This is a genomic window from Erythrobacter sp. WG, from assembly GCF_026586795.1.
Classification (GTDB): Bacteria; Pseudomonadota; Alphaproteobacteria; order Sphingomonadales; family Sphingomonadaceae; genus Erythrobacter.
Map to the genome: position 1 here is coordinate 1 of NZ_JAPFGY010000016.1, position 55,774 is coordinate 55,774.

Annotated in this window: 56 protein-coding genes, 1 tRNA gene and 1 pseudogene (1 of these 58 cut by a window edge); 18 read left to right on the top strand and 40 right to left on the bottom strand. The window is 67.9% G+C overall.

Going from position 1 to position 55,774, the window contains the following annotated elements; translation table 11 throughout:
• A pseudogene (locus tag OPU67_RS09570) lies at positions 1–354 on the top strand (pilus assembly protein); the annotation flags it as partial.
• Positions 351–1,055, top strand: coding sequence for a TadE/TadG family type IV pilus assembly protein (locus tag OPU67_RS09575; RefSeq protein WP_267619310.1), 705 nt, complete (start codon positions 351–353; stop codon positions 1,053–1,055). The pseudogene OPU67_RS09570 and the gene OPU67_RS09575, both read left to right, overlap by 4 nt.
• 21 nt (positions 1,056–1,076) lie before the next feature.
• On the opposite strand, the gene OPU67_RS09580 is transcribed toward OPU67_RS09575, so the two are convergent.
• The 4 genes from OPU67_RS09580 to OPU67_RS09595 form a co-directional block, all read right to left on the bottom strand.
• A complete protein-coding gene (locus OPU67_RS09580; protein ID WP_267619311.1) occupies positions 1,077–2,480 on the bottom strand; it encodes a pyruvate dehydrogenase complex E1 component subunit beta in 1,404 nt (467 codons plus the stop codon).
• Between the two features lie 3 nt (positions 2,481–2,483).
• A complete protein-coding gene (gene pdhA / locus OPU67_RS09585) occupies positions 2,484–3,599 on the bottom strand; it encodes a pyruvate dehydrogenase (acetyl-transferring) E1 component subunit alpha (protein WP_420708991.1) in 1,116 nt (371 codons plus the stop codon).
• Positions 3,600–3,715: 116 nt separating this feature from the next.
• Entirely contained in the window at positions 3,716–4,045 is a 330-nt protein-coding gene (locus OPU67_RS09590) for an FtsB family cell division protein (protein ID WP_267619313.1), read from the bottom strand.
• 97 nt (positions 4,046–4,142) lie between these two features.
• A complete protein-coding gene (locus OPU67_RS09595; protein WP_267619314.1) occupies positions 4,143–5,312 on the bottom strand; it encodes an acyl-CoA dehydrogenase family protein in 1,170 nt (389 codons plus the stop codon).
• A 135-nt stretch (positions 5,313–5,447) separates the two neighbouring features.
• Between OPU67_RS09595 and OPU67_RS09600 the strand changes: the two genes are divergently transcribed.
• Both OPU67_RS09600 and OPU67_RS09605 read left to right on the top strand, forming a co-directional pair.
• Positions 5,448–6,365 (top strand): haloalkane dehalogenase, encoded by a 918-nt coding sequence (locus tag OPU67_RS09600; protein ID WP_267619315.1) that lies wholly within the window; start codon positions 5,448–5,450, stop codon positions 6,363–6,365.
• Positions 6,362–7,585, top strand: a complete 1,224-nt coding sequence (locus OPU67_RS09605) for an MFS transporter (RefSeq protein ID WP_267619316.1) — start codon at positions 6,362–6,364, stop codon at positions 7,583–7,585. Before OPU67_RS09600 ends, OPU67_RS09605 begins: the two co-directional genes overlap by 4 nt.
• A gap of 264 nt (positions 7,586–7,849) precedes the next feature.
• Here the strand turns inward: OPU67_RS09605 and OPU67_RS09610 are convergent.
• The 4 genes from OPU67_RS09610 to grxC form a co-directional block, all read right to left on the bottom strand.
• Positions 7,850–7,926 (bottom strand) — tRNA-Arg (locus OPU67_RS09610).
• Positions 7,927–7,954: 28 nt separating this feature from the next.
• Entirely contained in the window at positions 7,955–8,425 is a 471-nt protein-coding gene (locus OPU67_RS09615; RefSeq protein WP_267619317.1) for a DUF1178 family protein, read from the bottom strand.
• Positions 8,422–9,261, bottom strand: coding sequence for a carbon-nitrogen hydrolase family protein (locus tag OPU67_RS09620; protein WP_267619318.1), 840 nt, complete (start codon positions 9,259–9,261; stop codon positions 8,422–8,424). Before OPU67_RS09620 ends, OPU67_RS09615 begins: the two co-directional genes overlap by 4 nt.
• Positions 9,261–9,524, bottom strand: coding sequence for a glutaredoxin 3 (gene grxC, locus OPU67_RS09625; protein WP_267619319.1), 264 nt, complete (start codon positions 9,522–9,524; stop codon positions 9,261–9,263). Before grxC ends, OPU67_RS09620 begins: the two co-directional genes overlap by 1 nt.
• A gap of 151 nt (positions 9,525–9,675) precedes the next feature.
• Between grxC and OPU67_RS09630 the strand changes: the two genes are divergently transcribed.
• Positions 9,676–10,143 carry an Hsp20 family protein gene (locus tag OPU67_RS09630; protein ID WP_267619320.1) on the top strand — a complete coding sequence of 156 codons (468 nt, stop codon included), beginning with the start codon at positions 9,676–9,678 and terminating at the stop codon, positions 10,141–10,143.
• A gap of 418 nt (positions 10,144–10,561) precedes the next feature.
• Here OPU67_RS09630 and OPU67_RS09635 read toward each other — a convergent pair whose 3' ends face one another.
• The 3 genes from OPU67_RS09635 to tpiA all read right to left on the bottom strand — a co-directional run bounded on the left by OPU67_RS09635 (position 10,562) and on the right by tpiA (position 13,603).
• Positions 10,562–12,199: a CTP synthase gene (locus OPU67_RS09635; RefSeq protein WP_267619321.1), complete on the bottom strand. Its 1,638-nt coding sequence runs from the start codon at positions 12,197–12,199 to the stop codon at positions 10,562–10,564.
• A gap of 127 nt (positions 12,200–12,326) precedes the next feature.
• Complete coding sequence (gene secG, locus OPU67_RS09640; RefSeq protein WP_420708994.1) at positions 12,327–12,710, bottom strand: preprotein translocase subunit SecG; 384 nt, start codon at positions 12,708–12,710, stop codon at positions 12,327–12,329.
• 119 nt (positions 12,711–12,829) lie between these two features.
• On the bottom strand, positions 12,830–13,603 hold the full coding sequence (gene tpiA / locus OPU67_RS09645) for a triose-phosphate isomerase (RefSeq protein WP_267619323.1): 774 nt from the start codon (positions 13,601–13,603) through the stop codon (positions 12,830–12,832).
• 254 nt (positions 13,604–13,857) lie between these two features.
• Here tpiA and OPU67_RS09650 point away from each other — a divergent pair, with 254 nt between their 5' ends.
• The 9 genes from OPU67_RS09650 (at position 13,858) to lexA (ending at position 23,383) form a co-directional block, all read left to right on the top strand.
• Positions 13,858–15,789 (top strand): peptidylprolyl isomerase, encoded by a 1,932-nt coding sequence (locus OPU67_RS09650; protein WP_267619324.1) that lies wholly within the window; start codon positions 13,858–13,860, stop codon positions 15,787–15,789.
• A gap of 8 nt (positions 15,790–15,797) precedes the next feature.
• Positions 15,798–17,327: an anthranilate synthase component I gene (trpE, locus tag OPU67_RS09655; RefSeq protein WP_267619325.1), complete on the top strand. Its 1,530-nt coding sequence runs from the start codon at positions 15,798–15,800 to the stop codon at positions 17,325–17,327.
• Complete coding sequence (locus tag OPU67_RS09660; protein ID WP_267619326.1) at positions 17,324–18,208, top strand: phosphodiester glycosidase family protein; 885 nt, start codon at positions 17,324–17,326, stop codon at positions 18,206–18,208. The genes trpE and OPU67_RS09660 overlap by 4 nt, the downstream gene beginning before the upstream one ends.
• Positions 18,205–18,816, top strand: a complete 612-nt coding sequence (locus tag OPU67_RS09665) for an anthranilate synthase component II (protein ID WP_267619327.1) — start codon at positions 18,205–18,207, stop codon at positions 18,814–18,816. Before OPU67_RS09660 ends, OPU67_RS09665 begins: the two co-directional genes overlap by 4 nt.
• Positions 18,813–19,808, top strand: a complete 996-nt coding sequence (trpD, locus tag OPU67_RS09670) for an anthranilate phosphoribosyltransferase (protein WP_267619328.1) — start codon at positions 18,813–18,815, stop codon at positions 19,806–19,808. The genes OPU67_RS09665 and trpD overlap by 4 nt, the downstream gene beginning before the upstream one ends.
• 88 nt (positions 19,809–19,896) lie before the next feature.
• Positions 19,897–20,688, top strand: a complete 792-nt coding sequence (gene trpC / locus OPU67_RS09675) for an indole-3-glycerol phosphate synthase TrpC (RefSeq protein WP_267619329.1) — start codon at positions 19,897–19,899, stop codon at positions 20,686–20,688.
• 123 nt (positions 20,689–20,811) lie between these two features.
• Positions 20,812–21,297: a cyclic pyranopterin monophosphate synthase MoaC gene (gene moaC, locus OPU67_RS09680; RefSeq protein WP_267619330.1), complete on the top strand. Its 486-nt coding sequence runs from the start codon at positions 20,812–20,814 to the stop codon at positions 21,295–21,297.
• Entirely contained in the window at positions 21,294–22,496 is a 1,203-nt protein-coding gene (locus OPU67_RS09685; RefSeq protein WP_267619331.1) for a molybdopterin molybdotransferase MoeA, read from the top strand. The genes moaC and OPU67_RS09685 overlap by 4 nt, the downstream gene beginning before the upstream one ends.
• A 206-nt stretch (positions 22,497–22,702) precedes the next feature.
• Positions 22,703–23,383: a transcriptional repressor LexA gene (gene lexA / locus OPU67_RS09690; RefSeq protein WP_267619332.1), complete on the top strand. Its 681-nt coding sequence runs from the start codon at positions 22,703–22,705 to the stop codon at positions 23,381–23,383.
• 266 nt (positions 23,384–23,649) lie between these two features.
• Here the strand turns inward: lexA and OPU67_RS09695 are convergent, their stop codons facing one another.
• Positions 23,650–25,866 carry a ComEC/Rec2 family competence protein gene (locus OPU67_RS09695; protein ID WP_267619333.1) on the bottom strand — a complete coding sequence of 739 codons (2,217 nt, stop codon included), beginning with the start codon at positions 25,864–25,866 and terminating at the stop codon, positions 23,650–23,652.
• Between the two features lie 171 nt (positions 25,867–26,037).
• Here OPU67_RS09695 and gltX point away from each other — a divergent pair, with 171 nt between their 5' ends.
• From gltX to OPU67_RS09710, 3 genes are read left to right on the top strand one after another with little or no spacing between them, the layout of a single operon-like run.
• The gene (gene gltX, locus OPU67_RS09700; RefSeq protein WP_267619334.1) at positions 26,038–27,474 is read left to right on the top strand and encodes a glutamate--tRNA ligase; all 1,437 of its coding nucleotides are present in this window, start codon (positions 26,038–26,040) and stop codon (positions 27,472–27,474) included.
• Positions 27,475–27,533: 59 nt separating this feature from the next.
• Positions 27,534–28,820, top strand: a complete 1,287-nt coding sequence (locus tag OPU67_RS09705) for a citrate synthase (protein ID WP_267619335.1) — start codon at positions 27,534–27,536, stop codon at positions 28,818–28,820.
• Positions 28,821–28,858: 38 nt separating this feature from the next.
• Positions 28,859–29,029 carry a hypothetical protein gene (locus OPU67_RS09710; protein ID WP_267619336.1) on the top strand — a complete coding sequence of 57 codons (171 nt, stop codon included), beginning with the start codon at positions 28,859–28,861 and terminating at the stop codon, positions 29,027–29,029.
• Positions 29,030–29,125: 96 nt separating this feature from the next.
• On the opposite strand, the gene OPU67_RS09715 is transcribed toward OPU67_RS09710, so the two are convergent.
• From OPU67_RS09715 to OPU67_RS09730, 4 genes are all read right to left on the bottom strand, one after another.
• Positions 29,126–30,526: a sensor histidine kinase gene (locus OPU67_RS09715; protein WP_267619337.1), complete on the bottom strand. Its 1,401-nt coding sequence runs from the start codon at positions 30,524–30,526 to the stop codon at positions 29,126–29,128.
• The gene (locus OPU67_RS09720) at positions 30,523–31,461 is read right to left on the bottom strand and encodes a hypothetical protein (RefSeq protein ID WP_267619338.1); all 939 of its coding nucleotides are present in this window, start codon (positions 31,459–31,461) and stop codon (positions 30,523–30,525) included. Before OPU67_RS09720 ends, OPU67_RS09715 begins: the two co-directional genes overlap by 4 nt.
• A gap of 42 nt (positions 31,462–31,503) precedes the next feature.
• Positions 31,504–32,706, bottom strand: coding sequence for a hypothetical protein (locus OPU67_RS09725; protein WP_267619339.1), 1,203 nt, complete (start codon positions 32,704–32,706; stop codon positions 31,504–31,506).
• Between the two features lie 113 nt (positions 32,707–32,819).
• Positions 32,820–33,143, bottom strand: coding sequence for an Hpt domain-containing protein (locus OPU67_RS09730; RefSeq protein WP_267619340.1), 324 nt, complete (start codon positions 33,141–33,143; stop codon positions 32,820–32,822).
• A 69-nt stretch (positions 33,144–33,212) separates the two neighbouring features.
• On the opposite strand from OPU67_RS09730, the gene OPU67_RS09735 reads away from it, so the two are divergent.
• Positions 33,213–35,657 (top strand): ATPase, encoded by a 2,445-nt coding sequence (locus OPU67_RS09735; protein WP_267619341.1) that lies wholly within the window; start codon positions 33,213–33,215, stop codon positions 35,655–35,657.
• On the opposite strand, the gene OPU67_RS09740 is transcribed toward OPU67_RS09735, so the two are convergent.
• The 24 genes from OPU67_RS09740 to OPU67_RS09855 all read right to left on the bottom strand — a co-directional run.
• Positions 35,654–35,932, bottom strand: a complete 279-nt coding sequence (locus tag OPU67_RS09740; RefSeq protein ID WP_267619342.1) for a DUF1467 family protein — start codon at positions 35,930–35,932, stop codon at positions 35,654–35,656. The two genes, OPU67_RS09735 and OPU67_RS09740, sit on opposite strands and share 4 nt — an antisense overlap.
• Complete coding sequence (locus OPU67_RS09745; RefSeq protein WP_420708995.1) at positions 35,932–37,518, bottom strand: ribonuclease J; 1,587 nt, start codon at positions 37,516–37,518, stop codon at positions 35,932–35,934. Before OPU67_RS09745 ends, OPU67_RS09740 begins: the two co-directional genes overlap by 1 nt.
• Before the next feature lie 93 nt (positions 37,519–37,611).
• On the bottom strand, positions 37,612–38,406 hold the full coding sequence (locus OPU67_RS09750) for a type III pantothenate kinase (protein ID WP_267619344.1): 795 nt from the start codon (positions 38,404–38,406) through the stop codon (positions 37,612–37,614).
• Between the two features lie 18 nt (positions 38,407–38,424).
• Positions 38,425–39,135 carry a biotin--[acetyl-CoA-carboxylase] ligase gene (locus OPU67_RS09755; protein WP_267619345.1) on the bottom strand — a complete coding sequence of 237 codons (711 nt, stop codon included), beginning with the start codon at positions 39,133–39,135 and terminating at the stop codon, positions 38,425–38,427.
• Entirely contained in the window at positions 39,132–40,610 is a 1,479-nt protein-coding gene (nuoN, locus tag OPU67_RS09760) for an NADH-quinone oxidoreductase subunit NuoN (protein ID WP_267619346.1), read from the bottom strand. Before nuoN ends, OPU67_RS09755 begins: the two co-directional genes overlap by 4 nt.
• Positions 40,610–42,172 (bottom strand): NADH-quinone oxidoreductase subunit M, encoded by a 1,563-nt coding sequence (locus tag OPU67_RS09765; RefSeq protein WP_267619347.1) that lies wholly within the window; start codon positions 42,170–42,172, stop codon positions 40,610–40,612. Before OPU67_RS09765 ends, nuoN begins: the two co-directional genes overlap by 1 nt.
• A gap of 14 nt (positions 42,173–42,186) precedes the next feature.
• Positions 42,187–44,244, bottom strand: a complete 2,058-nt coding sequence (gene nuoL / locus OPU67_RS09770) for an NADH-quinone oxidoreductase subunit L (protein ID WP_267619348.1) — start codon at positions 44,242–44,244, stop codon at positions 42,187–42,189.
• A gap of 7 nt (positions 44,245–44,251) precedes the next feature.
• Positions 44,252–44,557, bottom strand: coding sequence for an NADH-quinone oxidoreductase subunit NuoK (nuoK, locus tag OPU67_RS09775; protein ID WP_267619349.1), 306 nt, complete (start codon positions 44,555–44,557; stop codon positions 44,252–44,254).
• 46 nt (positions 44,558–44,603) lie between these two features.
• Entirely contained in the window at positions 44,604–45,227 is a 624-nt protein-coding gene (locus OPU67_RS09780; RefSeq protein WP_267619350.1) for an NADH-quinone oxidoreductase subunit J, read from the bottom strand.
• A 131-nt stretch (positions 45,228–45,358) separates the two neighbouring features.
• Positions 45,359–45,847 carry an NADH-quinone oxidoreductase subunit NuoI gene (gene nuoI, locus OPU67_RS09785; protein ID WP_267619351.1) on the bottom strand — a complete coding sequence of 163 codons (489 nt, stop codon included), beginning with the start codon at positions 45,845–45,847 and terminating at the stop codon, positions 45,359–45,361.
• Positions 45,844–46,980, bottom strand: coding sequence for an NADH-quinone oxidoreductase subunit NuoH (gene nuoH, locus OPU67_RS09790; RefSeq protein ID WP_267619352.1), 1,137 nt, complete (start codon positions 46,978–46,980; stop codon positions 45,844–45,846). The genes nuoI and nuoH overlap by 4 nt, the downstream gene beginning before the upstream one ends.
• Before the next feature lie 155 nt (positions 46,981–47,135).
• Positions 47,136–49,151, bottom strand: coding sequence for an NADH-quinone oxidoreductase subunit NuoG (nuoG, locus tag OPU67_RS09795; protein ID WP_267619353.1), 2,016 nt, complete (start codon positions 49,149–49,151; stop codon positions 47,136–47,138).
• Positions 49,152–49,169: 18 nt separating this feature from the next.
• Complete coding sequence (locus OPU67_RS09800) at positions 49,170–49,361, bottom strand: hypothetical protein (protein WP_267619354.1); 192 nt, start codon at positions 49,359–49,361, stop codon at positions 49,170–49,172.
• Between the two features lie 18 nt (positions 49,362–49,379).
• The gene (gene nuoF / locus OPU67_RS09805) at positions 49,380–50,672 is read right to left on the bottom strand and encodes an NADH-quinone oxidoreductase subunit NuoF (RefSeq protein WP_267619355.1); all 1,293 of its coding nucleotides are present in this window, start codon (positions 50,670–50,672) and stop codon (positions 49,380–49,382) included.
• A complete protein-coding gene (locus OPU67_RS09810; RefSeq protein ID WP_267619356.1) occupies positions 50,659–50,847 on the bottom strand; it encodes a hypothetical protein in 189 nt (62 codons plus the stop codon). Before OPU67_RS09810 ends, nuoF begins: the two co-directional genes overlap by 14 nt.
• Positions 50,844–50,987, bottom strand: coding sequence for a hypothetical protein (locus OPU67_RS09815; RefSeq protein WP_267619357.1), 144 nt, complete (start codon positions 50,985–50,987; stop codon positions 50,844–50,846). Before OPU67_RS09815 ends, OPU67_RS09810 begins: the two co-directional genes overlap by 4 nt.
• On the bottom strand, positions 50,984–51,154 hold the full coding sequence (locus tag OPU67_RS09820) for a hypothetical protein (protein ID WP_267619358.1): 171 nt from the start codon (positions 51,152–51,154) through the stop codon (positions 50,984–50,986). The genes OPU67_RS09815 and OPU67_RS09820 overlap by 4 nt, the downstream gene beginning before the upstream one ends.
• Entirely contained in the window at positions 51,154–51,822 is a 669-nt protein-coding gene (nuoE, locus tag OPU67_RS09825) for an NADH-quinone oxidoreductase subunit NuoE (RefSeq protein WP_267619359.1), read from the bottom strand. The genes OPU67_RS09820 and nuoE overlap by 1 nt, the downstream gene beginning before the upstream one ends.
• Positions 51,815–52,075 (bottom strand): hypothetical protein, encoded by a 261-nt coding sequence (locus OPU67_RS09830; RefSeq protein WP_267619360.1) that lies wholly within the window; start codon positions 52,073–52,075, stop codon positions 51,815–51,817. Before OPU67_RS09830 ends, nuoE begins: the two co-directional genes overlap by 8 nt.
• Positions 52,072–53,283 carry an NADH-quinone oxidoreductase subunit D gene (locus tag OPU67_RS09835; RefSeq protein WP_267619361.1) on the bottom strand — a complete coding sequence of 404 codons (1,212 nt, stop codon included), beginning with the start codon at positions 53,281–53,283 and terminating at the stop codon, positions 52,072–52,074. The genes OPU67_RS09830 and OPU67_RS09835 overlap by 4 nt, the downstream gene beginning before the upstream one ends.
• A complete protein-coding gene (locus OPU67_RS09840; RefSeq protein WP_267619362.1) occupies positions 53,280–54,071 on the bottom strand; it encodes an NADH-quinone oxidoreductase subunit C in 792 nt (263 codons plus the stop codon). Before OPU67_RS09840 ends, OPU67_RS09835 begins: the two co-directional genes overlap by 4 nt.
• Positions 54,072–54,081: 10 nt before the next feature.
• On the bottom strand, positions 54,082–54,660 hold the full coding sequence (locus OPU67_RS09845) for a NuoB/complex I 20 kDa subunit family protein (protein WP_267619363.1): 579 nt from the start codon (positions 54,658–54,660) through the stop codon (positions 54,082–54,084).
• On the bottom strand, positions 54,657–55,031 hold the full coding sequence (gene ndhC, locus OPU67_RS09850) for an NADH-quinone oxidoreductase subunit A (protein ID WP_267619386.1): 375 nt from the start codon (positions 55,029–55,031) through the stop codon (positions 54,657–54,659). Before ndhC ends, OPU67_RS09845 begins: the two co-directional genes overlap by 4 nt.
• Before the next feature lie 141 nt (positions 55,032–55,172).
• On the bottom strand, positions 55,173–55,774 hold the end of the coding sequence (locus OPU67_RS09855) for a coniferyl aldehyde dehydrogenase (protein ID WP_267619364.1). The gene runs 850 nt beyond the window's last position; only the last 602 of its 1,452 coding nucleotides appear in the window; the start codon falls outside the window, past its right edge — the gene reads right to left on this strand; it ends in the stop codon at positions 55,173–55,175.

A 55,774-nucleotide genomic window follows, 5' to 3' on the forward strand; every position in this document is an offset into this window, starting at 1 on the left:
CCCCCCCCCCCCCCCACGGTCACCCTCCAGAAGCAGTCGGTGCGCGATTTCGTGGATGTCGCTGCGCCCGAGGATTACACCGATCTCAACAGCAATGGTCGCTGCGACGCGAACGACCCCTATGTCGACAGCAACAACAACAATCGCTGGGATGCCGACCGCGCACGGGACGGGATCGGCGGCGCGCGCGACGTCATGGTCTACACCGCCAACGTCACCTACCCCCGCCTCTTCCCGCTGTTCTCGATGATCGGGCTGCCGGCGAACGTCAATCTGCGGGCGACGACCGTGCTGCGTAGCCAGCCCTTCGACCAGCAGGCCGCGGCGACGACTACCGTGAGGAACTGCACATGACGCGCAACGCCAACACCCTTCGGCGCCTCGTCCGCCGCGTGACCCGGCGCCTGGGCGGCGACACATCCGGCCTCGCCTTCGTCGAGTTCGCCTTTGCCGCGCCCCTGGTGCTGGGCATGGGGATGATGGGCACCGATACGGCGCTGCTGGTGATCACCCATATGCAGGTCAGCCAGGTCGCGATGCAGGCTGCCGACAATGCCTCGCGCGTGGGCACGTCGAACGGGCTCGCGACGCGCCAGGTGACCGAACGCGACGTCGCCGACACCTTCATCGGTGCCGAACAGCTCGGAGCCAACATCCGCATTTTCCAGCAAGGGCGGGTAATCATCTCGAGCCTGCAACGAAACAGTGCGGGCGGGCAATGGATCGCGTGGCAGCGGTGCCGCGGGGCGAAGGTCTACAACTCCTCCTTCGGTGTCGAAGGCGCGGGCCGCACCGGCACGTCCTTTGCCGGCATGGGTCCGACGGGCCGGGTCATTACCGCCGCGCCGGGGACGGCGGTGATGTTCGTCGAGGTCGCCTACGACTTCGATTCCATCACGCCGCTCAACCTCTTCGACAATCAGCAGATCGTCTACACCGCCGTCTTCAACGTGCGCGACAATCGCGACCTGACCGGCGGCCCGGCGTCGAACGGGATATTCCCCGGCGGTCCGGTCGCGCGGTGCAACGTCTACTCGGCGGCGCGCCCGACCTGATCGGGACGGGCCGAGCACGGCTCACTTGACGTAGCAGACCTTGCGCGCCGCCTCAGCGATGCGCGCGGCGTCGACCAGCGCGAGCTTTTCGAGGTTCGCCGCATAGGGCAGCGGCACGTCCTCGTTGCACACCCGAAGCACCGGCGCATCGAGGTGGTCGAAGCCTTCCTCCATGCAGATCGCGATGATTTCCGAGGCGATCGAGCAGGTCGGCCAGCCTTCCTCGGCGACGATCAGCCGGTTGGTCTTGGCGAGGCTTTCGAGCACGGTCTGCTTGTCGAGCGGGCGCAGGGTGCGAAGGTCGATCACTTCGGCGTCGATCCCCTCGTCAGCCAGCTTCGCCGCCGCGTCGAGCGCGAGGCCGACGCCGATCGAATAGCTGACGATGGTGACGTCCTTGCCCTCGCGCACGATCCGCGCCTTGCCGATGGGGAGGACGTAGTCCTCGACATCCGGCACGTCGAAGCTGCGCCCGTAGACGAGCTCGTTCTCGAGAAACACCACCGGGTCTTCCGAGCGGATCGCGGCCTTCATCAGCCCCTTGGCATCGGCCGCGTCATAGGGTGCGATGACGATGAGGCCGGGGACGCTCGCATACCACGGCCCGTAATTCTGCGAGTGCTGCGCCGCGACGCGCGAGGCGGCGCCGTTGGGGCCGCGGAACACGATCGGGCAGCGCATCTGGCCGCCACTCATGTAGTTGGTCTTGGCGGCCGAGTTGATGATGTGGTCGATCGCCTGCATCGCGAAATTGAAGGTCATGAACTCGACGATGGGCCTGAGGCCCCCCATCGCGGCGCCCGTGCCGATGCCGGCGAAGCCGTATTCGGTGATCGGCGTGTCGATCACGCGCTTGGGGCCGAACTCGGCAAGCAGGCCCTGCGTGACCTTGTAGGCGCCCTGGTATTCGGCGACTTCCTCGCCCATCACGAAGACGCGGGCATCGGCGCGCATTTCCTCGGCCATCGCGTCGCGCAGGGCCTCGCGCACGGTGGTGCTGGTGAAGGTGGTGCCTTCGGAAAGCGCGGGATCGCGGGGCGTGCTGGCCTTTGCGTTCAGGGGTTCGGCGGCGGGCTTGGCGCTGCCCGCCTCGCCCTTGCCTTCCTCGCCGCGCGCGGCGACTTCGGGTTCGGCGGCGGCAGCGGGTGCGGGTTCAGCGGCGGGCGCGGAGGCGGGCTCCTCCCCTTCCCCGGCGATCAGCGCGATCACCGCGCCGACGGCCACGTCCTCTGTCCCGGCGGGCACGAGGATCTTCTCGAGCACGCCTTCATCGATCGCCTCGAATTCCATCGTCGCCTTGTCGGTCTCGATCTCGGCGATGATGTCGCCCGGTTCGATCCGGTCGCCTTCTGCCTTGAGCCACTTGGCGAGCGTGCCCTGCTCCATGGTGGGCGAGAGCGCCGGCATCTTCAGTTCGATCCCCATGGCTCAATACTCCTCCACGAGAACATCGGTGTAGAGTTCGCCTGGCCCCGGCTCGGGCGAGGTTTCGGCGAAGTCCGCGGCCTCGGCGACCTGGGCGCGGATCGCCTTGTCGATCGCCTTCAATTCGTCCTCGGTCTTGCCGGCCTCGATGAGGGTCTTCTTGAGGCCCTCGATAGGGTCGTGGTGATCGCGCTGTTCCTGCACTTCCTCGCGGGTGCGGTACTTGGCGGGATCGGACATGGAATGCCCGCGGTAACGGTAGGTGTTGCACTCCATCAGCACCGGGCCCTTGCCGGCACGCACGTGGGCGAAGGCGACCTCGGCCGCGGCGCGCACTTCGAGCACGTCCATGCCGTTCACTTCCATCCCCGGAATGCGGAACGCCGTGCCGCGGCGGTAGAAGCGGGTTTCTGCGGACGAGCGCTTGGTCGCGGTGCCCATCGCGTACTGGTTGTCCTCGACGACGAAGACGATGGGGAGGTTCCACAGGGCAGCCATGTTGAAGGTCTCGTAGACCTGGCCTTGGTTCGCCGCGCCGTCGCCGAAATAGGCAAGGCACAGCCCACCGTCCTCATTGTACTGATGCGCGAGCGCTAGCCCGCCGCCCAGTGCAACCTGCGCGCCGACGATGCCGTGACCGCCGTAGAACTTGTGTTCGGTCGAGAACATATGCATCGACCCACCCTTGCCCTTGGAAATCCCCGCCTCGCGGCCGGTGAGCTCGGCCATGATGACCTTCGGATCGATCCCGTAGGCGAGCATGTGCCCGTGGTCGCGATAGCCGGTGATGACGCTGTCGCGGTCATTGTCGAGCGCCGACTGCAAGCCGATCGCGACTGCCTCTTGGCCGATGTAGAGGTGGCAGAACCCGCCGATCAGGCCGAGGCCGTAGAGCTGGCCCGCCTTCTCCTCGAAGCGGCGGATCAGCAGCATCTGCCGATAGAATTCCAGCATCTCGGCCTCCGAGGCAGCGTAGCGCTTGTTCGCCGCGAAGGCGTCCTGAAGCGAATGCAGGAGGAAGTCGGTGTCGTCGCTCGCGGCAACGGTCGGGTTCGCCGGTTCAGGCGCTTTGGCAGGCTTTCGGGCCAAGACAAGATTCCCTCTCTTTGGCGCGCTCATGGGGAGGAGAAGCGCCTTACGATCCGTCCCCCTATAGGCAGGCTCGCAAGGGTGACGCAACGGCAAGCCGTTGCAGAAAACGAAACCCGCATACGAAATCACGGGTTTGCGCAAAATCAGGGGATGGTCGGCCCCGCCCGGTCCTGATCCTCGTCGAGGGTGATCACGACCTCGTCCTCGCGCATCACGCCGAGATGCTCGCGCACCAGCTCGCTGGCGAGGTCCGGGTCGGCGGCGGCCGGATCGAGCAGCTTCACGCGGTTGCGCAGGCCGTCGCGCTCGTGGGTGAGCTGCGCGATTTCGATCTTGCGCGCCTCGAGCGCGGCGGCGTTCTCGCTCCACGCCAGCAGCCCGGTGGGGCCCGCCACGGCGAAGCCCGCCAGCAGCAGCAACGCGGCCAGCGCCACGAACGGCTTCAGCCTGCTCTCGGTCCCTGCCCTGCGCATCGTTGCGAAAAACCCCCTGCTGTCGCCAGCCACAGAATCACACTTGGCGATCCGCTGCAAGGGCCATGCGGCGTAATGCGTGGGAATCGCGCAAAGATCAGTAGGAACGCGGCAGCCCGAGCACGTGTTCGGCAAGGTAGGAAAGGATGAGGTTGGTCGATATCGGCGCGACGGTGTAGAGCCGCGCCTCGCGGAACTTGCGCTCCACATCGTACTCCTCGGCGAACCCGAAGCCGCCGAAGGTCTGGACGCACATATCCGCCGCCGCCCAGCTCGCCTCCGAGGCGAGCAGCTTGGCCATATTGGCCTCCTCGCCGGGATTGCCGCCCTCGTCATAGACCCGCGCGGCGTGGTGGACCATCAGCTCGGCGGCGCGCATCTGGGCGTAGCAGCGCGCGATCGGGAACTGGACGCCCTGGTTCTGGCCGATGGGCCGGGCGAAGACGCTGCGGTCCTTGGCATAGCCGGTCGCCTTCTCGATAAACCATTTGGCATCCCCGATGCACTCGGCGGCGATCAGGATGCGCTCGGCGTTCATGCCGGAGAGGATGTAGCGGAAGCCCTTCCCTTCCTCCCCGACGAGCGCCGAGGCGGGGATGCGCAGATCGTCCAAGAACACCTCGCAGGACGAGTGGTTCATCATCGTGCGGATCGGCTTCACCGTCATGCCGTTTTGCAGAGCGGCCTGCATATCGACGAGGAAGATCGACAGCCCCTCGGTCTTGCTCGCCGCCTCCTCACGCGGGGTGGTGCGGGCGAGGAGGAGCATCAGGTCGGAATGCTCGGCGCGGCTGGTCCAGATCTTCTGGCCGTTAACCACGTAGTGGTCGCCATCGCGAACCGCGCGGGTCTTGAGGCTGAGGGTGTCCGTTCCGCTGGTGGGTTCCGATACTCCGAAGGCCTGCAAGCGCAGCTCGCCGCTGGCGATGCGGGGAAGATAGGCCGCCTTCTGCTCGGCCGAGCCGTAACGCAGCAGGGTGTTCATGATGTACATTTGCGCGTGCGCGCTGGAGCCGTTGCAGCCCGAAGCCTGGATCTCCTCCATGATCACGCAGGCCGCCTCCAGGCTGAGGCCGCTGCCGCCGTGCTCGGCGGGAATCAGCGCGGCGAGGAAGCCTGCTGCGGTGAGCGCGTTCACGAACTCGCCCGGATATTCGCGGGCCGCATCCTTGGCGCGCCAGTATTGCCCGGGAAAGCCATCGCACAGGCTGCGCACCGCGCTGCGGATTGCGGCGAGTTCCTCGGGTTCCTGGGCGGATAGGGGCACGCGGTCTCTCCTCCATGGCGGCGCGCAAGGCTTCGCGTCCACCTCATCACATGGCTGCTTTCGCGAAAGACCGGGGGCATGGCAATCCCGTTTCGATCTGCTACTCACCCCCATGCACAGACGGGAGACAACCTCATGCAGATCATCGCCCACGATCCGGCGCGCTTTGCCGACCTGCCGGGCTACGCCTTTGCCGAAAACTGGCTGACCGTCGAGCTCGGCGAAGGGTTCCGGGCGAGGATGCACTATCTCGACGAGGGGCCGAAGGACGCGCCGCCGCTGCTGCTGTTCCACGGCGAGCCCTCGTGGTCCTACCTTTACCGCAAGATGATTCCGCTGCTGGTGGCGGCGGGCTTCCGCTGCCTTGCCCCCGATCTCATCGGCTTCGGCAAGAGCGACAAGCCCGCCGAGCAGAGCTTCTACACCTATGCGCGCCATGTCGACTGGCTGAAACAGTGGCGCAACGCCGTGGTCCCGCAGGTCGCCGGGCTGTTCTGCCAGGACTGGGGCGGGCTGCTGGGCCTCAGGATGGTCGGGCAGGAGCCCGATCGCTTCGCTTTCGTGGTCGCTTCCAACACCTTCCTCCCCACGGGCGGCGGCAAGGCCTCGGAAGGCTTCCTCGCGTGGCGCGAATTCGCCCGCGCCTCGCCCGACTTCCGGATCGGCGGGATCATGGACCGGGGCTGCCAGACGACCCTCTCGTCCGCAGAGGTCGCCGCCTACGACGCGCCCTTTCCCGACGAGGCCAGCAAGGCCGGTGCCCGCGCCTTCCCGCAGCTCGTGCCCATCGAGGACGACAAGCCGGGCGTCGCCGACAACAAGGCCGCGTGGGAAGGCCTCGCCGCCTTCGACAAGCCCTTCCTCACCCTGTTCGGCGAGGATGATCCCGTGCTCGGACAGGCGGGGCCCCAGCTAGCCGGCCGCATCAGGGGCGCCGGAGGCCTGCCCCATGCGATGCTGTCCAAGTGCGGGCACTTCAGCCAGGAGGATCATCCCGAAGCGCTGGCCGAAGGGGTGATCGCAATGGCCCGCAAGGCAGGCTTCCTCGCTTGAACGTCGCAGCGCCCCTCCCGCGTGCCGCCTACCTGACCCGCACGCAGGAGCGGGCGCTCGCGCTCACCATCGCGGTGGTGACGGCCAATGCCTATTACATCCACCCGATGATCGGCGACGTCGCCCGCGCCTTCGACGTGGGCGAGGCCCGGATCGGGCTGGTGCCGGCCTTGAACCAGCTCGCGCTGGCGCTCGGCATCCTGCTGCTGCTGCCGCTCGGCGACTTCGTGTCGAACCGCAGGCTATGCCTGATCTTCGTCGCCGGCCAGACCGCCTGCCTCGGCGCGATGGTGATCGCGCCCTCCTTCGCGCTGTTCACCGCCGCTTCGACCCTGCTCGGCTTCGTCACCATCGCGCCCTACCTGATCCCCGCCTTCGCCTCGAAGCGGGTCGCGCCGGAACGGCTCGGGCAGGTCACCGCCCAGCTGACGGCGGCGGTGATCTTCGGCATCCTCGTCGCCCGCGTCGGTGCCGGGATCATCGCCGCCCGCGCCGACTGGCACACGGTCTATGTCTGCGCCTTCGTGCTGATGCTGGCGGTGACCGCCTACCTGCCCTTCGCCATGCGCAGCGAGGGCGCCGCGCCGAAGCAGCCCGGCACGGGCTACGGCGCGCTGATCGCATCGGTCTTCACCCTTGCGGCAAGGCACCCCGACATGCGCCTGTCGGCAGCGATGCAGGGGCTCAATTTCGCGATCTTCACCGCGAGCTGGCTGGCCCTCGCGCTGCACCTGACCGGACCGGAGCTGGGCTACGGCACCGACGATGTCGGCTACCTTGCTGCGATCGCTGCGGTGAGCGTCGTCACCACCCCGCGCCTCGGGCGCTGGGCCGACCGGGTGGGGCCGCGCCGCGCGCGGATCGCGGCAGCCTGCGTCCAGTTTACCGGCATCGCGCTGTTCTACCCGCTGGGCTTCTCGATCTGGGCTGTGCTGGTGCCGCTGTTCATCACCAACCTCGTCGGCCCGAGCATCGACGTGACCGGGCGCATGACGCTCTTCGCCCTCGCGCCCGAAATCCGCACGCGGCTTACCACCAGCTATATCGTCGTCATGTTCATCGGCGGCGCGATCGGCAGCGCGGCGGGCACGGCGGTGTTCGAATGGGGCGGCTGGGGCGCAACCTGCGTGCTGCTTTCGGCCATGTCGAGCGGCATCGTCGCCCTCGCCTTCCACGCCGAGCGGCGTTGGCGGAGAACCGTAGATGTCAATTCACGCTGACAGGCATGGGATTTACACCTTCACCACTTGTTAACCTTTTGACGGTAAACGAGTGTTCGAAGGGCGCTACGGCTACTTACCGATCGGCGATGTTGGATCATCGTCACTCCGGTTAAGCCGAATGCCTTTCCCCAAGGAGGGCGTTACGGTCGAATACCGAATGGCGAGAAAACCTCGCCACTCCGGTTGGACCGAGCGCCCTTTTTTGCGCCTGCTGTCGGCGCAAGGCCGCTTGCCGAGGCGATCGAGCGGAGATCGGGGGAATGGTGACCCCGGCGCGATTCGAACGCGCGGCCCTCAGATTAGGAATCTGATGCTCTATCCTGCTGAGCTACGGGGTCCCGGCGCTTCCCATAGCAGCGCGGCGTCTCAATTCAACTTTTCCGGCGGCGCGACCGGGAACGGCAGCGGGGCTACGGCCACGCCCTCCTCGATCAGCGCCTTCGCCTCGGCGAGGCTCGCCTGGCCGTGGATCGGCGCCTCCTCGCGCTCGCCGTAATGCATCTTGCGGGTCTCCTCGGCGAACCTGTCGCCGACCCACGTGCTGTTCTTGAGCACCTCGGCCTGCACCTTGGCGAGCGCGGCGAGCGCCTGCTGCACCTCGGGGGGCATCGGTGTGTTGGCCATCGGCTGCGGCGCGGCTTGCGCAGGGAGCACCTCCTGCCGCTGGTTGCCCTTGGCGGGCACGGCGGGGGCCATCGGCGCCTTGGCAACCTCGGCCGAGCCGCAGGTGGGGCAAGCGAGCAGGCCGCGCACGCGCTGGTCCTCGAAGTCACCCGAGGAGCCGAACCACCCCTCGAAACGGTGGCCGCCGGAACAGGTCAGGTCGTAGACGATCATGACACGTGCGATGTGACGATTTCCCGCCGGTTGGCAAGAGCGGGCACCTGCGCGCGCACGGCGGCGATGCGGGCGAGGTCAATGTCGCACAAGCCGAGGCCCGTCTCCTTCCCGCCCATGTCGAGCAGCACCTCGCCCCACGGATCGACGACGAGGCTGTGGCCGTAGGTCTCGCGCCCGTCCGCGTGGCGGCCGACCTGCGCGGCGGCGATGACGAAGGCCTGCGCCTCGATCGCGCGGGCGCGCAGCATGACGTGCCAGTGCGCTGCGCCGGTGGGCTTCGTGAAGGCGGCGGGGACGGCGATCGCGTCGCAGGCCCGGTCGCCCAGGGCGCCGAACAGCGCGGGGAAGCGCAGGTCATAGCAGACCGCAAGGCCGAGCCGGCCCACCGGCGTCTCCTCGACCGTGACCACCGCCGCGCCGGGCCGATAGGCGTTGCTTTCGCGCCAGCTCTCGCCGGTGGCGAGATCGACGTCGAACATATGGATCTTGTCGTAGATGACCGGCTCTGCCGCGCCGGGCGCGAACAGCATCGAACGATTGGCGTTCCGGTCGCCGCCCGCCGCCGCCGCCGCCACCGCCATTGACCCCAAGGCGATGGTGAGGCCCGTTTCCTCTGCCAGCCCGGCAAGCTGCGGCACGAAGGGCGATTGGTCCTGCGCAACGATCTTCGGCGCCGCCCGCGCCCGGTCGCGGTCCAGCAGGAGCGACATCTCGGGGGTAAAGAGCATCGCCGCCCCCTGCCCTGCCGCCGTATGCGCAGCCTGAACGATCGCCGCGAAATTGGCCTCGGGATCGATCCCCGAGGTCATTTGCAGAACGGCAATTGTCGGCATCAGCCCGCCAGCAGCGCGTCGAGCTTGCCGGCGCGCTCCAGCGCGGCGAGATCGTCGCTGCCGCCCACGTGGGTCTCGCCGATGAAGATCTGCGGCACGGTCATGGCATTCGGCGCGCGGGCAAGCATCTCGTCGCGCCCGGGGCCTCCAAGCGTGATATCGTGCTCGGTGAACTCCGCGCCCTTCTCGGTCAGCAGGCGCTTGGCGCGCACGCAGAAAGGACAGCCGAACTTGGTGTAGATATCGATCCTGGGGGCGGCCATTTGGCACCTCTTGAAAGCGTTTCTCGGAAAACCAGATAAGGCCGGTCGCCGCGTTTCGCCAGTCTTAGGGAAACGCACAAGGCGGCAAGGCGGGTGCTGCATCCGGCAGGCCCGCGTCAGACGAAAATCGCTCATCAGAGGATTTGTGCCCATGTCCCGTTTCGATTTCACCCCCTACCGCCGCTCCACCGTGGGCTTCGACCGCCTGTTCGACCTGCTCGAGAACCAGGCGCGGCTCAACGCGGGCGACAATTACCCCCCCTTCAACATCTCGCGCCGCGGCGAGGACAATTACCGCATCACGCTGGCCGTGGCGGGCTTCCGGCCGCAGGACATCGACATCACAGCGCAGCAGAACCTGCTGGTCGTGGCTGGCAAGAAGCGCGAGGAGGTCGAGGACGGCTCCGAGCTGATCCATGTCGGCATCGCCAACCGCGGCTTCGAGCGCCGCTTCGAGCTCGCCGATTTCGTGCGGGTCGAGCGTGCGGACCTTGCCGATGGCCTCCTGATCATCGACCTGGTGCGCGAGGTGCCCGATGCGATGAAGCCGCGCAAGATCGCGATCGGCGGCACCGCGACGCTGACTGCGGTGCCGACCGGCGAGAGCGACGCGGCCTGAATTTTGCCGATGCTGAATTGAATAGGGGGCGGACCTCGTGGTCCGCCCCCTGCGACTTGCGTCGCCTCGCCTGGCCGTGTCCGTCCGGGTCGCAGAAGACTTACACAACCGGGCAAGCTCGTTATCGAGGACCGGTCGCCCGTGCCCGCCCGCCCCGCTTCGCCGGATGGGCGGAGACGTGCCACATTGGGCGTTCGAACCCTCACAAACGGTGAAACCCCGCCAGCGGTCTAATGCGGAATAGCGTTGCTGCGCAAGACTTATCTGCAAGTTCCGCAAGCTTGCCGGGTCGCAAGTCTGTGTTGCGAAACAAAGGATTGCAAAGCCTAGCTTATCGCGGGTGGCGGGTGTGCCCGCGGCAATGCGGAAATGATCGCCGGCCGGAAGTTACCCACGGGAAATCGCCCGGCCGAACGCCTCAGACGAGTCGCGATTGCTCCAGCGCGGCGGCGATGAAGCCGGCGAACAGCGGGTGCGGATCGAAGGGGCGCGACTTCAGCTCCGGGTGGAACTGCACGCCGACGAACCACGGATGGTCGGGCCGCTCGACGATCTCGGGCAGCAGCCCGTCGGGGCTCATGCCGGCAAAGATCAGGCCCTGTTTCTCGAGCGGCTCGATGAAGGCGCTGTTGACCTCGTAACGGTGGCGGTGCCGCTCGGAGATGAGCTCCGCGCCGCCATAGATGCGCGAGGTGTGGCTGTTGGGGCTCAATTTGGCCGGATAGGCCCCGAGCCGCATCGTGCCGCCCAGGTCCCCGCCCTCGGCGCGGCTCTGGAGGCCTTCCTTGCTCATCCACTCGGTGATGATGCCCACCACCGGCGTGTCGGTCGGGCCGAATTCGGTCGAGGAGGCCTTCTCGAACCCCGCCGCGCGAGCGCCCTCGATGCAGGCCATCTGCATCCCCAGGCAGATGCCGAAGAACGGGATGTTGCGGGTGCGGGCGAAGCGCACGCTCGCGATCTTGCCCTCGCTCCCGCGCTCGCCGAAGCCGCCGGGCACGAGGATGCCGTGCATGGGCTCCAGCGCGGCGATGATCTGGCTGTCGTCCTCGCCCTCGAAGATCTCGGCGTCGATCCACTTGATGTTGACCTTGACCCGGTTGGCGAGCCCGCCGTGGATCAGCGCCTCGTTCAAGCTCTTGTAGGCATCGGGCAGGCCCACATACTTGCCGACGACGGCGATGGTAACTTCGCCCTCGGGATTGAAATGACGATCGGTCACGTCTGTCCACGAGGTGAGGTCGGGCTCGGGCGCATCGGTGATGCCGAAGGCGCGCAGCACCTCGCGGTCGAGGCCCTCGGCATGGTATTGCTGCGGCACCGAATAGATCGAGGGCGCATCCAGCGCCGGGATCACCGCCTCAGGCCGCACGTTGCAGAACTGCGCGATCTTGCGCCGGTCGCTCTCCGGGATGGGGTGCTCGGCGCGGCACAGCAGGATGTCGGGCTTGATCCCCAATGCGGCCAGCTCGCGCACCGAGTGCTGGGTCGGCTTGGTCTTCAGCTCGCCCGCGGCCTTGATGTAGGGCACCAGCGTCACGTGGACGCTGACCGTCTGCCACGGCTCGAGCTCGTTCCTGAGCTGGCGGATCGCCTCCATGAAGGGCAGGCTCTCGATGTCGCCCACCGTCCCGCCGATCTCGCACAGGATGAAGTCGTTGTCGCCCTGGTCGGCGAGGGCGAATTCCTTGATCGCGTCGGTGACGTGCGGGATCACCTGCACCGTCGCGCCGAGATAGTCGCCGCGCCGCTCGCGGGCGATGATGTCGCGGTAGATGCGCCCCGAGGTGATGTTGTCGCTCTGGCGCGAGGAGACGCCGGTGAAGCGCTCGTAATGCCCCAGATCGAGGTCGGTCTCCGCGCCGTCGTCGGTCACGTAGACCTCGCCGTGCTGGTAGGGGCTCATCGTGCCCGGATCGACGTTGAGGTAGGGGTCGAACTTGCGGATGCGGACCTTGTAGCCGCGCGCCTGGAGCAGCGCCGCGAGCGATGCCGCCATGAGACCTTTGCCGAGCGAGGAAACCACGCCGCCGGTGATGAAAATGAACCGCGCCATGGGATTCGGGCCTTAAGCAAACAAGCGGATTCGGGGCAAGCGGATTGCACCGCGCCAAGGCGGCGCCATCCACAGTGCCGTCGAACAGGGGAGCAGGCGGACCGCGCACGGCCCGCCGGGTTGCGTTTTACTGCGCGGGCGCAGCCGGGGCGGCGGGCGCCGTGCCGTTGCCTGCCGGAGCGGGCGCCGGGACCGACGGAGCCGGAACCGCCGCCGGATCGGCGAGCGGGTCGATCGGCGCTGCGGGCACAGTGCGATCGAGCGTGCTGGTCACCCCGCCCACCCGGCTTTCGCGCACCGCGAGCGCGGCAAGCACGATCGAGAGCGAGACGAAGGCGATCGCCAGCCATTTGGTAGAACGGGTCAGGAAGTCCGCCGCTCCGCGCGCGCCGAAAGCGCCCCCCGGGCTCGAGCCGATGCCGAGGCCGCCCCCTTCGGAGCGCTGCATCAGCACGACGCCGACCAGCGCTGCGGCGATGATCGCCTGGATCACGGAAAGGAACAGGAAGATCGACATGGAAAGGTCTCGCGGGAGCGGGGCGCGTTTCCACACGCCCGGTTGTCATTTGCGCGCCATGTAGGGCCGCTTTCCCCGCGCGGCAAGCCCGGCGGGGGAAAGCCGTGCCCGGCTCAGCTTTCGAGCGGGTCGCTCGCGGCGAGCGCGATGCCCATGAAGCTGTCGGCGGTGAGGCTCGCCCCGCCCACCAGCGCGCCACGCACCTCGGGCACGGCGAAGATCGCCGCCGCGTTGTCGGGCTTCACCGAACCGCCATAGAGGATGCGCACCTCGGGACCGTGCTCCTCGCCCAGCAGCTCGACCAGCAGCGCGCGGACCTCGCCGTGCATGGCGGCGATATCGTCCGTTGTGGCGGCGACGCCGGTGCCGATCGCCCAGATCGGCTCGTAGGCGATGCACAGGCGGTCGGCGATGTCGGCGGGCATGGCGTCCACCGGCGGCAGCGAGGCGGTGAGCTGGGCGCGCACGAAGGCGGCCGCGCCGCCCGATTCGCGGGTTTCCAGTGTCTCGCCGCAGCACATGATGACCCTGAGACCCGCCGCCAAGGCCGCCTCGGCCTTGGCGCGCACGAGCGCGTCGCTCTCGCCATGGTCCTGGCGCCGCTCGGAGTGGCCGAGGATGACGAAGGTCGCCCCTGCATCGGCGATCATCGCCGCCGAGATGTCGCCGGTGTGCGCCCCGCCCTCGGCATGGTGGCAATCCTGCGCGCCGACGGCGATCTGCTCGGCCTCGCGATGGATCGGGTGGATCAGCGTGTAAGGCGGCGCCAGCGCCACCTCGACCTTGGTGAGACGCTGGGCGGCACGATCGATGGCGCGCGCTTCGGACAGCATCGCGCGGGTGCCATGCATCTTCCAGTTTCCGACGATATAGGGTCGGCGGGTCATGCGTTCAGTCCTGCACTTCGAGAAAGGGAGAGGGGTGTGCCCGGGGGCCGTGCGATTCTCGGATCGGCTGTAGTGTCCCCGGGCCGCGTCCGCTAGCCGTCGGCGTTACGCCTGTCAAAAGCCGCGCTCACCTGTTGCCGCGCGGTCGCAGGGGCTCTAAAGCGCGCCCTGCACCGTGCCCCGTCCGGGGTGCGGCACCCCTGGCGCCGCGCGCGTCCCGCCTTCTGCCAGCCTCGACACGGGTCCCGACACAGATGATTTCCTTCTTCCGCCGCTTCTTCGCCTCCAAGATCGGCCTGCCGATCGTTCTCGCCTTCCTCGGGCTGATGGCGCTCGCCTTCGCGGCGTCCGACATCACCGGCGCGACTTTCGGGGGCGTGGCGAACGGCGACCGGATCGCGGTGGTCGGCGGCAGGGCGGTGCCGGTCGCCGAACTCGACATCGCGATGAACAATGCGCTCGATCAGGTGCGCCAGCAGAACCCGACGCTGACCATGCCCGAATTCGTCGCGCAGGGCGGCTTCGATCAGGTGGTCGATCAGTTGATCGATCGGTTTGCGGTGGGCGAATATGCGCGCCGCCATGGCTTGAGGGCCGGCGAGAATCTGGTGAACAGCGAGATCCTCAAGATCCCCGCCTTCCTCGGCGTGACCGGCAAGTTCGACGAGCAGGCCTATCTGGGCGCGCTGCGCTCGCGCGGGCTGACCGATCAGGTGTTCCGCCGCGACCTGGCCGATGGTTTGCTCGACCAGCAATTGCTGCGCCCAGCGATCGCCGCGCCGCGGTTGCCCGAGAAGGTTGCGCGCCAGTATGCCGCGCTGGTGCTGGAGAAGCGCCGGGGCGACATTGCGCTGATTCCCTCGGCGGCCTTCGCGCCGGCGGGCAACCCCACCAACGGGCAGCTTTCCGCCTGGTATTCCGAGAACCGCACCGCCTTCATCCGCCCGGAACGCCGCACGCTGCGCTTCGCGGTGTTCAGCGCCGACAGCCTCAAGGTCGACGCCGCGCCGACCGCCGCCGAGATCGCCGCGCGCTACCAGAAGGATGCCGCGAAGTATGCGGCGAGCGAGAAGCGCGCGATCACCAGCTTCGTCGTGCCCACCCAGGACGCCGCCCGTGCGCTGACCGCGCGAATCCGCGGCGGCGCGTCGCTCGAGACGGTCGCGCGCGAAGCCGGCTTCAGCGCCGCCAAGGGCGAGGCGCGCGAGCGTGCGGCGCTCGGCAATACGACCAGCGCGGCCTTTGCCACCAATGCCTTCGCCGCTGCCGAGGGCGCCGTGATCGAGCCCGCGCAGGGCGCGCTCGGCTGGTATGTCGCCCGGGTCGACCGGATCGAGCGCACCCCGGCGCGCACCCTCGCCCAGGCCACCCCGGAGATCACCCAGGCACTCACCGCCGAAAAGCGCGCCGCCGCGATTGCCGACCGGGTCTCGCAGATCGAGGGCGAGGTCGACGGCGGCACCGCGCTCGCCGACGTCGCCAAGGATTACGGCCTCACCGTCGAGACCACCCCGCCCCTGCTCGCCAACGGCACCGTGTTCGGGCAGCCGGGCGCGCAGATCGTGCCGCAGCTCGCCCCCGTGCTCCAGACCGCGTTCCAGATGGAGGAGAGCGAACCGCAGCTCGCCGAAGTGGTGCCGGGCCAGGACTTCGTGATCTTCGAGGTCGCGCGCATCGAGGAGGCCGCGGCCCCGCCGCTCGGCGAGGTGCGCGAGGCGGCCGTCGCGGCATGGAAGCGCGCGCAGGGCGCCGTGCTTGCCAAGCAGGCCGCCGACCGCATTCTCGCCAAGGTGCGCGGCGGGACGTCGCTCGATGCGGCGCTCGCGGCCGAGCAGAAGCCCTTCGAGCGCGAGCGGATCGACCTCACGCGGCGGCAGCTTCTCTCCCAGCAGCGCCAGCGCGTGCCCCCGCCGCTTGTGCTGATGTTCAGCATGGCCAAGGGCACCGCCAAGGTTCTGGAGGCGCCGGGCAACCTTGGCTGGTTTGTCGTCAACCTCGAGGACATCACCACCCTGCCGGTCGACAGCGAGCCCGGACTGGTCGGGCAGACCCGCCAGCAGCTCGGCCAAGCGCTGACCGGGGAATATGCCCGCCAGGCTTCGGCCGCGATGCGCAAGGAGCTGGGCGTCACCCGCAACGACGCGTCGCTCGCCGCCGTGCGCAAGCGGCTGGTCGGCGACCAGTAAGGCAGCCCGTGACCGCTGCCGCGACGACAGGCCTGCCCGAGAACGCCGCCGCCGCCATCGCCGCGCTTGCCCAGGGCAGGCCGTCGCTGGTGTGGCGGCGGATCATCGCCGACAGCGACACGCCGGTGGGCGCAGGGCGGCGGCTGATCGTGCCCGGGCGCGGCGACTTCCTGCTCGAGAGTGTCGAGGGCGGCGAGGTGCGCGGGCGTTACAGCCTGCTGGGGCTCGACCCCGATCTGGTGTTCCGCGCGCACGGCAACGCCGCCGAGGTCAACCGCGACTGGAAGGCCGACCGCGAAGCCTTCGTCCCGCTCCCCGGCGATGCGCTCGCCGAACTGCGCGCGCTCGCCGATGCCTGCCGGATCGATCCCCTGCCCGAGGGCCTGCCCCCGGCGCTGGCTTGCCTGGTGGGCTATCTCGGCTACGAGACGATCGGCCTCGTCGAGACCCTGCCGCGCGCGCCGGACAGCCCGCTCCAGCTTCCCGACATGCTGTTCGTGCGGCCCACGGTGATCCTGGTGTTCGACGGCCTCACCAACGCGCTGTTCGCGGTCGCGCCGGTGTGGCAGGCCAGCGACCCCGAAGCCGCCGTCGCCCGCGCGGGCGAGCGGATCGATGCGACCCTGAGCCAGCTCGGGCAAGCCATGCCAACCGAGAGCCGCGCGGCGCTGCCGGAGAGCCTCCCCGACTTGGCGCCCGTGATCGCGCCCGATGACTACAAGGCGATGGCCCTCAAGGCCAAGGACTACATCCTTGCCGGCGACATCTTCCAGGTGGTGCTCGCCCAGCGCTTCACCTGCCCTTTCCCGCTCCCCCCGCTGGCGCTCTACCGCGCGCTCCGGCGGGTGAACCCTTCGCCCTTCCTCTACTTCCTCGACCTTCCAGGCTTCGCGCTGGTCGGCTCCTCCCCGGAGATCCTCGTCCGGGTGCGCGAGGGCGAGGTGACGATCCGACCGATCGCCGGCACCCGCCCGCGCGGCAAGACGCGCGAGGAGGATGAGGCCAACGAGGCCAGCCTCCTCGCCGATCCAAAGGAGCGCGCCGAGCACCTGATGCTGCTCGACCTCGGGCGCAATGACGTAGGGCGCGTGGCGGCCGCGGGGACGGTGGAGGTGACGGACAGTTTCACCATCGAGCGCTACAGCCACGTCATGCACATCGTCAGCAACGTCGTCGGGCGGCTCGATCCGGCGAAGGACGCGCTCGATGCGCTCTTTGCAGGCTTCCCCGCCGGCACCGTCTCCGGCGCGCCGAAGATCCGCGCCTGCCAGATCATCGCCGAACTGGAGCCCGAGACGCGCGGCGCCTATGCCGGTGGCGTCGGCTATTTCGCGCCCGACGGGAGCCTCGATTCCTGCATCGTCCTGCGCACGGCGGTCGTGAAGGAAGGGGTCATGCACGTGCAGGCCGGAGCCGGGATCGTCGCCGATTCCGACCCTGACTACGAACTCGCCGAATGCCGCGCCAAGGCGGGCGCGCTGATCGCCGCCGCGCGCGAGGCGGTGCGCGTCGCTGGCGAGCCGGGGTACGGGCAATGAAGCGCCTCGCCCGCCTCGCCCGCCTCACCGCCCTCGCGCTCGCGCTGTCCGGCTGCTCGGAAAGCCCCGAAGGCCAGCCCGTCACCCGCACCGTGCTCGACGGCAAGGGCATCATCGAGGCGCCCTCGCCCGATCCGACGTCAGAGGCGAGCCCGGCGCCCGATCTCGGCCCCTCGGCCTGCGAGAGCGTCACCTTCGAGGGCGTGCCCCTCACCCACTGCATCGCCGATCCCGCGCGGCACCGCATCCGCATGGCGAACCTCGGGCCGGACAGGCAGCCCTATGCCAGCCTCGCCAAGTTCGCCGCCACGGTCGATCCCGCCACCATCGCCTTCGCCATGAACGGCGGAATGTATGGCGATGATTTGAGGGCGATCGGCTACTACGTCGAGAAGGGCGAGCGGCTGAAGGAGCTCGACCGTGGGCAAGGCACCGGCAATTTCTACATGAAGCCCAACGGCGTGTTCTTCGGCAGCGGGGGCAGCTGGCGGGTGCTGGGCAGCAACACCTTCTTCGACACCGTCGGCGAACGGCCCGAATTCGGCACCCAGTCGGGCCCGCTGCTGCTGGTGGACGGCAAGCTCCATCCCGAGATCCAGGACAACGGCCCCTCGCGCGCGGTCCGCAACGGCGTGGGCGTGGATGCCGCCGGCAAGGCGCATTTCGTCATCAGCGATGCGCCGATCAGCTTCGGCCAGCTCGCCCGCTATTTCCGCGACGTGCTCAAGGTGCGAAACGCGCTCTATCTCGACGGCGCGGTCTCGAGCCTGTGGGACCCGGCGGGCGGGCGGCAGGACGGCGGCCGCGTCGGCCCGATCATCGTCGTGACCAAGCGGCAGATGGCGGCATCGCAGCCAGCGGCAGGGACACCGGCACCATGATTCTCGTCATCGACAATTACGACAGCTTCACCTTCAACCTCGTCCATTACCTGATGGAGCTGGGCGCCGAGGTGCGGGTCGAGCGCAACGACGCGCTGACCGCCGCCGAGGCGCTGCGGACGAACGCGGCGGGCTTTCTCATCTCCCCCGGCCCCTGCACGCCGAACGAGGCCGGGATCAGCCTCGATCTGGTCGCGGCCTGTGCCGATGCGGCAAGGCCGCTGATGGGCGTGTGCCTCGGGCATCAGGCGATCGGGCAGCATTTCGGCGGAACGGTACAGCGCGGCGGGCTGATGCATGGCAAGACCTCGCCCGTGACGCATGACGGGACGGGGGTTTTTGCGGGCCTGCCTTCGCCGTTCATCGCCACGCGCTACCACAGCCTCGAGGTGGTGGATGTGCCGGAAGAGCTCGTCGCCAACGCCCATGCCGAAACGCCCGGCGCCGATCACCCCAGCTGTATGGGCTTCCGCCATGCCTCGCTCCCGATCCATTCGGTGCAGTTCCACCCGGAAAGCATCGCCACCGAACACGGTCACGCGCTCCTCGCCAATTTCCTGCGCGCCTGCGGGATGGCGCCCGTCCTTCCCGAGGCATTGCGCGCATGAGCCTGCTCCCCGCCATCACCCCCGCCCCCATGACCGAGCCCGAGGCCGAGGCGGCCTTCGGCGTCGTCCTCGACGGGGCGCCCTCGGAAGAAGCGATCGCGCAGTTCCTCGTCGCCCTCTCGGAACGCGGCGAGACCGCCGACGAGATCGCCGGCGCGGCGCGGGCCTTGCGGGCGCGGCTGATCCCCATCGACGCACCCGCCGGGGCGATCGACGTCTGCGGCACGGGGGGCGATGGGCATCACACCCTCAACGTCTCGACCGCCGTCAGCCTGGTGGTCGCGGCAAGCGGCGTACCGGTCGCCAAGCACGGCAACCGCGCCGCCTCTTCGAAGGCGGGAGCGGCGGATACGCTCGAAGCGCTCGGCCTCGACATGGACGCCGCCGGGCGCACGGCGGAAAAGACCCTCGCCGCAATCGGCATCTGCTTCCTCTTCGCCAAGAACCACCACCCGGCGATGGCGCGCATCCAGCCCATCCGGCAGCGGATCGGCAAGCGCACGATCTTCAACCTGATGGGCCCCTTGTCGAACCCCGCGCGCGTGGAAAGCCAGCTGATCGGCATCGCCCGCCCGGCCTACGTCCCCATCTATGCCGGCGCGATGGCACGGCTCGGCACGGGGCGCTCGCTGATCGTCTCGGGCGACGAGGGGCTGGACGAGCTGAGCATCGCGGGCGGCAACGAGGTGGCGGTGGTGACGGGCAACACCTTCCGGATGAAGCGGATCGCAGTGGACGCGGCGGGCCTGCCCCATGCGCCCATCGAGGCGATCCGGGGCGACGATGCGAAACATAATGCGGCGGCCCTGAAGGCCCTGCTGATGGGCACCCCCGGGCCCTATCGCGACGCGGTGCTGTTCAACGCGGCCGGCGCGCTGACCGTCGCCGGGCGCGGCGGCGACTGGCGCGAAAGGGCGGCGATGGCCGCCGAGGCGCTGGACTCGGGCGCGGCCCTGGCGCTGCTCGACAAGTGGATCGCGCTCGCCAGATAACACCCATCCCGTCCGTGTCGAGCGACGTCGAGATACACCGCACGGGCCTCTCGACTTCGCTCGAGGCGAACGGCAAAGGCATGAGACCATGAACAAGCTCGAGGAAATCTGCGCCACCAAGCGCGAGGAAGTCGCCGCCCGCAAGGCCGCGATGACCACCGCCGCGCTCGCCGAAGCCGCCGCCGCGCAAGACCCTCCGCGCGGCTTCGAGGCCGCCCTGCGCGCGCGCGCCGCCTCCGGCTTTGCCCTGATCGCCGAGATCAAGAAGGCGAGCCCGTCGAAGGGCCTGATCCGCGCCGACTTTCGCCCGGCCGACCACGCCCGGGCCTATCAAGAGGGCGGCGCCGCCTGCCTCTCGGTCCTCACCGACGCGCCCTATTTCCAGGGCCACGAGGACTACCTCGTGCAGGCACGCGCCGCTTGCAATCTGCCCGTCCTGCGCAAGGACTTCATGGTCGACCCCTGGCAATGCCTCGAGGCCCGCGCCATCGGCGCCGACGCGATCCTCATCATCGTCGCTGCCCTGTCCGACGCGCAGATGGCCGAGATCGAGGCGGCGGCGCGCGAGCACGGCATGGACGTCCTCGTCGAGGTCCATGACGAGGCCGAGATGGCCCGCGCCGCCGCACACCTCCGCTCGCGCCTCATCGGGGTCAACAACCGCGACCTCCGGACCTTCACCACCGACCTCGCCACCACCGAGCGCCTCGCCCCCCTCGCCCCCGAAGGCACGCTGCTGGTCGGCGAAAGCGGGATCGCCACCCGCGCCGACTGCGACCGCCTCGCCGCCCATGGGGTGCGCACCTTCCTCGTCGGCGAGAGCCTGATGCGGGCTGACGATATCGCCGCCGCCACCCGCGCGCTGATCGGCGCCGACTAGCACGGACCCGTTCGTGTCGAGCCCTTCGGCAGGCTCAGGGCAGGCAGCCGACATTCTGTCGTCAGTCGAGACACCATGCACCGGCCTCTCGACTTTGCTCGAGGCGAACGGATAGGAGGGCCCATGACCAAGCTCACCCACCTCGACGAGACCGGCGCCGCGCGGATGGTCGACGTCGGCGGAAAGGCCGAGACGCAGCGTCGCGCCGTCGCCAGCGGGCGCATCGCCATGTCGCCGCAGGCCCTCGCCGCGATCCGCGACGGCAACGCCCCCAAAGGCGACGTCCTCGCCGCCGCGCGCATCGCCGGGATCATGGCCGCGAAGCGCACCGGCGAGCTCATCCCGCTGTGCCACCCCCTCGGGCTCGAGGCGGTGACGGTCGACTTTGCCTTCGAGGAGAGCGACGGCGCCCATGCGATCCGTGTCACCGCCACCGCCTCCCTCACCGGCAAGACCGGGGTGGAAATGGAAGCGATGACAGCCGCTTCGATCGCACTCCTGACAATCTACGACATGGCCAAGGCCGTCGACAAGGGCATGGTCATTGCCGACCTCCGCCTCGTCGAAAAGACCGGCGGCAAGTCGGGCGACTGGCGGGCGGAACCGTGAGCGCACTACCGCCGCCGCTCGCGCTCGAGGAAGCGCAGGCCCGCCTGCTCGCCCTCGCCCCGCGGATCGCGGCCGAGACCGTCCCCGCCGAGACCGCGCTCGGCCGCGTGCTCGCCGAGGACCTTCTCGCCGCCCGCACCCAGCCCCCGGCCGACCTTTCGGCGATGGACGGCTATGCCCTCGGCGAAGGCGAAGGCCCCTGGCGGCTCGTCGGGGAAAGCCGCGCGGGCGCGCCCTATCGCGAGGTGCTGGGAGAAGGCGAGGCGGCGCGGATCTCGACCGGGGCGATGGTGCCGCCGGGTGCGGGCCGCATCCTGATGCAGGAGGACGCGGTCGACACCGATGGCATCATCGCCGCCACCGAAGTCCCCCCGCCCGGCCGCCACATCCGCCCGCGCGGGCTGGATTTCCACGCCGGCGACCGGCTGCTCGCGCGCGGCACGCGCCTGACCCCTGCGGCAATCGCGTTGGCGCTGGCCGGCGGGCACGCAAGTCTTCCCGTCGCCCGCACCCTGCGCGTGGCGGTGCTGGATTCGGGCGACGAGCTCAGCGCCGATCCCGCCGCCTGTCTCCCCCACCAGATCCCGGCGAGCAACGGGGCGATGATCGCCGCGATGCTGGGCGAATGGGGCTGCGAGGTTAAGCGCATCGGCCCGGTGCCGGACGATCGCGCCGCGCTCGCCGCCGCGCTGGCGCAGGCGGAAAGCGCCGACATCCTCGTGACCTCGGGCGGGGCCTCGGTGGGCGATCACGATCTCATCAAGCCCGCGCTTGCCGAATGGGGCGCCGAGACCGACTTCTGGCGCGTGGCGATCAAGCCCGGCAAGCCGCTGCTGGTGGCGACTCGCCGCCATGCGGAAGGTCACCAGGTGATCCTCGGCCTGCCCGGCAACCCGGTCTCGAGCTTCGTGACCGCCTTCCTTTTCGCGCTGCCGCTGGTGCGCGCGGCGGCTGGCGAGCGCGCGGCCTTGCCCCGCCCGGTGACGCTCGTGGCGGGCGAGGATCTGCCCGCGGTCGGCCCCCGGCGCGAGTTCCTGCGCGCGGTGCGCGAGGGCGATGCGGTGCGGCTCGCCGGATCGCAAGATTCCTCGGCGCTGTCCGCGCTGGCAGCGGCAGACGCGCTGATCGACCGCCCCGCCCACGCCCCGACGCTCACCGCAGGCACGCCGGTCACGGTCTACCTGCTCCGGAATGGCTGAAATGCTGGCGTTTGCCGCGCGGTCCTGTTGACAGCATTCCAACAGTTGCCTAATTGTTCCTTGTTCGTTCACCTTAATGGCGGGCGAAAGTGCAGCAAAGCACCGCGATTTCATGTCGCACAAGGTGCCTCTTGGCGCACGCAAGGGATTGGCACGGCGCGCCTGACCGGGCGCGGCCGTGGGTGCGACCACAGGAGTTTGGATCAATGCTGACCGCAAAACAGCGCGAGCTCATTGTCTTCATTCAAGAACGGCTTGAGGAAACCGGCGTCTCGCCGAGCTTCGAGGAAATGAAGGAAGCGCTCGATCTCAAAAGCAAGTCGGGTGTGCACCGGCTGATTTCCGCGCTCGAGGAACGCGGTTTCCTGCGCCGCCTGCCCAACCGGGCGCGCGCGCTCGAGGTGATCCGCCAGCCCGGCGACACGACCCCGGCCCGCGCAGCGGCCTCAGGCAACGTGGTGCCGATGACCCCGCCGCCCGCCCGCGCAGCCGAACCGGCGAACGACGTGATCGAATTGCCGCTGCACGGGCGGATCGCCGCGGGCGCCCCGATCGAGGCGCTCGAGGGCCAGTCGACGCTGCCGGTGCCCGCCGCGCTGCTCGGGCCCGGCGAGCACTACGCGCTCGAGGTATCGGGGGATTCGATGGTCGAGGCCGGCATCTTCGATGGCGATTTCGCGCTGGTGCGGCGGACCAATACCGCGCGCGACGGGGAGATCGTCGTCGCGCTGGTGCGCGGCGAGGAGGCGACCTTGAAGTATCTGCGCCGCGAGAACGGGCAGGTGCGGCTCGATCCGGCCAACGCCTCCTACGACCCGCAATTCTACCGCCCCGACGAGGTCGAGGTGCAGGGCAAGCTCGCCGGCCTGCTGCGCCGCTACCATTGAGGCGGCAGCGCCGGGGTCCGGCGTGCTGACCCTGCCGGTGCGGCCCTTCGGATGGCCGGCAACCGCGCGGCGCCGGTGAGGCCTTTGCGGTCCCGGTGCGGGCCCGCGTTCGGCGGCTCTGTCCGATCAATGCGCCGGTGAATGGATGATCGCGGGGCCAGGATGACGCTCGGTGTCATGTTGGATTGGAAGGGGGCTCTGCGCAGCCCCCTTTTTCTTGCCTGCTGGCACCTCCCAGCCCCCGCTTGACCCTCGCCATACCCCGGCTAGCCCCCGCCTAGACCCGCCTCAGCCCTGCCTCGCCGGCGGGGGCGGTATTCCCCAACATCGCCCTGCTCCGGGACGCGCCACCAGCCATGCTCGCCCTGGCTGTCGGCGACGCTGGTGATGCGGCCCGCCGCCAGATCGAGGGCGAGCCCGCCGCTGCGCTCGAGGTGGCGGCGGTCGGCCTTGAGCCAGCGCGGGCGGCAGGCGCGGGGCAGAAAGCGTTCCGAAACAACGATATCCGCCTCGGCGCAGGCGGCGACGAGATCGCGCCATTCGACCCGGTCCCGGCCCCGGCCGAGCAGCAGCACCCACTCTCTCCCGCCCCGCTCGAGCCGCACCGTGCAGAACGCCGAGGAGCAGCGCGCCCCCGGCCAGTCGGCGAGCGGCAAGGGTTCGGCCGCGACCCCGGCGAGCTCCATCAGGTTGCCCTGGGTGTAGGACGAGCGGCTGTCGCGCAGGGCGAGAAGCCGCCGCTGTCCATCAGGACCGGGCACCGTGATCCCCACCTGCCGCCCGTCCCCCGCGATCAGCACGTCCGGCACCGGAGCGGCCGCGGCCAGCACCGTGCCGAGGGCAATCGGGACCAGTCCGGCGAGGCGCGCCCGGCCGCTCCACAAGGCCAGCCACAGGCCCCCGGCCGAAAACAGCGCGGCGACGAGGCCGCTCATCTGCGGCATCAGACGGACCGCCCCGGCAAGGCCGGCAGTCCGGTGCGCGAGCCACAGCAGCGCTGCGAGCGCCTGCTCGACCACCCACCAGACGGGCGCCCCAGCCCCGACGGTGTCGGCAAGAAAGCCGAGTGCGATCAAAGGCATGGCGATGAAGGTCACGAGCGGGATGGCGACTACGTTGGCGATCGCACCATACATCCCGGCGCGGTGAAAGTGGTAGAGCACGATCGGCATCAGGGCGAGCTCGATCACCACTCCGGTGACGAACAGCATCACCGCATTGCGCCCCAGACGAGCGAGCCAGGACTCCTCGCGCGGGGCGAGGAAGGCGCGGACCGGGCTTGCGTTCGACAGGGCGATCAGCGCCACCACTGCGGTGAAGCTCATCTGGAAGCTCGGCCCGATCGCGCTCTCTGGCCACAGCAGCAGCACGAAGCCGGCGGCGAGCGCAAGCATCCGCATCGAGAGCGCATCGCGCCCCAATGCCAGCGCGCCGAGCACCAGCAGCGCCGCGACGCAGCTCCGGATCGTCGGCACCTCTGCGCCTGTCAGCAGCGTGTAGCCGATCCCCGCAAGCGCGCCGCCCGCAGCCGCCACCACGGGCAGCCGCACCCGGAGCGCGATCGCCGGCAACAGGGCCAGCAGGCGCATCACCGCGAAATAGGCCGCGGCGATCACCGCGCTGACATGAAGGCCGCTGATCGAGAGAAGATGCGTGAGGCCCGCATCGCGCATCGCCGCCGCGTCCGCCTCGGTGATCCCTCCGCGATCACCGCTCGCAAAGGCCGCGGCGATCGCGCCGGGCGAGCCGGGCACCCGGGCACGGACGTGCTCGGCGATAGCCCGCTGCAGCGAGGCGATGCCTCCGCTCGGCGGGGCCGGGCTAAGCACCGTCACCGGGCCGATCACGGTGCCGGTCGCCGCGAGACCCTGGAACCACGCGGCGCGGGCGAAATCGTAGCTTCCGGGCAGCATCGGGTGCGCCGGCGGCATCAGGCGCGCACGCAGCCGCACCACCGCGCCCTCGCCAAGGCGCGCGGGAATCCGCCCTCCCGTGAACCGGTCGAGGGGCACATTGACCCGCACCTTGTGCGCCGCCTCGCCGCTCGCCGCGCGCATCGCGAGGGTGAGCCTGAGGCGCCCCTCGGCGGGCTGGTCCTCGCGTTCGAGCACAAGGCCGTCGATGGTGGCGACCATCGGCCGATCGATCGGCTCGGCGCCGACCAGAGCTGACCGGGCCCAGATCACCGCCACCCCGCAGGCGAACACCAACCCGCAGGCGATGACCGCAAGCCGCAGGTTGGCGCGGGTTTCGTCGGCGCGGCTCGCGAGGGGCCACACCGCCAGGGCGCCGAGCGCCACCCCGACCCCGGCCGCCATGGCGAGGCCCCATTGCCACGGATGGGGCAGCGCGAACCAGGCGAGGATGCCGGCGACGAAGATCACCGCCAGCCACGGGGCGCGGTCGAAGCCGGCCTCGCCGAGGAACCGCTCCGCCGCATCGCCCGCCCGCATCCGCCCGAGCGCGGCGGCGGTGCTGGACAAGCCGCGCGCTCTTTGCCAAGGGCGCGGCGTCGGTTTCCCGGCGGCGGGTGCGCCGCCGGGCTCCTCCCCCATCGGAACCTCCGGCACATCGCGCATCGGTTGCCCCCCGACCGGCCCGACCGGGACAAACCGGGGCCGAGCCGGTTGAAAGAGAACAGGAAGTCGAAGCTCATGGCAAGCGAAAGCAGCACTCCGGACACGCGCCCCGCAGGCGAGGTCGTCACCCGCTTCGCCCCTTCCCCCACCGGTTTCCTGCATATCGGCGGGGCGCGCACCGCGCTGTTCAACTGGCTCTATGCCCGCCACCACGGCGGCCGCACGCTGCTCAGGATCGAGGACACCGATCGCAAGCGCAGCACGCAGGAGGCGATCGACGCGATCATCGAGGGGCTCGAGTGGATGGGCCTCGATTACGACGCGCCCCCGGTATTCCAGTCCGACCGTGCCGAACGCCATGCCGAGGTAGCTTGGCAGCTCCTCGCGGCGGGCCACGCCTACAAGTGCTTCGCCACGCCCGAGGAACTCGAAGCGATGCGCGAGGAGCAGCGCGCCCAGAAGAAGCCGCTTCGCTATGACGGGCGCTGGCGCGACCGCGATCCTGCCGAGGCGCCCGAGGGCGCGCCCTTCGTCATCCGTTTGAAGACCCCTGACGAGGGCGAGGTCACCATTCAGGACCGCGTCCAGGGCGCGGTGACGGTGAAGAACGAGGAAATCGACGACTACATCATCCTGCGCGCCGACGGCACGCCGACCTACATGCTGGCGGTGGTGGTCGACGATCACGACATGGGCGTGACCCACGTGATCCGCGGCGACGATCACCTCAACAACGCCTTCCGCCAGCTGCCAATCATCCGCGCGATGAATGCCATCGAAGGCAATTGGCCCGACCCGGTCTATGCCCATATCCCGCTGATCCACGGCAGCGACGGGGCGAAGCTGTCGAAGCGCCATGGTGCGCTCGGCGTGGAGGCCTATCGCGACGAGTTCGGCATCCTGCCCGAAGCGCTGTTCAACTACCTCCTGCGCCTCGGCTGGGGCCACGGCGACCGTGAGGAGATCACCCGCGCGGAGGCGACGCAGCTGTTCGATCTCGACGGCGTCGGCAAGAGCCCCTCGCGCTTCGACATGAAGAAGCTCGAGAACCTGAACGGCCACTACCTGCGCGAGGCGGATGATGCCCGGCTCGCCGCGCTGGTCGCCGCGCGGATCGGCGAGGATGCCGACGAAGCGCTGCTTGCCAAGGCCATGCCGGTGCTCAAGGTTCGCGCAAAGAACCTCAATGAAGTGGTTGAAGGTGCAGGCTTCCTTTTCGCCAAGCGCCCTCTTGCTATGAGCGAGAAGGCCGCCCAGCTGCTCGAGGGCGATGCGCCCGCGATATTGCGGAAGATTTACGACGCGCTGCGGGCCGAAAACGACTGGACAAGCGAGGCACTCGAAGCCACTACGAAGGCGCTCGCCGAGGCGCAGGGATTGGGTCTGGGCAAGCTGGCGCAGCCGATGCGCGCGGCGCTGACCGGGACAACCACCTCTCCCGGGATCTTCGATGTTCTGGTCCTGCTCGGCCGTGACGAGGCGCTCGCCCGGCTCGACGCTCAGGCTGCTTGAGGCAGGGCGGGCGCGGCGCGCAAGGATCGGTGACAGGGTAATTGGACAGGAGACAGATCTTGGCAGACAAGACGGCGAAACTCGAAATCGGCGGCCAGACCTACGAGTACCCGGTGCTCGAAGGCAGCACCGGCCCCGACGTGATCGACATCCGCAAGCTCTACGCGCAGACGGGTGCCTTCACCTTCGACCCCGGCTTCACCTCGACCGCCGCGTGCGAAAGCGCGCTGACCTATATCGACGGTGACGAAGGCGTGCTGCTGCACCGCGGCTACCCGATCGGCCAGTTGGCCGAGGATTCGAGCTTCATGGAGGTCTCCTACCTCCTCCTCAACGGCGAGCTGCCGAGCAAGGACGAGCTCGACGACTTCACCTACACCATCACCCGTCACACCATGCTGCACGAGCAGCTGATGACCTTCTACCGCGGCTTCCGCCGCGACGCCCACCCGATGGCGATCATGTGCGGCGTGGTCGGCGCGCTGTCGGCCTTCTACCACGACAGCACCGACATCTCCGATCCCGAGCACCGCAAGATCAGCTCGCACCGCCTGATCGCGAAAATGCCGACGATCGCGGCGATGGCCTACAAGTATTCGGTCGGCCAGCCCTTCATCTACCCCGACAACTCGCTGAGCTATACCGGCAATTTCCTGCGCATGACCTTCGGCGTTCCGGCCGAACCCTACGAGGTGATCCCGGAAGTCGAGCGGGCGATGGACCGGATCTTCATCCTCCACGCCGACCACGAGCAGAACGCCTCGACCTCGACCGTGCGTCTCGCCGGTTCCTCGGGCGCCAACCCCTTCGCTTGCATCGCAGCGGGCATCGCCTGCCTGTGGGGCCCGGCGCATGGCGGCGCGAACGAGGCGGCGCTCAATATGCTCAAGGAAATCGGGACGCCGGACCGCATCCCGCACTACATCGAGCGCGCCAAGGACAAGAACGATCCGTTCCGCCTGATGGGCTTCGGCCACCGAGTCTACAAGAACTACGACCCGCGCGCGACGGTGATGCAGAAGACCGTGCGCGAGGTGTTCGATGCGCTCAAGGTCACCGACCCGCTGTTCGAGACCGCGCTGCGGTTGGAAGAGATCGCATTGAACGATCCCTATTTCATCGAGAAGAAGCTGTTCCCCAACGTCGACTTCTACTCGGGGATCATCCTTTCGGCGATCGGCTTCCCGACCACGATGTTCACCGCGCTCTTCGCCCTCGCCCGCACCGTGGGCTGGGTGGCGCAGTGGAACGAGATGATCAGCGACCCCGGCCAGAAGATCGGGCGCCCGCGCCAGCTCTACACCGGGCCGACGCAGCGCGATTACATTCCGCTCGACAAGCGTTGAGCGGCTGACCCGCGATGCTCATGCTGAGGGCGGCAGGGATGTTCCTTGTCGCCCTCGGTTGCATCTGGGCCCTGCAAGGTCTGGGGGTGCTGCACTGGCCCGCCGACAGCTTCATGCTCGGCGATGGCGGCTGGGCCCTGCGCGGCGCGGGCCTTGCGATGCTGGGAGCGACCTTGATTGGTCTGGTTGAATGGCGGCGTCGTTCCTGACGGCAGCCGTTAGGATTGCTCGAGGGCCGATCCTACACATTGCGCATCGAAAGCCCGCTACCGCGTGTATTTTGTCAACCAGCGGCGCCGCACCGCTCAAGCCGCCGGCAACTCCAGCGTGAACAGCGCGCCTCCCCCGGGCGCCGCGCCGACGCCGAGAGTGCCGCCCATCGCCTCGGCAAGCCGGCGCGAGATGTAGAGGCCGAGGCCCGAACCCCCGTCACGCCCGCCGTCGCTGTCGCGGCCGAGGCGCTCGAACTTGTCGAAGATCCGGGCCGCCTGTTCGGGCGTGACCCCCGGGCCTTGATCGGCCACTGTCACCGCCACCCGCCCCTCGCCCGCGCGCTGTGCGGCGATGGTGACCGTGCTCGTCGCCGGGGCATAGGCGATCGCGTTGCCGATCAGGTTGAGCAGGATCTGGAGCACCCGCCGGAACTCGCCGGTGGCGATAGCGGTCCCCCGCGCGCCCTCGAGCGCGAGCACCGTTTCCCGGCTCTGCGCACGCACCCCGAGAATACCCGCCGCGCGCGCCGCCGCGTCGGCGAGATCGACCGGCTCCTTCACGGTGGCGAAGCCGGGAGTTTCGACAACCTCGAGATCGGCAAGGTCGTCGAGCATCGCGGCAAGGTGCTGGCCCGCGCTGGCGATGGTGCCGGCGTAGTCGCTGTACTCCTCGCGCAAGGGCCCCGCAAGGCGGGCGCGGATCGTTTCGGCATTGGCGATGATCCGCGCCACCGGCTGGCGCAGCACCGGCGTGAGCGCGGTGCCGACGAGCCGCGTCGGCAAGGTCTCGGCCGAGGACGAAGGCACGGCGCTCTCGGCCAGCGGTTCTTCGGCGACCAGCAGCAGCTCGAAGCCTGACGGGTTCTGCGCATCGGGGCCGAGCGGGATCAGCCGCACCCGCCAGGTCCGCGCCGAGCCGGCGAAGCGGCAGGTCGCGCCGTCGACGAGCCGCCAGTGGAGCGGCTGCTGGTGGGCGATGTCGGCAAGCTCGACGAGCTCGCTCCACACCCGTCCGGGCGCCGCGGCGGCCTCGGCCTGGAGGGCTGCCGCATCGCTCGCGCGGGCGCTCAGCACCTGAAGCCGCTGGCGCGCGTCGAGCCGGGCGCTGACCTCGGCAGTGGCGCGGTCGATCGCGTCGAGCCGCTCGGCAAAGTCGCGCTGCGAGAGCGGGCTGGGCGCGCTGCGCTGCCAGTTCTCCACCAGCACCTCGCAGCCTCCCCCTTCCTCGACCCCCAAGGGGTGAATCCGCGCAAAGCCCGAGACCTCGGCATCGCCATCATAGGCGCTGAAGGCCCGCGCGATCCTGAGGCCCAGCGCGCGCGCCTGCCGGACCAGCGCGAGCAGCTCCGGGATCGCCAGCACGCCGGGCACGTCGCCGCCGCAGCGCTCCTGCAATTCGGCCAGCGGCGCGTCGGCGCTGAGCAGCCGGTCGCCGGCATCGGTCAGCCCGTAGGCGCCGATAAGGCCCTCGCCGGGATCCATCACGCGCATCATCCCGTCGCGCCCCCGCCTGCGAGGGCGGCGGCATGGTCGGGCGTCAGCGCGCCAAGTCCCGCGGGCAGGCGGACGGCCGGGGACAGCGGCAAGAGCTGGCGTTCGATCGCGGGCTGGGTCAGGCCGGCGCCCCGCAGCAGCAGCGCGAGCCGCGCCGATTGGCCTTCGTGGCAGGCCAGCACCGCCGCCTCGCGCGGCGCTTTCACCGCGCCTGCGAGCGTGGTGGCGAACAGCGCCAGCCCGGCGTGGTCGATCGCCAGCGCGGCAAGCGCACCGCGGCGCATCGCCGCCACGAGCCGCGCGAGAAGGCCGATTCGGCTTGCCCCCTCGTCATATCCCCCCGTCAGTCGCACTAGCGTGGCGCTGTCGGCGCTTGCCGCCTGGAGCTGGCCGACGAGTGCGTGAAACAGCTCTGCCGGCAGCTCGCCAAGCGGCAGTTCCATGCGCTGCTGGCTCTGGACGAAGCGCGACTGCGCGGCCAGCACGCTCATGGCGAGCGCCGCGATCTCGGGGTCCTCAGAGGCGATCAGCTCCTGGAGAAGCGGGCTCAGCACCGGATCGAGCGCCATGCGCTGTTGCAGACGCGCCGCGATCAGTCCCTCGGCAGCGATCGCGTGGCAATGGGCGAGGAGCGCCTCGTCATCCATCAGTCGCGCCGCCAGCGCTTCGCGCGCGGCCTCATCTCCCCCGGGATAATCGCGGGTAGCAGCGTCGCGTCCGGCGGCTGCCGCCATGAGCTGCGCAGCGAGATCGAGGATCATGCCGCGCACCCGGGCAAGGATCGCATCGCTCACCAAGGTCCCGGCATCGGAGCTCAGAAGATGGCGCAGGACCGGGACGACCGCCGCCAACGCGCGTGCTTCCCGCGCGAGTTCGTCCCGCAGGGTCGCCTCGACAGCATCGTCGGCGGCAAGGTCCATCGTCTTTTCGCCCATCCTCAAGCGACATAGTGCCCGTTTGGTTAAGGACGGGTTAGATCAATCCTCGGCGCGGCGCAGCAGCAAAGCTGCAAGCAGCCCCAAGGAGAGACAGGCCAGCATCTCGGGCAGAAAACCGGTCACGGCAGCCAGCGACAGCAGCAGGAGGAGGCTCGTCCGGTCCGAGGCGGCCGCACTCAGGCCGCTGCCGGAGCCGTCGGCGACAAGCCGCGCCAGCCCTACGACGACCGGACCGAGCGCCGCCAGCGGCTGCCAGTCCGGCCACGGCGCCAGCGCGAACCACCCGGTAAGGGCCGCGGCGACATCGACCGCCACATCGACCCGGGCGCGGGAGCCTGCGCTTTCCCCCTTGCCGATCAGACGCCGAGACAGCGACGCGATGCGCCATGCCACCTCGGCCGCGAAAGCACCGACTCCAGCAAGCAGGAGACCCGCCCCTCCCACGCCCGAGGCGGCAAGCAGCAAGCCGCCGAGCATCGCGGCGAGAGCGGCACCGGCCGCGACGGGTACCGCGCCGGTGGACCCGCGCACAACGATTGCGCGTGCCATCATTCCGGCAAGCCACGAGCCGGGCGCCCGGCCGTCGACGGGCAATGCCGCACGGGCGATCAGCCCCGCACCGGCTTGCGCCACGCTTGGTGCATTGTCGGCAAGCAACCAGCTTTCCGGCACCACCTCGCGTGGGGAGAGGTCTCGGATCGGCGTGCCCGCTTGCAGCGCGAGGCGCAGCAATAGCGAAATGGCATCGGCGTCTGCGGGCATGTCGGCGAGTTGCTGGACCGGCGCGCCGCGCATCGCCAGCACGCCTGCCCAGCAGCGCGTCGCATCGATCCGCTCGAAATCTTCCGGGTGGCTAGCGGCAAGCGGGTGATCCGCGGGCAAGCTTGCGACCGCGCGGGCAAGACCCCCTCCCCCGCTCAGCAGCGCCTGCACCACGACAGGTTCAGGGACCAGCCCGTCGGCGATGACGATCAGGTCGTCCTCGGCCCTGACCAGGGCTGGGAGCGCTGCAAAGCCCTTGAGCGCGTGGAAGGCCGTGCCCGTTCTCTCGAGCGTCCGCTGAAGCGCGAGCATGGCGCCGCTCGCCGCACTCGTCTCGGTCAGGCACAGGACGCGCTCGACGCCCAGCGATTGCAGGAGGGCCCCCTGCCAAGCGAGCACCGTACGTCCGGCCAGCGGCAGTTCGGCGCGCAAGGCCCCCTCCTCGCTGCGCCGGAGCGCGGCAATCAGGCCGATGCGCATAAGTGTCCTTCCTCGATCCACGCCTTTTCGGCATGCCAAGGTTGGCGGGTTCGGGCGCTGGCTTCAAGCTGGCGGCGGTCGCTTTGCCCTGTCGCGGGGCACGACGCAGCCGATCAGGCGCGCGGATCGGGCTTGCGGGCGCGGGCGAAGCGGGCGAGCACGGCTTCGATCTCGCGGATCGCCATCGGCTCGCCGGGCGCTGCATGGAGCGCGATCTCGGCCGCCTGCAGGAGATCCTCGGCGTTGAAGCTTGCGGCGAGGCCCTTCAGCCGCATCGCGGCCACGTGCCAGTTGCCGTCGCAGCGCGCGCGCTTGAGCAGATCGAGCTGGCGCGTGGCGCTGTCGAGAAAGGCCGACCGCAGATCGCGCAGCAGGGCGGCATCGTCGCCGGCTGCCGCCGCAAGAGTCGCGTCGAGGGCTCCGTGGTTGAATGCCATGAGGACGCGATAGCCCGGACAAGGTTAAAGCGGGGTTTATCGCCGATCCGGCTGTGGTAAGAGGCTGGCATGACAGGACGGCACCAGATGCGCGCTTTCGGGCGCGGGAGCGGCACGGGCGGGGCCGAGGGCTCGGATGAGCGCGAACGGGGTCCGGACGAAACCTTGACGGAGGATGCGCTCGATCTGGATTCGGTCTGGGTGGAGGACGAGGCCCATGAAGGCAGCGCATCCGCTGCGTCACACCCAATCCTGCGCTGGCTGGCGCCCGCGCTCGCCTTACTCGCAGTGGCGGGCTGGACCGTCTTCTTCGGCTGGACGCTGATCGAGGAAGCGCGTTCGGGCGCAGCACCACGCGAATGGGCGGGGTGGATCGTGCAATGGTCGGTGCCGGTCGCGCTGATCGGCATCGGGTGGCTGTTGGCGATGCGCTCCTCACACGCCGAGGCGCGGCGCTTCGCTGCGACCGCAGCACAGATGAACCGCGAAGGTGCGGCGCTGGAGGCACGCCTGAAGGTGGTCAACCGCGAATTGAGCCTGGCACGCGAGTTCCTCGCCGCGCAGGCGCGCGATCTCGAGGCTTTGGGCCGGATCGCTGCCGAGCGGATCTCTGCCCACGCCGGAGAGTTGCAGGGTCTGATCGCCAGCAACGGCGCGCAGGTCGAAACGATCGCCGCGACCAGCGAAACTGCGCTCGGGAACATGAACCGGCTGCGCGACGATCTCCCGGTCATCGCCAACGCGGCGCGCGATGTCACCAACCAGATCGGCAGCGCGGGGCGTGCCGCCGAAGACCAGGTCGCGCGCCTCCACGGCGGCTTCGAGCGCCTTGCGGCAATCGGCGGCGAAAGCGAGACGCGGATCGACAGGCTGAGCACGCAGCTCGCCGATGCGCTCGGCGCGCTCGAGGCACGGACCACTGCGGCGGCGCAGGAAACCGGCACGCTCGCGGCGCGGCTCGCCGAGGCGAGCACGGCGGCGGAAGGCCGCTTTGCCGCGGCGATTGCGGCCCTGCACGAGACACTGATGGAGAAGCTGCGGCTCGTCGAGGAGCTCGATCGCAACACCACCGCCGCCGCACAGCGGCGGATCGTCGACCTGCGCGGCGAGGCGACCCGCTTCGACGAACATATCGAGGCGCGCAATCGCAACTTCGACGAGCTCATCGAGCAGCGCCGTGCCGCCTTCGAGACGCAGGCGGCACAGGCGAGCGAACTCCTCGCCCAGCGCCTTGCGGCGCTGGACGATGAACTCAACCAGCGTCGCGAGGCACAGGTTGCCGAGATCGAGCGGCTGATCGCGCAGGGCGACGCGATGGCCGCCCGGGTGGCCGAGCTCGGACGGTTGGTCGAGGAGGTCAACACGAGCAGCACGGCGACGCGCGAGAGCCTCGGCGTCGGGCTCGGGACCCTAGCCGATCAACTCGCCGAAAAGCGCGCCGCGCTCGCGGCCACGGAGGCGCAGCTGCGGCAGCTTACCGATGACAGCGTGCGGCTGCTGGAGATCCTCCAGTCCGGAAGCCGCTCCTGCCGCGAAGACCTTGGCAGCGCGATCGCCGGCGCTGCTGCCGCCATCGCCGGTGCCGAGTCACAGGCGCGTCAGGTCGAGGGGCTGATGCTGAGCAGCGCGCAATCGGGCAGCGATCTCGCCGAATACCTCACACGGACCCGCGCCGATATCGACGCGGCTGAAAGCGCCATCGGCGATTTCCGGGCCATTCTGGCCGCCGAGACCGACGAGACGCTGGCGCGGCTCCAGGGTCTGCGCGGCGGCTTTGCGCGGCTCTCCGATGAAAGCGCGGCGCTCGCAGGCAGCACGCAGGAGGCGCTGCGCGAGGCGCTCGGCACACTAGAAGCGGCGATCGCACAGACCTTCGCCGCCCTCGAAGAAGGCGCGCAGGAGCGGGTGCCGCAGCTTGCCGCCGGGCTTGCTGCCGATGCGATCGAAGCGTTGGAGCGGGCGCTGCGCAACGAAGCCGCCGAGACGCTCGGCAAGCTCGAGCAATCGGCGGCCCACGCCGCCGGCGTCGGGCGCGAGGCGGCGATACAGCTGCGCGACCAGCTCGTGAAGGTCAACGAACTCACCGGCAATCTCGAACAGCGGGTGACCCGTGCCCGCGAGCTTGCCGAGGAGCAGGTCGACAACGACTTCACCCGGCGCATGGCCCTGATCACCGACAGCCTCAACTCGGCGGCGATCGACATTTCGGGGGCGCTCTCGAGCGATGTCCCGGATACTGCCTGGGACGCCTATCTGAAGGGCGATCGAGGGATCTTCACCCGCCGTGCGGTGAGCCTGATCGACAAAGGCACGGCAAAGGACATCGCCGGGCTGTACGCCTCGGACGAGGCCTTCAAGGCGAATGTCGGCCGCTACATCCACGATTTCGAATCGCTCCTGCGCCAGACACTATCGACCCGTGACGGGCACGTGCTGAGCGTGACGATGCTCGGCTCTGACATGGGCAAGCTCTACGTCGCGCTTGCCCAGGCCATACGCCGCTTCCGAAGCTAGGCGGCGGACGGCGGCTTGGGCAGGATGTCGATGTCCTCCGCCGTCACCCACCCTTGCGAATAATTGGCCACGAAGAGAGCGGTCAGCACGGCGGCGATCACGGTCGCACGCAGCGCCAGTTTGCCCGGGCGGAAGTTGACGGGCGCGCTGTCGGCCTGGCCGGGGATCTTCGCCTCGCCACTTTCGTGCGCCGTCCGAACGCCGAAAGGCAGCATCACGAAGCCGCTCATCACCCAGAACAGGAAGTAGATGGCGATGATCGACGTGATCTGCATCAGGCCGCAGCTCCCGGCATCACCACGCGGACCTGCGGGCGCTTGCCAGACCAGCGCTGCGCCGCGCGGCGCGCGGCGAGGCGCGCGGCTTCGCGGATCGCGGCTTCGTCCTTGGCGTCGCGGCCCTTGAGGCGGCCGATGGCAGCGAGAACGTCGCTCGTCGCCTCCTCGAGGAATTCGGGCAGGTCCTCGTCGAGCGGCAGGCCGATCGCCTCGATCACCGGGCGCGCGCCGCGGGCGAGCACCACCACCAGCACGCCCTCGCCCGCGATGCGGCGACGCATGGTGATCGCATCGCCATCGGCGGGCGCGATAATGTCGCCGTCGAGCACCAGACGCCCGGCGCGAACCTCGGCGACCTTGCCGGGCTTGCCGGGGGCGAGGCGGACGAGGTCGCCGTTCTTCTGCACCAGCTGCGAGGGGATGCCGCAAGCCTTCCCGACCCGCGCCTGCTCGGCCATGTGGCAGATCTCGCCATGGACGGGGATGAGGATTTCGGGCTTCAGCCAGCTGTAGAGCGCCTCCAGCTCCGGTCGTCCCGGGTGGCCCGAGACGTGGATCAGCGCCTGCCGGTCGGTGACCATCTGGATGCCACGCGCGGCGAGCTGGTTCTGGATCTTGCCAATGGCGATCTCGTTGCCGGGGATCTGGCGCGAGGAGAACAGCACCACATCGCCCGCGACGAGTTCGATGGGGTGATTGTTGTCTGCCATCCGGCCGAGCGCCGCGCGCGGTTCGCCCTGCCCGCCCGTGGCAAGGATCAGCACCTCGCCGCGCGGCAGGCCCATCGCGGTGTCGAAATCGATCAGCGGCGGCAGGTCCGCAAGATAGCCATTGTCCTGCGCCACCTCGATGATCCGGTCGAGCGACCGGCCCGCGACGCACAGCTGCCGCCCGGTCTCGCGCGCGACCTCGCCTAGGGTCTGAAGCCGCGCGACGTTGCTCGCGAAAGTGGTGACGACGACCCGCTTGCCCGTGTGCCGGGCGACCTCCTCCATCAGCGCGCGGTGCACCGCACCCTCGCTGCCGGAAGGGTTGGGGTTGAAGACGTTGGTGGAATCGCACACGAGCGCCAGCACGCCCTCGTCGCCTATCTGGCGGAGTTCCTCCTCGGTGGTGGGCTCCCCGATAATCGGCTCCTCGTCGAGCTTCCAGTCGCCGGTGTGGAAGATGCGCCCGTGAGGCGTGTCGATCAGCAGCGCGTTGCCCTCGGCGATCGAATGCGCGAGCGGCAGGTAGGTGATGCTGAACGGGCCGAGGTCGATCTGGCCGTGATCTTCCTCGATGATGTTGAGCTCGACCTCGCCGAGCAGGCCCGCCTCCTCGAGCTTCCTCGCCACGAGGTCGGCGGTGAAGGGCGTTGCGTAGAGCGGCACGCCGAGCTCGCCGGCGAAATAGGGGACCGCACCGATGTGATCCTCGTGCGCGTGGGTAAGGACAATGCCGACGAGGTCCTTTGCACGCTCCTCGATGAATTCGAGGTCGGCGAAGACCAGCTCGACGCCCGGGTATTCGTTCCCCGAGAAGGTCATGCCGAGATCGACCATGATCCATTTGCCTTGGCAGCCATAAAGATTGACATTCATGCCGATCTCGCCGGAGCCGCCGAGGGCCAGGAACAGGAGTTCGTCTTCGGGGGTGTAGTCGTTCTTCAAGATGTGTCCGGTTCTGTGAGAGGGTCAGCCGTCCTGCGCCTGCCGCGCGAGGATCGCGAGGCCATCGAGCGTGAGGTCGGCGTCGACGTGATCGAAAATGTCGGTCGCGTCGTCGAACAATATGGCGAGCCCGCCCGTGGCTACAACCTTTGCCGGGCGTCCGATTTCGGTCTTCATCTTGGCGACCATGCCTTCCATCATCGCGACATAGCCCCAGAACACGCCGATCAACATCTGGTCTTCGGTGTTGCGGCCGATGACCGAGCGGCTTTCCGGCGCGCGGATCGCGATGCGCGGGAGCTTGGCGGTCTTGCCCACCAAGGCATCGAGGCTGAGGTTGATCCCCGGCGCGATCGAGCCGCCCTTGTAGGCGCCGGTGAAATCGACCGCCTCGAACTTGGTCGCGGTGCCGAAGTCGACCACAATCAGGTCGCCGCCGTACTTGTGGTGCGCGGCCAGGATGTTGAGCGCGCGGTCGGCACCGAGCGAAGACGGCTGGTCGACGTCGATCTCGAAGCGCCAGCGCGCCGCACCCTGCCCGGCAAAAAGCGGCGTCTTGCCGAAATATTTCTGGCACAGGACAGTGAGGTTGTGATCGGCGCGCGGCACCACCGAGGCGACGATGATCTGGGTGATCTGGTCGCGCTCGATCCCCTCGATCTTCAGGAGTTGAAGGAGCCAGACGGCATACTCGTCGCCGGTGCGGCGCGGGTCGGTGGCGATGCGCCAGCGGGCGCGGATGTTGTGCGAGCCGTCCGCGGCAAGGTCGAACAGCGCAAAGACGACATTGGTGTTCCCGACATCGGCGGCGAGCAGCATGGCTTGAAGTTCCTGACCTTAGGAAATGTCCCCGGCGCGAATGACACGTTCGCTGCCATCCGCCAAGCGCAGCCGCAAGGCGCCGTCGCTTTCCTCCAGCCCCGCGAAGGAGCCGGAGAGCACCGAGCCGTCGGTGTCGTGGACGGTGAGCGGAGAGCCTTGGGCGTGGATCGAGAGGCCGAGGAAAGCGTGGAGCGTTGCGCCCAGGCCATAGGTGCGCCACGCTTCAAGCCGCCGGTCGAAGGCGGCTGCGAGGCTGGCGGCGAAGTCCTCGAGGGCGGGCGGCGAGCTCACGTCGGCGAGTGCGGCGGTCTGGCGGCCGGGCACCTCGGGCGCCTTCGCCAGGTTGACCCCGATGCCCACCACGATGTGTCCGCGCACCATTTCGAGAAGAATGCCCGACAGCTTGCCACCAGAAAGCAGGACATCGTTGGGCCACTTGACGCCGAGCGCCCCGCTCTCACCCGACGCTCCGGTAGCCGCGTCACGCACGGCGAGCGCGGCGACGAAGCTCAGCGATGCGGGCGGCGGCCCGCCCTCACCGATGCTCACCACGGTCGAGCCCATGAAGTTGCCCGCCCCGTCGAACCATTCGCGCCCCTGCCGCCCGCGCCCGGCGGTCTGGCGGCGAGCGACCAGCCACACCCCTTCCGCCCAGCCCTCGCCGCTGCGGAGCGCGGCGGCGAGGTCGGCATTGGTCGAGCCGGTTTCTTCGACGATCCTGATCAAACCGCGAGGAACAGCGAGGCGGCGGCCTTGTCGGCAAGCGCGGCCAGTGAGGGCGTGAGGAAGTAGCCCAAAGGCGAGACGATCAGCGCCGCCAGCCCCAGCAGCACCCAGTGTGCCGGGCCGCTCTTGCCGGTGACGACGCCGGCGGGTTCATCGAAGAACATTACCTTCACGAACTTGATGTAGTAGAAGGCACCGATCACGCTCGCGGCGATGGCGATCGCGCCGAAGGCGACGAGGCCGGCCTCGATGGTCGCCTGAAACACCACGAACTTGCTGTAGAAGCCGAGCAGCGGCGGGATGCCGGCAAGGCTGAACATGAAGATCAGCAGCGCCCAGGCGATCGCCGGACGGGTGACCGACAGGCCACGGATATCGGCGAAGGTTTCGTAGAGCGAACCGTCCTCGGCCCGCAGCATGAGGAGCGCGGCGAAGCTGCCGATGCTCATCGCGACGTAGATGAAGAGGTAGATGAGCATTGCCGAAGCGCCCTGGGTGTTTGCCACCGCAAGGCCGAGCAGGATGAAGCCGATATTGTTGATCGAGGAATAGGCGAGCAGGCGCTTCAGATTCTCCTGCCCGATCGCTCCCAGCGCGCCGAAGATGATCGAGGCGAGCGCCATGAACATCACGATCTGCTGCCAGGCGGCAACCTGACCGCCGAACACCTCAAAGGCGACCCGCGCCGTAAGCACCACCGCGGCGACCTTGGGCGCGGTCGAGAAGAAGGCGGTGACCGGCGTGGGCGCGCCCTCGTAGACGTCGGGGGTCCACATATGGAACGGCACGGCGCTGATCTTGAAGGCGAGGCCGGAAAGCACGAATACCACACCGAACAGCGCGCCGGTGCCCATCTCGCCGGTGAGGCCTGCACGCACCGCTGCGAAGCCGGTGCCGCCGGTGAAGCCGTATAGCAGGCTCATGCCGTAAAGCAGGATACCGCTCGCGAGCGCGCCGAGCACGAAATACTTGAGCCCCGCCTCTCCCGAGCGTGTGTCCCGACGCAAGATCGCGGCGAGAACGTAGGATGTGAGGCTGGTCAGCTCGAGACCCAGATAAAGGCTCATGAAGTCGCTCGCCGAGACCATCAGGCCCATGCCGACGCTCGAGAAGAGGATCAGCACCGGGTATTCGGCGCGCATGGCCCGCTCGGTCCCCGCCGAGGGGCTGGCGAAGAAGGCAGGGGCGATCATCAGCGCGGCGATCGCGGCAAGGTAGATCAGCGCCTTGGCGAAGAGGGCGAAGCTGTCGACCTTGAACAGGCCGCCGAAGGCGAGCGATTCCGGGCCTTCCGTTCCGAAATGAAGGCCCGGCACGATCAGCAGGCCCGCGACGAACAGAGCGGCAGAGGCAGCGATGGCGATCTGGCGGCCGGCCTTGTCACCGCCCCACGCGGCAACGAGCAGGAGGACGAGCCCGGAGAAGCTCAGCAGGAGCTCCGGCAGGACGAGGGCGAAGGAAGGCGCGAAGTCCATCAGTGCGCGCCCTCCCCGGCGGCGGAATGTTCGGCATTGTGGTGGTGCAGCGCGTTCGCCGCTTCGGCACGCGGGGTGCCGGGTGCGAGGCGCGCATCGGAAGCCGGAGCGGCTGCGGCCAGACGGGCGTCAAGGACCGCAATATCGCCGCGCATCGGCGCAAGGAAGCTTTCGGGATAGACGCCCATCCAAAGCACGGCTGCCGCGATCGGGGCCATCATGATCCACTCGCGTGGCCCGATGTCGGGCATCGCGGCGGCATCGGCATGGGTCTGCCCGCCGAACGCCACACGGCGATAAAGGTAGAGCATGTAGGCGGCACCGAGGATGATCCCGGTGGTCGAGACCAGCGCGACCGTGCTCGAAGCCTGGTAGATGCCGGCGAGCGACAGGAACTCGCCGACGAAACCGCTCGTGCCCGGCAGGCCGATCGATGCCATGGTGAAGAGCAGGAAGAACAGCGCGTAGTAAGGCATGTTGATCGCAAGGCCGCCATAGCGGGCGATCTCGCGGGTGTGGAGGCGGTCGTAGATGACCCCCACGCACAGGAAGAGCGCGCCCGAGACGAGGCCGTGGGAGAGCATGACGATCATCGCGCCCTCCAGCCCCTGCACGTTGAACGCGAACAGGCCGACCGTGACGATCGCCATGTGCGCGACGGACGAATAGGCGATCAGCTTCTTCATGTCGGCCTGCACAAGCGCGACCAGCGAGGTGTAGACCACAGCGACCATCGACAGCAGCCAGACCAGCCAGGCGAGCTGCGCCGAGGCCTCGGGGAACATCGGCAGGCTGAAGCGGATGAAGCCGTAGCCACCCAATTTCAGCAGCACGCCCGCGAGGATCACCGAGCCGGCGGTCGGCGCCTGCACGTGCGCGTCGGGCAGCCAGGTGTGGAGCGGCCACATCGGGACCTTCACCGCGAAGCTCGCGAAGAAGGCCAGCCACAGCCAGGTCTGCGCGCTCGCAGGAAAGCCGTATTGCATCAGCGTCGGAATGTCGGAGGTGCCAGCCTCGGCGACCATCCAGAACATCGCGATCAGCATCAGCACCGAGCCGAGCAGGGTGTAGAGGAAGAACTTGTAGCTCGCGTAGATGCGGTTGTCCCCGCCCCACACGCCGATGATCAGATACATCGGGATGAGGCCCGCCTCGAAGAAGACGTAGAACAGGAACAGGTCCTGCGCTGCGAAGGTGCCGATCATCAGCACCTCCATAAACAGGAAGGCCGCCATGTATTCGCCAACCCGTTTGTGGATCGCGTCCCAGCTCGCAAGGATGCAGATCGGCATCAGGAAGACGCTGAGCATGATCAGCAGCAGCGCGATGCCGTCGATGCCGAGTGCCCAGGAAAAGCCCGCGAACATGGCGGCGCGCTCGGTGAACTGCCATTGCGGGCCGCCGATCTCGTAATTGGCCCAGAGGACCACGCCGAGCGCGAAGGTGACGAGCGTCGCCCCGAGCGCGATCCAGCGCGCGGCATTGGCGCCCGAGAACAGGCACGCCGCCGCGCCCGCCAGGGGGACGCACATCATTAGCGACAGGATGGGAAGGCCTTCCATTACGAAGCGCGCTCCTAAAGCAGAACGTAGGTGACGGCGGCGACCAGCCCGAGGAGCATGATCAGCGCGTAGGTGTAGACGTAGCCCGACTGGATCGACTTGGCGGCAACCGAGGAGCGCTCGACCACCCAGGCGATCCCGTTGGGGCCGAAGCGGTCGATGGTCCCGATGTCGCCGATCTTCCAGAAGGCGCGGCCCAGCGCGAAGGCGGGCTTCACAAAGATCGCGTCATAGAGCTCGTCGAAGTACCACTTGCGGAATACGAAGTTGTGCAGCGCTCCGAAGCGGGCGACGAAGGCCGCGGGGATGCCGGGCTTCGCGATGTAGGCGAGGTAGGCGCCGGCGAGGCCGATCAGCATCACCACGGTCGCAGTCAGCTTCACCCACAGCGGCACTCCGTGCATCGCGTGGATCAGGTCTTCATTGTAGAAGATCGACCCGTTCCAGAACGCCGCATCATCGATGAACTGGTGATGGAACACGAAGCCTGCCAGCACCGCGCCGATGCTGAGGATGCCGAGCGGCAGCAGCATCGAGACCGGGCTCTCATGCGGGTGATAGCCCGCCGTGCCGTCGTCCTCATGCGGCGAGGGAACGGAATGGTGCGCCTCATGCCCGGCGTGCTCCTGCTTGGGCGCATTGTGATGGTCGCCGTCGTGGTGCCCGTCATGCACGGCGTGCTGGATATGCTCGGAGAGCGCCCAGCGTGGGCGGCCCCAGAAGGTCAGGAACATCAGGCGCCACGAGTAGAAGCTCGTCAGCAGCGCGGCGATCGCTCCCGCCCAGAAGGCGAACTGCCCCGCGCCGTTGTGGCGCGCATAGGCCGCCTCGAGAATCGCGTCCTTCGAATAGAAGCCCGCAAAGCCGAACACCCCGAGGATGCCGACGCCGGTGATTGCCAGCGTGCCCGCCATCATCGCCCAAAAGGTCAGCGGGATGTGCTTTCGAAGCCCGCCATAGTAGCGCATGTCCTGCTCGTGGTGCATCGCGTGGATGACGGAGCCCGCGCCAAGGAACAGCAGCGCCTTGAAGAAGGCGTGGGTGAAGAGGTGGAACATCGCCGCCCCGTAAGCCCCTACGCCTGCGGCGAAGAACATGTAGCCGAGCTGCGAGCAGGTCGAATAGGCGATCACCCGCTTGATGTCCCACTGCGTCGTGCCGATCGTGGCGGCGAAGAAACAGGTCGCAGCGCCGACGATGGTCACCAAAGTGAGTGCGGTCGGCGCAGTCTCGAACATCGGCGAGAGGCGGCACACCATGAAGACGCCCGCGGTCACCATCGTCGCCGCGTGGATCAGCGCGGAGACCGGGGTCGGGCCTTCCATCGCGTCGGGCAGCCAGGTGTGAAGGCCGAGCTGCGCGCTCTTGCCCATCGCCCCGATGAACAGGAGGATGCACAGGATGTCCATCGTGTAGAGGCGAAGCCCCACGAAGGTGATAGTCGATCCGCTCATGCCGGGGGCGGCGGCGAGGATCTCGGGGATCGAGGTCGTCTGGAACACCAGATAGGTCCCGAAGATTCCGAGCATGAAGCCCAGGTCGCCGACGCGGTTGACCACGAAGGCCTTGATCGCCGCCGCGCCCGCGCTGGGCTTCCTGAACCAGAACCCGATCAGCAGATAGGAGGCGAGCCCCACCCCTTCCCATCCGAAGAACATCTGGACGAGGTTGTCAGCCGTCACCAGCATCAGCATCGCGAAGGTGAAGAGCGACAGGTAGGCGAAGAAGCGCGGCTGGTCCGGGTCCTCCTCCATGTAACCCCAGGAATAGAGGTGGACGAGCGCCGAGACCGAGTTGATGACCACCAGCATGATCGCGGTCATGGTGTCGACCCGCAGCGCCCAGTCGAAGGTCAGCGTGCCGCTCTGCACCCACTTCAGAACGGGCACCACTTCCGGCGTGGCGGTGCCGCCGAGGAAGCCGAGGAAGATCGGCCACGACAGGCCCGCGGCGAGGAACAGCGCCCCGGTGGTCACGGACTTCGCCGCGACATTGCCGATCATGCGGTTGCCGAGCCCTGCGACGAGGGCAGCCACCAGCGGCGCGAAAACGATGATCAGGATCGGATGCACGAGTGGATTACCCCTTCATCCGGTTGATGTCGTCGACCGCGATGGAGCCGCGGGTGCGGAAGTAGATCACCAGGATCGCAAGACCAATCGCGGCCTCGGCAGCGGCGACGGTCAGCACCAGCATGGCGAAGACCTGCCCCGCGAGATCATTGAGGAAGGCGCTGAAGGCGACGAGGTTGATGTTCACCGCGAGCAGGATCAGCTCGACCGCCATGAGGATGACGATCACGTTCTTGCGGTTGAGGAAGATCCCCAGCACGCCTAGCACGAACAGGATCGCGCCGACGGTGAGATAGTGTTCGATACCAATCATGCGCGCAGCGCTCCTTTGGTCCGCTCGCTCTGAGCCTGTCGAAGGGTCATAGTTCGACCCCCTGCCCGACCGGCGGGCTCTTCATCACGGTTGCCTCTTCCGGGCGGCGGCTGATCTGCTTGCCCACGTCCTGCCGCGCCCGGGCACCGGGCTTGGGCGGCTGGAAGGTCAGCACGATCGCGCCGATCATCGCGACCAGAAGGATGATCCCGGCGATCTCGAACAACACGATGTAGCGGCCGTAGAGCAGCGCACCCAGCGCTTCGATGTTGGTTGCATCGGCGGCCTGCACCGCCGTCCCGTCGGGCGTGCCGAGCGTCAGCCCGCCCGCGTTGTACGCACCCACGGCGAGCAGCAGCTCGGCCAGCAGGATGCCCGCGATGGCAAGACCCAGCGGCGCGTTGCGGCTGAAGCCGGCGCGCATCGCGGCGAAATCGATGTCGAGCATCATAACGACGAACAGGAACAGCACCGCGACTGCCCCCACATAGACGATCACCAGCAGCATCGCGATGAACTCGGCGCCGAGCAGCACCATCAGCCCCGCCGCGTTGAAGAAGGCGAGGATCAGCCACAGCACCGAATGCACGGGGTTGCGCGACCAGATCACCATGACGGCGCTGGCAACCACGATGGCCGCGAAGAAGTAGAAGGCGATGGCCTGTATCATGATGATCCCCAACCTTCGGGCCTGCCCGCGCTGCGTGCCGCCCCGAGTGTCGTCCGTGTTGATCCCATAGTCTTGTGCGAGAGCAGGATTTCACCCTGCCCCCGCGCGGTTATTGTTATCTCCGGCGCGCCCTAGCGATAGGGTGCGTCGGCTTCAAGGTTGGCCGCGATGGCCCGTTCCCATTTGTCACCGTTGGCGAGCAGCTTGGCCTTGTCGTAGAGCAGCTCCTCGCGGGTCTCGGTCGAGTATTCGAAGTTCGGCCCCTCGACGATCGCGTCGACCGGGCAGGCTTCCTGACAGAAGCCGCAGAAGATGCACTTGGTCATGTCGAGGTCGTAGCGGGTGGTCCGCCGGCTGCCGTCCTCGCGCGGCTCGCTCTCGATGGTAATCGCCTGCGCGGGGCACACGGCCTCGCACAGCTTGCACGCGATGCAGCGTTCCTCGCCATTGGGGTACCGCCGCAGGGCGTGTTCGCCGCGGAAGCGGGGCGAGAGCGGGGCCTTCTCGAAGGGGTAGTTGATCGTCACCTTCGGCTTGAAGAGATACTTCAGCGTCAAGGCGTGCGCCTTGAGGAATTCCCAGAGGGTGAAGGATTTGACGAGTTGGGTGACGGTGCTCATGACGTGGCTTTCACAGCGGTCGGCTGCGCAGGTGTTGTGTGAACGATGGTGGTCGGCCCGGCGGCGGCTTCGGCGGGCACGGTGGCGCGGTCGAAGTGCCCGGTCGCCATCAGCCAGCCCGAGGTGGCCGCGACGAACAGCAGGCTCATCGGCAGGAACACCTTCCACCCAAGGCGCATCAGCTGGTCGTAGCGGTAGCGCGGCACGGTCGCCCAGATCCAGCTGAACATGAAGAAGAACATGAAGGTCTTTAGCAGGAACCAGATGATCCCCGGCACCATGTAGAGCACCGGAATGTCGAGCGGCGGCAGCCACCCGCCCCAGAACAGCAGCGTGTTCAGCGAGCACATCAGCAGGATGTTCGCATACTCGCCGAGCCAGAACAGTGCGAAGCTCATTGAGGAATATTCGGTCTGGTAGCCCGCGACGAGCTCGCTCTCGGCCTCGGTGAGGTCGAAGGGCGCGCGCGCTGTTTCGGCCAGGGATGAGATGAAAAACACCACCCACATCGGGAACAGCAGCGGGTGTACGACATAGGCATTGATGACGCCCAGCCCGAAGCCCTGCTGCGCATTGACGATGCCGCTCATGTTGAAGGTGCCGGCGAACAGCACCACGCAGACCAGCACGAAGCCGATCGAGACCTCGTAGGAGATCATCTGCGCCGAAGCACGCATCGCCGAGAAGAACGGGTACTTGGAGTTCGACGCCCACCCGCTCATGACGACGCCGTAGACGCCCATCGAGCTGATCGCGAGGATGTAGAGCAGCCCGACGTTGATGTCGGACACCACCACGCCCGCGTCAAACGGGATCACCGCCCAGGCCGCGAGCGCGACCGTGAAGGTGATGATCGGTGCGATCAGGAAAATGCCCTTGTTCGCCGCGGAGGGGATGATCGTCTCTTGCAAAAAGACCTTGAGGCCGTCGGCGAAGGACTGGAGCAGGCCGAAAGGCCCGACCACGTTGGGCCCGCGCCGCATCATGATCGCGCCCAGCACCTTGCGGTCGACATAGATCACCATGGCGACGCTGAACATGACGAGCAGCGAGATGACGATGATCCCCGTCAGCGTCGCGACGGTCCAGGCCCATTCGTAAGGCAGGCCGAGGGATTGGAAGAAGGCGGTCACTTACATTCCTCCCCGGCACGGGGAGGGGGACCACGAAGTGGTGGAGGGGCACCCCGCCCGGTTCAATTCATCAGATTTGCGGAGCAGCCGCACTGGCCCCTCCACCATGCTGCGCATGGTCCCCCTCCCCTGAAGGGGGAGGATTTGGTGCGCGGTCATTCCGCGGCCTCCTTGACGTCAGCCCCGTGCAGCAGCTCGTCCGAGCAGCGCTGCATCACCTCGCTCGCGCGGGCGATGGGGTTGGTGAGGTAGAAGTCCTTGATCGGATAGGCCGCAAGCTCGCCCTCGAACTTCGCGCCGCTGTCCGCCTTCGGGAGCACGCCGTAATCGGCGAGACCCTCTTCGCCCAGCGCGGGGACGGCGGCGATCATCTTCGCCTGAAGCTCGGAGAAGCTGTCGAACCCGACGGTGACGCCCAGCGCATCGGCGAGCGCACGCAGGATCGTCCAGTCCTCGCGCGCGTCGCCCGGGGCGAAGACGGCCTTCTCGGCGAATTGCACCCGGCCTTCGGTGTTGACGTAGGTCCCGTCCTTTTCGGCATAGGAGGCGCCGGGCAGGATGATGTCGGCGTGATGCGCGCCCCTGTCGCCGTGGTGGCCGATATAGACCTTGAGGCTCCCCGCGTAGGGCGCATAGTCCATCTCGTCCGCGCCGAGGCTGAGCAGCACCTTGGGCGAAGCGGCGGCGATCTCGCCCATCCCGCCCGCAAGCGTGAAGCCGAGCATCAGCGAAGCCATGCGCGCTGCGGAAATGTGCAACACGTTGAAGCCGTTCCACCCCTCACGCACCAGATCGAACTTGTCGACCAGCTTGAGCGCCGCCGGAAGCGCGCCCTTGGCGAGCGCCGCCGGCCCGACAATCACCGCCGGGCGCTGGGCCGACTTCATGACGTCACCCAGTTCCTTGGGCACGCGGTTGAGAATCTTCAGGTCATTGCCGAGGAAGGTCGCAGGGTAAGTCGGATCCCACTTGGGGCCGATGATGTAGATCTTGGCCCCCGCCTTCACCGCCTTGCGCAGGCGGACGTTGAGCAGCGCCGCTTCCCAGCGAACATTGCTGCCCACGATCAGGATCGCGTCGGCGCTCTCGATCCCGGCGAAGGTGCTGTTGAAGTTCACCGCGGCGAGGTTCGACACATCATAGGTCATGCCGGTCTGGCGCGCTTCGATGAGCTGCGAGCCGCAGGCATTGACCAGCGCCTTGGCGGCAAACATCGTCTCGGCATCGAGCATGTCGCCCGCCACGGCCGCGATGCTGGCCTTGTCACCTTCGAGCGCGGCGACGATCATCCCGAAAGCCTCGGTCCACTCGGCGGGCTGGAGCTTGCCGTCACGGCGCACCCAGACGCGGTCCAGTCGGCGCTTGCCGAGACCGTCGACTTGGTAGCGACCCTTGTCCGACAACCACTCCTCGTTGACGTCGTCGTTGATCCGCGGCAGCGCGCGCATCACCTCGCGGCCGCGCGATTGCAGCGTGATGTTAGCGCCCACCGCGTCCGAAACGTCGATGCTGAGCGTCTTCTTCAGCTCCCACGGCCGCGCCTCGAAGGCATAGGGCCGTGAGGTGAGCGCGCCGACCGGGCACAGGTCGATGACGTTCGCCGACAATTCATGCGCCGCCGCCTGCTCCAGATAGGTCGTGATCTGCATATCTTCGCCGCGATAGAGCGCGCCGATCTCGTCCACGCCCGCGATCTCCTCGGAGAAGCGCACGCAGCGGGTGCAATGGATGCAGCGGGTCATGATCGTCTTGATCAGCGGGCCCATGTACTTCTCGGTCACCGCGCGCTTGTTCTCGTGATAGCGCGAGCCGCCGCGGCCATAGGCGACCGCCTGATCCTGAAGATCGCACTCGCCGCCCTGATCGCAGATCGGGCAATCGAGCGGATGGTTGATGAGCAGGAACTCCATCACGCCTTCGCGGGCCTTCTTGACCATGGGCGAGTCGGTGCGGATTTCCTGACCCTCGGCAGCCGGCAGCGCGCAGGAGGCCTGCGGCTTGGGCGGCCCGGGCTTCACTTCGACCAGACACATGCGGCAATTGCCCGCGATGGAGAGGCGTTCGTGATAACAGAAGCGCGGGATTTCCTTGCCCGCCAGCTCGCACGCCTGCAACACAGTCGCGCCCGCCGGGACCTCGATTTCCTGACCGTCTACGGTGACTTTAGGCATTGCATGCAACTCCCGCCTTCATCCCCACCCCGCCGGCAATCGGTCGTAGACCCCGCGTAGCCAGAACTGCGCCGCAAACTCGAGGATGAGCGCCAGAAGCAGAAGCAAGAAATTTCGCCCTGACGTCATCATAAGCATCGTGAACAACATTGCGCCCACGTTTGCGAACATCACGACAACGATAAGGATTTTGAGCAGTATAACGCTCATCGAAGCCTGCCTTCCGCATTATTCCGCCGCCTCCGCGAACTGCGCGTTATGCTCGTTGATCCTGCGCTCGAGCTCGGGGCGGAAGTGGCGGATGAGGCCCTGGATCGGCCACGCGGCGGCATCGCCCAGCGCGCAGATGGTGTGGCCTTCGACCTGCTTGGTGACTTCCTGCAGCATGTCGATTTCCTCGATCGCCGCATTGCCCGTGCGCAGGCGCTCCATCATGCGCCACATCCAGCCCGTGCCCTCGCGGCAGGGGGTGCACTGGCCGCAGCTCTCGTGCTTGTAGAAGTAGGAGAGGCGGCTGATCGCGCGGACGATGTCGGTCGATTTGTCCATGACGATGACTGCCGCGGTTCCGAGGCCGGAGCCGAGTTCCTTCAGCCCGTCGAAGTCCATCGGCGCATTGCGGATCTGCGCGGCGGGCACCAACGGCACAGACGAGCCGCCCGGAATAACGGCAAGCAGATTGTCCCACCCGCCGCGAATGCCGCCGCAGTGCTTCTCGATCAGCTCTTCAAAGCTGATGCTCATCGCTTCCTCAACCACGCAGGGCTTTTCCACGTGGCCGCTGATCTGGAACAGCTTGGTGCCCTTGTTGTTCTCGCGCCCGAACCCACTGAACCACGCAGCCCCGCGCCGCAAAATTGTCGGCGCAACCGCGATGCTCTCGACGTTGTTCACCGTGGTCGGGCAGCCATAGAGGCCCGCGCCCGCCGGGAACGGGGGCTTGAGACGCGGCTGGCCCTTCTTGCCTTCGAGGCTTTCGATCATCGCGGTCTCTTCGCCGCAGATATAGGCCCCCGCGCCGCGGTGCATGAAGACGTCGAAGTCGTAGCCCGAACCGCAGGCGTTCTTGCCGATCAGCCCCGCCGCATAGGCCTCGTCGATCGCCTTCTGGAGCGTCTCGGCCTCGCGGATATATTCGCCGCGGATGTAGATATAGGCCGCCCGCGCGCGCATCGCGAAGCCGGCGACCAGCGCGCCTTCGACCAGTTTGTGCGGATCGTGGCGGATGATCTCGCGGTCCTTGCAGGAGCCGGGCTCGGATTCGTCGGCATTGATGACGAGGAAGCTCGGGCGGCCATCGCGCGATTCCTTGGGCATGAAGGACCACTTCAGCCCCGTCGGGAAGCCCGCCCCGCCGCGACCGCGCAGGCCCGAGGCCTTGATCTCCTCGATGATCGCGTCCTGCCCGCGCGCGAGCAGCGACTTGGTGTCGTCCCAATCGCCGCGCGCCTGCGCCGCCTTCAGGCTCCAGTCCTGGAACCCGTAGAGGTTGGTGAAGATGCGGTCCTTATCCGCGAGCATTGCTGCCACCTTTGTTTTTGGCGCGCCTGATGCGCACCAGCGAAATCACCTGGAAGACGAGGCCCAATCCCATTAGGACCACGCCCATCTCCTTCTGCCCCACCGCGCTCAGCACCGCCCCTCCGGCAAAGCCGGTGAGGCCGAGGATCGCGATGAGGAGCGTCAGCGCGTTCATGCGAACGCCCCCTGCGTGTACGCCACGGCGAGCGCGCCGAGGATCAGCACGATCAGCCCCACGCGCAGCAGCCCCGCCACCACCTTGAAGGCGATGAAGCCGAGCAGCAGCGCGACAAGGATGGGGGCGACGCTGCTCATCCCGCGTCCTTGCTTCCCAGCAGGCGACTGAGTGCCCCGAACCCGCCGAACAGGAAGCCGAGGATGGCCCACACCACCCAGCTATCGCCGCTGATCCATTCCCACACCGCGAGGACAAGGAACATCAGACCGACGATGCCACCGCCGAGTTCAGCCTTTTTCGCCATCACCACTCGCCCCGGTAATCGTGGTTGGCATCGACCATCGCAGTCAGCGTCGTCGGCCCGCCCGCTGGCTCGGAGGTGTGACGGCCCGGCTCCTGCGTGCCGGTCTTCGGTTGCTGCCCCGCCGCCAGCGCATCGAGCACCGCGTCGAGGCGCTCGGGGGTCAGATCCTCGTAATTGTCGTCGTTGATCTGGACCATCGGCGCGGTGGCGCAATTGCCCATGCATTCGACTTCGGTGAAGGTCCAGAGGCCATCGGCCGAGACCCCGCCCTTCACCATGCCGCGTTTCTTGCAGGCGGCCATGATCTCGTCCGAGCCACGCAGCATACAGGGCGTGGTGCCGCACACCTGCACGTGGAATTTGCCGACGGGCTTCAAGTTGTACATGAAGTAGAAGCTGGCGACCTCGAGCACGCGGATCACCGGCATGCCCAGATACTTGGCGACATATTCGATCACCGGCAGCGGCAGCCAGCCCTGCGTGTCCGTTTCCGCGCCGACCTGCCGCTGGGCAAGATCGAGCAGCGGCATCACCGCCGAGCGCTGGCGCCCTTCAGGATACTTGGCGATGTGCCAATCGGCGGTTTTCTTGTTCTCCGGCGTCCACGCAAAAGCACCCCAGCGGGCGCGCAGTTCGGGGGTGTCGGGTGCGGGGGTACGGTCAGCCATAAGCATCTTCCATCGAATTGCGTTCGGCGCGCCGCGCCTCGATCCGGGGATAGGCGAAGCCCAACCACAGCGCGTTCCATACCACCACCGGAACGAACCCGAGCCATTCGGAAAGCGGCAGTTCGAGCGGCAGTTTGATGAACCCGGCATAATCGGCACAGGTCGCCGCGAACCAGCCCGCGCTTAAGACCGAAATCACGGTCTTCCAGCGCGTCGAAAACGCATCGGCCCGGTCGATCAGATCGTCGATCACCGGTCGCACTCCCCGAACACCACGTCGATCGCGCCCAGAATGGCGGTCGCATCTGGCAGCATGTGGCCCTTGGACATGAAGTCCATCGCCTGAAGGTGCGAGAAGGCGGTGGGGCGGATCTTGCAGCGGTAGGGCTTGTTGGTGCCGTCGCTGACGAGATAGACGCCGAACTCGCCCTTGGGGCTTTCGGTCGCCACGTAGACCTCGCCCGCCGGCACGTGGAAGCCTTCGGTGTAGAGCTTGAAGTGGTGGATCAGCGCTTCCATCGACTGCTTCATCTCGCCGCGCTTGGGGGGCACGACCTTGGTGTCGGTGGAGGCGATCGGGCCGCCCGGCATGTCGCGCAGGCACTGGCGGATGATCTTGGCGCTCTCGTAGACTTCCTTCACGCGCACCATGAAGCGGTCGTAGCAATCGCTGTTGGTGCCGACCGGGATGTCGAATTCCATTCGGTCATAGACATCGTAGGGCTGGCTCTTGCGCAGGTCCCACGGAATGCCCGCGGCGCGGATCATCGGGCCGCTGAAGCCCCAGGCGATCGCGTCCTCGCGCGACACCACGGCGATGTCGACGTTGCGCTGCTTGAAGATGCGGTTGTCCATGACGAGGCTCATCGCGTCCTCGAACAGCTGGAAGAAGCGGTTGTCTAGCCAGTCGCCGATGTCGACCAAGAGCTTCTCCGGCACGTCCTGGTGGACGCCGCCCGGGCGGAACCATGCGGAGTGCATGCGTGCGCCCGAGGCCCGCTCGAAGAAGTTGAGGCAATCCTCGCGCAGGTCCATGATCCACAGGTTCGGCGTGAAGGCGCCGACGTCGAGGATGTGCGCGCCCATGTTGAGCATGTGGTTGCAGATGCGGGTCAACTCCGCGAACAGCACGCGCAGGTATTGCGCGCGCAGCGGCACCTCGAGGTTCAGGAGCTTCTCGATGGCGAGCACGTAGCTGTGCTCCATGCACAGCGGCGAGCAGTAGTCGAGCCGGTCGAAATAGGGGAGCGCCTGGAGGTAGGTCTTCTGCTCGATCAGCTTCTCGGTGCCGCGGTGGAGCAGGCCCACGTGCGGGTCGATCCGCTCGATCACCTCGCCGTCGAGCTCCATGACCATGCGCAAGACGCCGTGGGCCGCAGGGTGCTGGGGGCCGAAGTTGATCGTGTAGTTGGTGATCACCTCACCGGTGGTGGTCAGCGATTCCTCGCGTTGCATGCTCATCGGCCACCCTCCTTCGAGGTGGGATCGGGGGCGCCGGGGGCGGGCTTGCCGGTGTCCTTCTGCTCGGGCCCCGGAGGCGAGACCTTCTCGGCGGCAGCCTTGTCGGCAGCCTTGCCCGCGCCGGTCTGCGCCGGGCTGTCGGTGGTCTTGGGCTCGGCCACGTGGGGCGTCCCGCGCGATTTCTCGTCACCCGGCAGCACGTAGTCGGCGCCTTCCCAAGGTGAGAGGAAATCGAAGGTCCGCATCTCCTGCGGAAGCACGACCGGTTCGTACACCACGCGCTTTTCCTCCTCGGAATAGCGCAGTTCGGTGTAGCCGGTCATCGGGAAGTCCTTGCGGAACGGGTGCCCCTCAAAGCCGTAATCGGTGAGGATGCGGCGCAGATCAGGGTTCCCTGAGAAGGTCACGCCGAACATGTCGAACACCTCGCGCTCGAGCCAGCCCGCGTTGGGCCAGAGCGTGGTGACGGTCGGCACCGGGGTGTCTTCGCTGGCCGAGCACTTCACCATCACGCGGTGGTTCTTCGTCAGGCTCTGGAGCATGTAGACGACTTCGAAGCGCTCAGGGCGGCTGGGGTAGTCGACCCCGGCAATCTCCATGAGCTGCTGGTAGGCGTGGGTGTCGCGCAGGGTCTCGAGCACGCGCGCGATCGCCTCGCGCTGGACGCGGAAGATCACCTCGCCGTGGGCCTCGTGCGCCTCGATCAGCCAGACGCTGATCGTCTCGCTGATGGCGTCGATCACGCCCTCGTTCGAAGCGAACTTCGGGGCGGAGTGGAGAACGGTCATGGCCTCGCCCTTATCTCTCAATCGTGCCGACGCGGCGGATCTTCCGCTGCAGCTGCATGACGCCGTAGAGGAGCGCCTCGGCCGACGGCGGGCAGCCGGGGACGTAGATGTCGACCGGCACGATGCGGTCGCAGCCGCGCACCACCGAGTAGGAATAGTGGTAATAGCCGCCGCCATTGGCGCACGAGCCCATCGAGATAACGTACTTGGGGTCCGACATCTGGTCGTAGACCTTGCGCAGCGCCGGGGCCATCTTGTTGCACAGCGTGCCGGCGACGATCATCACGTCCGACTGACGCGGGGAGGCGCGCGGCGCGGCGCCGAAGCGCTCCATGTCGAAGCGCGGCATGTTCGCGTGGATCATCTCGACCGCGCAGCAGGCAAGGCCGAAGGTCATCCACCACAAGGAGCCGGTGCGGGCCCACTGGAACAGCTCCTCGGTGGAGGTGACGAGGAAGCCCTTGTCGGTGACCTCGGTCTGGAGAGCGTTGAAATAGGCCGGGTCCGGCCCGCGCACACCCCCCGCCGGAGCGTTGGTGAGCGCGGAGATGTCGGGCAGACCCTGGGGAGGAGAAACGGTGTTGGTCATTCCCAATCCAAAGCCCCCTTCTTCCATTCGTAAGCGAGGCCGACCGCGAGGATGAACAGGAATACCATCATGCCCCCCCACCCGGTCCAGCCGGTGACGTCGAGGCTCACCGCCCAGGGAAACAGGAAGGCGGCCTCGAGGTCGAAGACGATGAAGCTGATCGCCACAAGGTAGAAGCGCACGTCGAACTGGCTGCGCGCGTCCTCGAAGGCGGGGAAGCCGCACTCGTACTCGGAGAGCTTCTCGGCATCGGGATTGTGCACGCCGGTGAGGCGCGAGACTGCCATCGGCGCGAACACGAAGAGCACCGAGAGCCCGAGTGCAACGAGCACGAACAACAGTATCGGGAGATACTGGCTGAGATCGACCACGATAATGTCCAAGCTATTAATCCCGCGCGCCACCTAGGCTTCTAGCGCGCCCCACGCAAGGGTGCGACTCAGCGAAAAGCCCGGAGGTGTGTTGCAGGTAATGGAACACAGCTTGCGGCGCCTTGCCGCAAGCCCCCCTATCTACTTCATCATTCGTCCCGCCGCAGCCTCGGTTGCCTTGCCGTAGGGCGGCTTCAACCCGCCCAGCTTGGCGATATCGATCTTCGGCTGATGATAGATTGCCCGCGCGTGGCTGAACTCGCGAAAGCCCTCGATCGCGTGATAGCTGCCCATGCCGGACGGTCCGACCCCGCCGAAGGGCAGGTCCTCCATCGAGACGTGGAAGACCACGTCGTTGGTGGTCACCCCGCCCGAGATCGTGCGGGTCAGCACGCGCTCCTGCTCGGCGCGGTCCTCGCCGAAGTAGTAGAGGCCCAGCGGGCGGTCGTGTTCGTTGATGTATTCGATCGCCTGGTCGACCGCCTTGTAGGTCATCACCGGCAGGACGGGACCGAAGATCTCCTCCTGCATCACGGTCATGTCGTCATTGACGCCGCACAGCACGGTCAGCGGCATCTTGCGCTGGTTGGCATTGCCGAAGTCCTCGCCCGCCGGATTGACCTCGATCACCTCGGCGCCCTTGTCGCGTGCGTCGGCGATGAGGCCCTGAAGCCGCTCGAAATGGCGGTCGGAGACGATCGAGGCGTAGTCGTCATTGTCGAGCAGGCGTGGATACATCGCCG

Bases quoted from the DNA above. Each gene is read 5' to 3' on its own strand.
- pdhA (WP_420708991.1), bottom strand. From the start codon at position 3,599: ATGAGCGCGCCAAAGAGAGGGAATCTTGTCTTGGCCCGAAAGCCTGCC.
- OPU67_RS09735 (WP_267619341.1), top strand. From the start codon at position 33,213: ATGACAGGACGGCACCAGATGCGCGCTTTCGGGCGCGGGAGCGGCACG.
- OPU67_RS09715 (WP_267619337.1), bottom strand. From the start codon at position 30,526: ATGATGCGCGTGATGGATCCCGGCGAGGGCCTTATCGGCGCCTACGGG.
- nuoE (WP_267619359.1), bottom strand. From the start codon at position 51,822: ATGGCTGACCGTACCCCCGCACCCGACACCCCCGAACTGCGCGCCCGC.
- nuoF (WP_267619355.1), bottom strand. From the start codon at position 50,672: ATGCTCGCGGATAAGGACCGCATCTTCACCAACCTCTACGGGTTCCAG.
- OPU67_RS09780 (WP_267619350.1), bottom strand. From the start codon at position 45,227: ATGATACAGGCCATCGCCTTCTACTTCTTCGCGGCCATCGTGGTTGCC.
- nuoK (WP_267619349.1), bottom strand. From the start codon at position 44,557: ATGATTGGTATCGAACACTATCTCACCGTCGGCGCGATCCTGTTCGTG.
- OPU67_RS09840 (WP_267619362.1), bottom strand. From the start codon at position 54,071: ATGACCGTTCTCCACTCCGCCCCGAAGTTCGCTTCGAACGAGGGCGTG.
- OPU67_RS09725 (WP_267619339.1), bottom strand. From the start codon at position 32,706: ATGCGCATCGGCCTGATTGCCGCGCTCCGGCGCAGCGAGGAGGGGGCC.
- OPU67_RS09665 (WP_267619327.1), top strand. From the start codon at position 18,205: ATGATTCTCGTCATCGACAATTACGACAGCTTCACCTTCAACCTCGTC.
- OPU67_RS09650 (WP_267619324.1), top strand. From the start codon at position 13,858: ATGATTTCCTTCTTCCGCCGCTTCTTCGCCTCCAAGATCGGCCTGCCG.
- OPU67_RS09635 (WP_267619321.1), bottom strand. From the start codon at position 12,199: ATGGCGCGGTTCATTTTCATCACCGGCGGCGTGGTTTCCTCGCTCGGC.
- nuoN (WP_267619346.1), bottom strand. From the start codon at position 40,610: ATGGACTTCGCGCCTTCCTTCGCCCTCGTCCTGCCGGAGCTCCTGCTG.
- OPU67_RS09575 (WP_267619310.1), top strand. From the start codon at position 351: ATGACGCGCAACGCCAACACCCTTCGGCGCCTCGTCCGCCGCGTGACC.
- OPU67_RS09745 (WP_420708995.1), bottom strand. From the start codon at position 37,518: ATGAATGTCAATCTTTATGGCTGCCAAGGCAAATGGATCATGGTCGAT.
- OPU67_RS09580 (WP_267619311.1), bottom strand. From the start codon at position 2,480: ATGGGGATCGAACTGAAGATGCCGGCGCTCTCGCCCACCATGGAGCAG.
- OPU67_RS09835 (WP_267619361.1), bottom strand. From the start codon at position 53,283: ATGAGCATGCAACGCGAGGAATCGCTGACCACCACCGGTGAGGTGATC.
- OPU67_RS09765 (WP_267619347.1), bottom strand. From the start codon at position 42,172: ATGGAAGGCCTTCCCATCCTGTCGCTAATGATGTGCGTCCCCCTGGCG.
- OPU67_RS09820 (WP_267619358.1), bottom strand. From the start codon at position 51,154: ATGGCGAAAAAGGCTGAACTCGGCGGTGGCATCGTCGGTCTGATGTTC.
- OPU67_RS09620 (WP_267619318.1), bottom strand. From the start codon at position 9,261: ATGCCGACAATTGCCGTTCTGCAAATGACCTCGGGGATCGATCCCGAG.
- OPU67_RS09750 (WP_267619344.1), bottom strand. From the start codon at position 38,406: ATGCTGCTCGCCGCCGATGTCGGGAACACCAATGTCGTCTTTGCGCTG.
- OPU67_RS09845 (WP_267619363.1), bottom strand. From the start codon at position 54,660: ATGACCAACACCGTTTCTCCTCCCCAGGGTCTGCCCGACATCTCCGCG.
- grxC (WP_267619319.1), bottom strand. From the start codon at position 9,524: ATGGCCGCCCCCAGGATCGATATCTACACCAAGTTCGGCTGTCCTTTC.
- moaC (WP_267619330.1), top strand. From the start codon at position 20,812: ATGACCAAGCTCACCCACCTCGACGAGACCGGCGCCGCGCGGATGGTC.
- lexA (WP_267619332.1), top strand. From the start codon at position 22,703: ATGCTGACCGCAAAACAGCGCGAGCTCATTGTCTTCATTCAAGAACGG.
- trpC (WP_267619329.1), top strand. From the start codon at position 19,897: ATGAACAAGCTCGAGGAAATCTGCGCCACCAAGCGCGAGGAAGTCGCC.
- OPU67_RS09720 (WP_267619338.1), bottom strand. From the start codon at position 31,461: ATGGGCGAAAAGACGATGGACCTTGCCGCCGACGATGCTGTCGAGGCG.
- OPU67_RS09800 (WP_267619354.1), bottom strand. From the start codon at position 49,361: ATGAGCGTTATACTGCTCAAAATCCTTATCGTTGTCGTGATGTTCGCA.
- OPU67_RS09660 (WP_267619326.1), top strand. From the start codon at position 17,324: ATGAAGCGCCTCGCCCGCCTCGCCCGCCTCACCGCCCTCGCGCTCGCG.
- OPU67_RS09730 (WP_267619340.1), bottom strand. From the start codon at position 33,143: ATGGCATTCAACCACGGAGCCCTCGACGCGACTCTTGCGGCGGCAGCC.
- OPU67_RS09815 (WP_267619357.1), bottom strand. From the start codon at position 50,987: ATGAGCAGCGTCGCCCCCATCCTTGTCGCGCTGCTGCTCGGCTTCATC.
- gltX (WP_267619334.1), top strand. From the start codon at position 26,038: ATGGCAAGCGAAAGCAGCACTCCGGACACGCGCCCCGCAGGCGAGGTC.
- OPU67_RS09740 (WP_267619342.1), bottom strand. From the start codon at position 35,932: ATGCAGATCACGTCGATCATCGCCATCTACTTCCTGTTCTGGGTGATG.
- trpD (WP_267619328.1), top strand. From the start codon at position 18,813: ATGAGCCTGCTCCCCGCCATCACCCCCGCCCCCATGACCGAGCCCGAG.
- OPU67_RS09590 (WP_267619313.1), bottom strand. From the start codon at position 4,045: ATGCGCAGGGCAGGGACCGAGAGCAGGCTGAAGCCGTTCGTGGCGCTG.
- OPU67_RS09615 (WP_267619317.1), bottom strand. From the start codon at position 8,425: ATGATCGTCTACGACCTGACCTGTTCCGGCGGCCACCGTTTCGAGGGG.
- tpiA (WP_267619323.1), bottom strand. From the start codon at position 13,603: ATGACCCGCCGACCCTATATCGTCGGAAACTGGAAGATGCATGGCACC.
- OPU67_RS09710 (WP_267619336.1), top strand. From the start codon at position 28,859: ATGTTCCTTGTCGCCCTCGGTTGCATCTGGGCCCTGCAAGGTCTGGGG.
- OPU67_RS09630 (WP_267619320.1), top strand. From the start codon at position 9,676: ATGTCCCGTTTCGATTTCACCCCCTACCGCCGCTCCACCGTGGGCTTC.
- OPU67_RS09600 (WP_267619315.1), top strand. From the start codon at position 5,448: ATGCAGATCATCGCCCACGATCCGGCGCGCTTTGCCGACCTGCCGGGC.
- nuoI (WP_267619351.1), bottom strand. From the start codon at position 45,847: ATGAGCACCGTCACCCAACTCGTCAAATCCTTCACCCTCTGGGAATTC.
- OPU67_RS09810 (WP_267619356.1), bottom strand. From the start codon at position 50,847: ATGAACGCGCTGACGCTCCTCATCGCGATCCTCGGCCTCACCGGCTTT.
- nuoG (WP_267619353.1), bottom strand. From the start codon at position 49,151: ATGCCTAAAGTCACCGTAGACGGTCAGGAAATCGAGGTCCCGGCGGGC.